General features: G+C 60.1%; 54 protein-coding genes (1 of these 54 running past the window's edge). 33 read left to right on the top strand and 21 right to left on the bottom strand.

Features of this window, described 5'->3' with window-relative positions; genetic code table 11:
- On the top strand, nt 1-392 hold the 3' portion of the coding sequence (locus tag RSF91_RS14215; protein WP_332569031.1) for a recombination-associated protein RdgC. It extends 643 nt beyond the left edge of the window; only the last 392 of its 1035 coding nucleotides appear in the window; its start codon lies off the left edge, out of view; the stop codon is at nt 390-392.
- Between the two features lie 175 nt (nt 393-567).
- Here the strand turns inward: RSF91_RS14215 and RSF91_RS14210 are convergent, their stop codons facing one another.
- The 3 genes from RSF91_RS14210 to RSF91_RS14200 all read right to left on the bottom strand — a co-directional run bounded on the left by RSF91_RS14210 (nt 568) and on the right by RSF91_RS14200 (nt 2740).
- Nucleotides 568-1755: an acetyl-CoA C-acyltransferase family protein gene (locus RSF91_RS14210; RefSeq protein WP_169106499.1), complete on the bottom strand. Its 1188-nt coding sequence runs from the start codon at nt 1753-1755 to the stop codon at nt 568-570.
- A 207-nt stretch (nt 1756-1962) separates the two neighbouring features.
- Complete coding sequence (cueR, locus tag RSF91_RS14205) at nt 1963-2469, bottom strand: Cu(I)-responsive transcriptional regulator (protein ID WP_332569030.1); 507 nt, start codon at nt 2467-2469, stop codon at nt 1963-1965.
- Nucleotides 2470-2545: 76 nt separating this feature from the next.
- Complete coding sequence (locus RSF91_RS14200) at nt 2546-2740, bottom strand: heavy-metal-associated domain-containing protein (RefSeq protein ID WP_332569029.1); 195 nt, start codon at nt 2738-2740, stop codon at nt 2546-2548.
- Nucleotides 2741-3008: 268 nt separating this feature from the next.
- Here RSF91_RS14200 and RSF91_RS14195 point away from each other — a divergent pair, with 268 nt between their 5' ends.
- Nucleotides 3009-4694: a methyl-accepting chemotaxis protein gene (locus RSF91_RS14195; RefSeq protein ID WP_332569028.1), complete on the top strand. Its 1686-nt coding sequence runs from the start codon at nt 3009-3011 to the stop codon at nt 4692-4694.
- Nucleotides 4695-4805: 111 nt separating this feature from the next.
- Here the strand turns inward: RSF91_RS14195 and RSF91_RS14190 are convergent, their stop codons facing one another.
- From RSF91_RS14190 to RSF91_RS14180, 3 genes are all read right to left on the bottom strand, one after another.
- Nucleotides 4806-5924, bottom strand: coding sequence for an alkene reductase (locus tag RSF91_RS14190; protein WP_332569027.1), 1119 nt, complete (start codon nt 5922-5924; stop codon nt 4806-4808).
- A 66-nt stretch (nt 5925-5990) separates the two neighbouring features.
- On the bottom strand, nt 5991-6599 hold the full coding sequence (gstA, locus tag RSF91_RS14185; RefSeq protein ID WP_332569026.1) for a glutathione transferase GstA: 609 nt from the start codon (nt 6597-6599) through the stop codon (nt 5991-5993).
- Between the two features lie 80 nt (nt 6600-6679).
- The gene (locus RSF91_RS14180) at nt 6680-7261 is read right to left on the bottom strand and encodes an NADPH-dependent FMN reductase (protein ID WP_332569025.1); all 582 of its coding nucleotides are present in this window, start codon (nt 7259-7261) and stop codon (nt 6680-6682) included.
- A 252-nt stretch (nt 7262-7513) separates the two neighbouring features.
- Between RSF91_RS14180 and mnmG the strand changes: the two genes are divergently transcribed.
- The 6 genes from mnmG (at nt 7514) to RSF91_RS14150 (ending at nt 13298) form a co-directional block, all read left to right on the top strand.
- Nucleotides 7514-9478 carry a tRNA uridine-5-carboxymethylaminomethyl(34) synthesis enzyme MnmG gene (gene mnmG, locus RSF91_RS14175; RefSeq protein WP_332569024.1) on the top strand — a complete coding sequence of 655 codons (1965 nt, stop codon included), beginning with the start codon at nt 7514-7516 and terminating at the stop codon, nt 9476-9478.
- The gene (gene rsmG, locus RSF91_RS14170) at nt 9475-10134 is read left to right on the top strand and encodes a 16S rRNA (guanine(527)-N(7))-methyltransferase RsmG (RefSeq protein ID WP_332569023.1); all 660 of its coding nucleotides are present in this window, start codon (nt 9475-9477) and stop codon (nt 10132-10134) included. The genes mnmG and rsmG overlap by 4 nt, the downstream gene beginning before the upstream one ends.
- Nucleotides 10135-10357: 223 nt before the next feature.
- Nucleotides 10358-10969: a LysE family translocator gene (locus tag RSF91_RS14165; protein WP_332569022.1), complete on the top strand. Its 612-nt coding sequence runs from the start codon at nt 10358-10360 to the stop codon at nt 10967-10969.
- A gap of 13 nt (nt 10970-10982) precedes the next feature.
- Complete coding sequence (locus RSF91_RS14160; protein WP_332569021.1) at nt 10983-11753, top strand: ParA family protein; 771 nt, start codon at nt 10983-10985, stop codon at nt 11751-11753.
- A 51-nt stretch (nt 11754-11804) separates the two neighbouring features.
- Nucleotides 11805-12353 carry an RBBP9/YdeN family alpha/beta hydrolase gene (locus RSF91_RS14155; protein ID WP_332569020.1) on the top strand — a complete coding sequence of 183 codons (549 nt, stop codon included), beginning with the start codon at nt 11805-11807 and terminating at the stop codon, nt 12351-12353.
- Between the two features lie 15 nt (nt 12354-12368).
- Entirely contained in the window at nt 12369-13298 is a 930-nt protein-coding gene (locus RSF91_RS14150) for a ParB/RepB/Spo0J family partition protein (protein ID WP_332569019.1), read from the top strand.
- A gap of 65 nt (nt 13299-13363) precedes the next feature.
- Here RSF91_RS14150 and RSF91_RS14145 read toward each other — a convergent pair whose 3' ends face one another.
- The 3 genes from RSF91_RS14145 to RSF91_RS14135 form a co-directional block, all read right to left on the bottom strand.
- Nucleotides 13364-14140, bottom strand: coding sequence for a class II aldolase/adducin family protein (locus RSF91_RS14145; RefSeq protein WP_332569018.1), 777 nt, complete (start codon nt 14138-14140; stop codon nt 13364-13366).
- Nucleotides 14141-14400: 260 nt separating this feature from the next.
- On the bottom strand, nt 14401-15675 hold the full coding sequence (locus RSF91_RS14140; protein WP_332569017.1) for a M20/M25/M40 family metallo-hydrolase: 1275 nt from the start codon (nt 15673-15675) through the stop codon (nt 14401-14403).
- Between the two features lie 164 nt (nt 15676-15839).
- The gene (locus RSF91_RS14135) at nt 15840-17117 is read right to left on the bottom strand and encodes an MFS transporter (protein WP_332569016.1); all 1278 of its coding nucleotides are present in this window, start codon (nt 17115-17117) and stop codon (nt 15840-15842) included.
- Between the two features lie 77 nt (nt 17118-17194).
- Between RSF91_RS14135 and RSF91_RS14130 the strand changes: the two genes are divergently transcribed.
- From RSF91_RS14130 to sorU, 5 genes are all read left to right on the top strand, one after another.
- Nucleotides 17195-18076 carry an AraC family transcriptional regulator gene (locus RSF91_RS14130; RefSeq protein ID WP_332569015.1) on the top strand — a complete coding sequence of 294 codons (882 nt, stop codon included), beginning with the start codon at nt 17195-17197 and terminating at the stop codon, nt 18074-18076.
- A 118-nt stretch (nt 18077-18194) separates the two neighbouring features.
- A complete protein-coding gene (locus RSF91_RS14125) occupies nt 18195-18764 on the top strand; it encodes an RNA polymerase sigma factor (RefSeq protein WP_332569014.1) in 570 nt (189 codons plus the stop codon).
- Nucleotides 18761-19339: a hypothetical protein gene (locus RSF91_RS14120; protein WP_332569013.1), complete on the top strand. Its 579-nt coding sequence runs from the start codon at nt 18761-18763 to the stop codon at nt 19337-19339. Before RSF91_RS14125 ends, RSF91_RS14120 begins: the two co-directional genes overlap by 4 nt.
- Before the next feature lie 48 nt (nt 19340-19387).
- Nucleotides 19388-20599, top strand: coding sequence for a SorT family sulfite dehydrogenase catalytic subunit (gene sorT, locus RSF91_RS14115; RefSeq protein WP_332569012.1), 1212 nt, complete (start codon nt 19388-19390; stop codon nt 20597-20599).
- A gap of 90 nt (nt 20600-20689) precedes the next feature.
- Complete coding sequence (sorU, locus tag RSF91_RS14110) at nt 20690-21025, top strand: SorU family sulfite dehydrogenase c-type cytochrome subunit (RefSeq protein ID WP_442878859.1); 336 nt, start codon at nt 20690-20692, stop codon at nt 21023-21025.
- 7 nt (nt 21026-21032) lie between these two features.
- On the opposite strand, the gene RSF91_RS14105 is transcribed toward sorU, so the two are convergent.
- Nucleotides 21033-21785 (bottom strand): class I SAM-dependent methyltransferase, encoded by a 753-nt coding sequence (locus tag RSF91_RS14105; protein WP_332569011.1) that lies wholly within the window; start codon nt 21783-21785, stop codon nt 21033-21035.
- Nucleotides 21786-22008: 223 nt separating this feature from the next.
- Between RSF91_RS14105 and RSF91_RS14100 the strand changes: the two genes are divergently transcribed.
- Nucleotides 22009-22611, top strand: a complete 603-nt coding sequence (locus tag RSF91_RS14100; protein WP_332569010.1) for a tetratricopeptide repeat protein — start codon at nt 22009-22011, stop codon at nt 22609-22611.
- Between the two features lie 47 nt (nt 22612-22658).
- The gene (locus RSF91_RS14095) at nt 22659-23486 is read left to right on the top strand and encodes a hypothetical protein (protein ID WP_332569009.1); all 828 of its coding nucleotides are present in this window, start codon (nt 22659-22661) and stop codon (nt 23484-23486) included.
- 86 nt (nt 23487-23572) lie between these two features.
- On the opposite strand, the gene RSF91_RS14090 is transcribed toward RSF91_RS14095, so the two are convergent.
- Complete coding sequence (locus RSF91_RS14090; protein WP_332569008.1) at nt 23573-25000, bottom strand: FAD-binding oxidoreductase; 1428 nt, start codon at nt 24998-25000, stop codon at nt 23573-23575.
- 298 nt (nt 25001-25298) lie between these two features.
- On the opposite strand from RSF91_RS14090, the gene RSF91_RS14085 reads away from it, so the two are divergent.
- From RSF91_RS14085 to RSF91_RS14075, 3 genes are all read left to right on the top strand, one after another.
- Nucleotides 25299-26297 carry a Bug family tripartite tricarboxylate transporter substrate binding protein gene (locus tag RSF91_RS14085; RefSeq protein ID WP_332569007.1) on the top strand — a complete coding sequence of 333 codons (999 nt, stop codon included), beginning with the start codon at nt 25299-25301 and terminating at the stop codon, nt 26295-26297.
- 15 nt (nt 26298-26312) lie between these two features.
- Complete coding sequence (locus RSF91_RS14080) at nt 26313-27278, top strand: BMP family ABC transporter substrate-binding protein (protein WP_332569006.1); 966 nt, start codon at nt 26313-26315, stop codon at nt 27276-27278.
- Between the two features lie 79 nt (nt 27279-27357).
- Nucleotides 27358-27930: a cob(I)yrinic acid a,c-diamide adenosyltransferase gene (locus RSF91_RS14075; RefSeq protein ID WP_169106525.1), complete on the top strand. Its 573-nt coding sequence runs from the start codon at nt 27358-27360 to the stop codon at nt 27928-27930.
- A 117-nt stretch (nt 27931-28047) separates the two neighbouring features.
- Here the strand turns inward: RSF91_RS14075 and boxA are convergent, their stop codons facing one another.
- Genes boxA through boxC form a run of 3 tightly spaced genes read right to left on the bottom strand, consistent with a single transcriptional unit; the run spans nt 28048 to nt 32512 of the window.
- Entirely contained in the window at nt 28048-29358 is a 1311-nt protein-coding gene (gene boxA / locus RSF91_RS14070; protein ID WP_332569005.1) for a benzoyl-CoA 2,3-epoxidase subunit BoxA, read from the bottom strand.
- Nucleotides 29359-29400: 42 nt separating this feature from the next.
- Nucleotides 29401-30828 (bottom strand): benzoyl-CoA 2,3-epoxidase subunit BoxB, encoded by a 1428-nt coding sequence (gene boxB, locus RSF91_RS14065; protein WP_332569004.1) that lies wholly within the window; start codon nt 30826-30828, stop codon nt 29401-29403.
- A 25-nt stretch (nt 30829-30853) separates the two neighbouring features.
- Nucleotides 30854-32512, bottom strand: coding sequence for a 2,3-epoxybenzoyl-CoA dihydrolase (gene boxC / locus RSF91_RS14060; RefSeq protein WP_332569003.1), 1659 nt, complete (start codon nt 32510-32512; stop codon nt 30854-30856).
- Nucleotides 32513-32817: 305 nt separating this feature from the next.
- Between boxC and RSF91_RS14055 the strand changes: the two genes are divergently transcribed.
- Complete coding sequence (locus RSF91_RS14055) at nt 32818-34017, top strand: threonine ammonia-lyase (protein WP_332569002.1); 1200 nt, start codon at nt 32818-32820, stop codon at nt 34015-34017.
- 16 nt (nt 34018-34033) lie between these two features.
- Here the strand turns inward: RSF91_RS14055 and RSF91_RS14050 are convergent, their stop codons facing one another.
- On the bottom strand, nt 34034-34804 hold the full coding sequence (locus tag RSF91_RS14050) for a slipin family protein (RefSeq protein WP_332569001.1): 771 nt from the start codon (nt 34802-34804) through the stop codon (nt 34034-34036).
- A 315-nt stretch (nt 34805-35119) separates the two neighbouring features.
- Between RSF91_RS14050 and RSF91_RS14045 the strand changes: the two genes are divergently transcribed.
- Complete coding sequence (locus RSF91_RS14045) at nt 35120-35257, top strand: hypothetical protein (RefSeq protein WP_199173806.1); 138 nt, start codon at nt 35120-35122, stop codon at nt 35255-35257.
- Between the two features lie 332 nt (nt 35258-35589).
- Nucleotides 35590-37446 (top strand): phosphoenolpyruvate carboxykinase (GTP), encoded by a 1857-nt coding sequence (locus tag RSF91_RS14040; protein WP_332569000.1) that lies wholly within the window; start codon nt 35590-35592, stop codon nt 37444-37446.
- A gap of 192 nt (nt 37447-37638) precedes the next feature.
- Here RSF91_RS14040 and RSF91_RS14035 read toward each other — a convergent pair whose 3' ends face one another.
- Nucleotides 37639-38082, bottom strand: a complete 444-nt coding sequence (locus RSF91_RS14035) for a hypothetical protein (protein WP_332568999.1) — start codon at nt 38080-38082, stop codon at nt 37639-37641.
- 134 nt (nt 38083-38216) lie between these two features.
- Here RSF91_RS14035 and RSF91_RS14030 point away from each other — a divergent pair, with 134 nt between their 5' ends.
- The 3 genes from RSF91_RS14030 to RSF91_RS14020 all read left to right on the top strand — a co-directional run bounded on the left by RSF91_RS14030 (nt 38217) and on the right by RSF91_RS14020 (nt 40593).
- A complete protein-coding gene (locus RSF91_RS14030; RefSeq protein WP_332568998.1) occupies nt 38217-39197 on the top strand; it encodes a LysR family transcriptional regulator in 981 nt (326 codons plus the stop codon).
- A 65-nt stretch (nt 39198-39262) separates the two neighbouring features.
- On the top strand, nt 39263-40141 hold the full coding sequence (locus tag RSF91_RS14025; RefSeq protein ID WP_332568997.1) for a metallophosphoesterase: 879 nt from the start codon (nt 39263-39265) through the stop codon (nt 40139-40141).
- 29 nt (nt 40142-40170) lie between these two features.
- Nucleotides 40171-40593 carry a universal stress protein gene (locus RSF91_RS14020; protein WP_332568996.1) on the top strand — a complete coding sequence of 141 codons (423 nt, stop codon included), beginning with the start codon at nt 40171-40173 and terminating at the stop codon, nt 40591-40593.
- A gap of 173 nt (nt 40594-40766) precedes the next feature.
- On the opposite strand, the gene RSF91_RS14015 is transcribed toward RSF91_RS14020, so the two are convergent.
- On the bottom strand, nt 40767-41681 hold the full coding sequence (locus RSF91_RS14015; protein ID WP_332568995.1) for a LysR family transcriptional regulator ArgP: 915 nt from the start codon (nt 41679-41681) through the stop codon (nt 40767-40769).
- Nucleotides 41682-41725: 44 nt separating this feature from the next.
- Between RSF91_RS14015 and RSF91_RS14010 the strand changes: the two genes are divergently transcribed.
- From RSF91_RS14010 to gorA, 6 genes are all read left to right on the top strand, one after another.
- On the top strand, nt 41726-43111 hold the full coding sequence (locus RSF91_RS14010; protein WP_332568994.1) for a D-amino acid dehydrogenase: 1386 nt from the start codon (nt 41726-41728) through the stop codon (nt 43109-43111).
- A 77-nt stretch (nt 43112-43188) separates the two neighbouring features.
- On the top strand, nt 43189-43680 hold the full coding sequence (locus tag RSF91_RS14005) for a MarR family transcriptional regulator (RefSeq protein WP_332568993.1): 492 nt from the start codon (nt 43189-43191) through the stop codon (nt 43678-43680).
- Nucleotides 43681-43715: 35 nt separating this feature from the next.
- Nucleotides 43716-44345 (top strand): 3'-5' exonuclease, encoded by a 630-nt coding sequence (locus tag RSF91_RS14000; RefSeq protein ID WP_332568992.1) that lies wholly within the window; start codon nt 43716-43718, stop codon nt 44343-44345.
- A 209-nt stretch (nt 44346-44554) separates the two neighbouring features.
- Nucleotides 44555-45079, top strand: coding sequence for a flavin reductase family protein (locus RSF91_RS13995; protein ID WP_169106539.1), 525 nt, complete (start codon nt 44555-44557; stop codon nt 45077-45079).
- Between the two features lie 123 nt (nt 45080-45202).
- Nucleotides 45203-46114 (top strand): TauD/TfdA dioxygenase family protein, encoded by a 912-nt coding sequence (locus tag RSF91_RS13990; protein WP_332568991.1) that lies wholly within the window; start codon nt 45203-45205, stop codon nt 46112-46114.
- 90 nt (nt 46115-46204) lie between these two features.
- Nucleotides 46205-47569: a glutathione-disulfide reductase gene (gene gorA, locus RSF91_RS13985; protein ID WP_332568990.1), complete on the top strand. Its 1365-nt coding sequence runs from the start codon at nt 46205-46207 to the stop codon at nt 47567-47569.
- Nucleotides 47570-47743: 174 nt separating this feature from the next.
- Here gorA and minE read toward each other — a convergent pair whose 3' ends face one another.
- The 3 genes from minE to minC are packed head-to-tail and all read right to left on the bottom strand — an operon-like array spanning nt 47744 to nt 49642.
- Nucleotides 47744-48019, bottom strand: a complete 276-nt coding sequence (gene minE, locus RSF91_RS13980) for a cell division topological specificity factor MinE (RefSeq protein ID WP_332568989.1) — start codon at nt 48017-48019, stop codon at nt 47744-47746.
- Nucleotides 48020-48024: 5 nt separating this feature from the next.
- Nucleotides 48025-48837: a septum site-determining protein MinD gene (minD, locus tag RSF91_RS13975; protein WP_099739687.1), complete on the bottom strand. Its 813-nt coding sequence runs from the start codon at nt 48835-48837 to the stop codon at nt 48025-48027.
- Between the two features lie 58 nt (nt 48838-48895).
- On the bottom strand, nt 48896-49642 hold the full coding sequence (gene minC, locus RSF91_RS13970; RefSeq protein ID WP_332568988.1) for a septum site-determining protein MinC: 747 nt from the start codon (nt 49640-49642) through the stop codon (nt 48896-48898).
- 149 nt (nt 49643-49791) lie between these two features.
- Here minC and RSF91_RS13965 point away from each other — a divergent pair, with 149 nt between their 5' ends.
- On the top strand, nt 49792-50541 hold the full coding sequence (locus RSF91_RS13965; protein WP_332568987.1) for an enoyl-CoA hydratase/isomerase family protein: 750 nt from the start codon (nt 49792-49794) through the stop codon (nt 50539-50541).
- 97 nt (nt 50542-50638) lie between these two features.
- Here RSF91_RS13965 and RSF91_RS13960 read toward each other — a convergent pair whose 3' ends face one another.
- Entirely contained in the window at nt 50639-52726 is a 2088-nt protein-coding gene (locus RSF91_RS13960; RefSeq protein WP_332568986.1) for an acetoacetate--CoA ligase, read from the bottom strand.
- A 142-nt stretch (nt 52727-52868) separates the two neighbouring features.
- On the opposite strand from RSF91_RS13960, the gene RSF91_RS13955 reads away from it, so the two are divergent.
- Complete coding sequence (locus tag RSF91_RS13955) at nt 52869-54773, top strand: B12-binding domain-containing radical SAM protein (RefSeq protein ID WP_332568985.1); 1905 nt, start codon at nt 52869-52871, stop codon at nt 54771-54773.
- A gap of 236 nt (nt 54774-55009) precedes the next feature.
- Nucleotides 55010-55847: solute carrier family 23 protein (locus RSF91_RS13950; protein ID WP_332568984.1), on the top strand; the 838-nt coding region annotated here is incomplete at its 3' end.

The following is a 55847-nucleotide window of genomic DNA, read 5'->3' as shown; positions in this document are numbered from 1 at the left end:
ACGAGGTGCGCCAGCACATCGAGCATGGAAAGATGCCCACCAAGCTGGCCATGACCTGGGATGACCGCGTGAGCTTTGTGCTGACCGAAGGCCTGCAGATCAAGAAGATTGCGCTGCTGGATGCGGTGATGGATGGTCAGTCGCAAGACGATGGCGGTTTTGATACCGATGTGACCATTGCCACGGGCGAGTTGTCACGCCTGATTCCTGATCTGATCGAGGCTCTGGGCGGTGAAGGCCGCACCGGTCTGGGCGAGGGCTTGCCTGCTTCTTTGCGCGCCACGCCTGCTGAAACCTTGCCCGTGCGACTGGCCCAAGGCCGCAGCCAAGGCACGGTGACCGGCCCGGCTGCTGCACCTGCCGATACCGCACCCGAAGAAGCACCGTTCTGATGCTATTGAAGGTATAGCTGCTTGCGCTTTCTAAAGAAGGGTTTGGAAATGTTTTGATGCTGAAACGTTGAAATAAAAGGCGCATGAAGCTATCAAAAAATTCATAAAAAAGGCCTGCCAGAGTCATCTGGCAGGCCTTTTTTGTGGGGCGTTTTAAAGTCGTTGAAGCTGTGAATTACACGCGCTCAAAAATCGCTGCAATGCCTTGGCCACCGCCGATGCACATGGTCACCAGAGCGTAGCGGCCACCGGTGCGGTGCAGCTCGTAAATTGCCTTGGTGGCGATGATGGCGCCGGTAGCGCCCACGGGGTGACCCAGCGAGATGCCAGAGCCGTTGGGGTTGACCTTGGCGGGGTCCATACCCAGCTCTTGAATGACGGCGCAGGCCTGGGCGGCGAAGGCTTCGTTAGCTTCGATGACGTCCATGTCCTGAATCTTCAGGCCGGTGCGGGCCAGTACCTTTTGCGTGGCGGGCACGGGGCCGATACCCATGTATGCAGGCTCCACACCGGCGTGGGAGTAGCCGACCAGACGGGCCAGAGGCTTGGCACCAGAAGACTTCAGAGCCTGCTCGCTCATCATCAGCACGGCGGCAGCGCCGTCGTTAATGCCGGAGGCATTGCCGGCGGTCACGGTACCGCCTTCCTTCTTGAACGCAGGCTTCATGCCGGAGAGGGTCTCCAGCGTAGTGGCGGCGCGCACATGCTCGTCGGTGTCAAACAGCACCACGCCCTTGCGGGTGGCGATTTCGATGGGAACGATCTGTTCCTTGAAGCGACCTGCTTCAATGGCGGCAGCGGCGCGCTGCTGGCTCAGCACGGCCAGTTCGTCTTGCATGGTGCGGCTGATGTTGTAGCGCTCGGCCACGTTTTCAGCGGTGATGCCCATGTGCATTTTTTGCCATGGGTCGTGCAGGATGCCCAGCATGTAGTCAATGCTCTTGGCGTCGCCCATGCGTGCGCCCCAGCGCGAAGCCATGTCGAAGTAGGGGCCGCGGCTCATGGATTCGGAGCCGGCGCCAATTGCCACTTCGCAGTCGCCCAGTGCAATGGATTGCGCAGCCGAAACGATGGCCTGCAGACCCGAGCCGCACAGGCGGTTGACGTTGTAGGCAGGGGTTTCGATGGGGCAGCCAGCATCCACAGCGGCCACGCGGGACAGATAGGCGTCGCGGGTTTCAGTGGGGATGACGTTACCCATGACGACGTGGCCCACGGTGTCGGCCGCAATGCCTGCGCGCTCAATGGCGGCTTTGACCACGGTGGTGGCCATCTGGGCATTGGGAACGTCCTTGAGGCCGCCACCAAAAGTACCGATGGCTGTGCGCGCTGCGCTGACGACGAAGATGTCTCGGGTGCTCATGTTGTTTGTCTCCTCCATTGCGAGAGCAATGGTTATTGATCTATGCGTGGATGGTCTTGAAGTGAATGAGAGTGTTCACATTCATCTCATAGCATATTTTGCAATAAATGTTGCGCTGCAACATGTCTCATTGTTGACGCTGGTAGTCGAAAAGATGAGACAGGTTTCACGTGAAACCCGGGGCAGGCGCTTTTCGGAGACTTTTTCTCAGGCGGCAGCCTTGTTGCGGGGCTTGGGCGTGGGTGCAACAGGTTCGTGATGAGCGGGCGACAGATCGGTGTCGGCGCTGGCCAGATCGTCGAGGATAGGGCAGTCGGGCCGGTCGTCGCCATGGCAGCAATGCACCAGCGTCTGCAGCGTGCGCTGCATGGACTGCATGGCGGCAATGCGCTCGGCCAGCGCGGCAATATGCTTTTGCGCAATGGTCTTGACCTGACTGCTGGCACGGTCCTGGTTTTGCCACAGGCCGAGCAGGGTGGCGATCTCATCCATGGAAAAGCCCAGATCACGCCCGCGGCGGATAAAGCGCAGCGCGTGCACATCGGCCTCGGTGTACTGACGGTAGCCGCTGTCTGTGCGGTGAACGGGTGCCAGCAGGCCCAGTGATTCGTAGTGGCGCACCATGCGTGGCGACACCCCGGCACGGCGCGCGGCTTCGCCGATGACGACAGGCCAGTTCTGAGCGATTTTTTGCGTTGATGGTTGGCTAGGCATGGTGCTCCTTGAAAAACGCGCCAGCGGCCCTGTGATGACTTTCATGAGGCGCTGGCGCTGTGGTGCGAGAGCAGACTCAGGCGACCTTGTAGCCTTCTTCGGCAATGGCGGCTTGCAGCGCATCGCGGCTGGCGCTGCTGTCCACCTCAACGCGGTTGGTGGCACGGTCAATCTTGATCTGAGCCTGGGCGTCAACGCCTTGAATGGCGTTGGTGACAGCGCGTTCGCAGTGGCCGCAGGTCATTCCTTGAACTTCAAAAACTTGTTGCATGGATCAGCTCCTTCAGAGGTGAGCCACCGGGCTGGTGGACTCTATGACTTGAATGGTCAACCCTAACATCATGACAAGGTCAAGCGCCTTGCAAAACATGAACACGGGCAGGGTTGATAAGTCGCAAAGCGTGTCGATAAGAACTTGTCATATTGCAGATCGCCATGCTGCAGGTGCTTTGGTCGTGGCCTTTTTGTTTGTTGACAATTTGAAACAATTGTCGTTTCTGGTGTAAAAGATGCCGGTCTTTCAAAGTCGAGGGGGATTCATGAGTCTGTTGGAAATGATGCGGGGCTTCACCATCCGCACACGCATGCTGGGCGCCATTGGTGTGGTGATGGTCTTGCTGGGATTGCTGGGAGGCGCGGGCATGCTGGGCATGTCGCGCATTCAGGATATGAGCCAGGATTTTCGGAACAATGCCTTTGCCAAATCAGGCCATATGGCGCAATTGCGCATAGAGCTGGGCGGCATTCGCCTCAGTGAAAAAGACATGGTTATCCAGTACGAGAAGCCTGAGGAAGTGATCAAGGCCAATCAGCAGTGGAGCAAGTTCATCGACCAATCCAAGGCCACTCTGGGCAAGTTTATGACTGATCAGAACGCAGAAGATGCGCTGCTGGCCAAGAGCATCATTGAGCGCTTAGACAACTACCGCAAGCTGTTCGAGCCCGTGGCGCGCCAGCTGGAGGCTGGTGGATATGACTCGGCCACAACGGCCAATCGCATGAGCGGCAAGGCTCTGGCCGAAGTGGCCGAGGCGGACAAGCTGCTGGCCCAGCTCGACAGCTTGCTGCGTCAGCAGTCAGATGCGCTGACTGCGGCTGAGCGAAAGGTGACTGAGCAGACACGCTGGCTGTTTATCGCGGCGGTGGTGCTGGCGCTGGTGGTGGTGATTCCGCTGACCTTGCTGAACATGCTGTCCATCTGCCAGCCGCTGGAAAGAGCCCGCCAGATGGCCTTGACGATTGCCGGAGGAGATCTCTCGCGCAGGGCGCATGTCAGCGGCAAGGATGAGCTGACCGACCTGCAGCAGGCGCTGGATGAAATGCAGCAATCGCTGAGCAGCACGGTGGCGCAAGTGCGCGACGCCAGCGGCAACATTGCCACGGCCAGTCAAGAGATTGCGACGGGCAACCAGGACCTGTCGGCACGTACCGAGCAGACCGCCAGCAACCTGCAGGAAACCGTGGCTTCTCTGGCCCAGTTGACGGCGACTGTGCAGCAGACGGCATCGTCGTCGCAGCTGGCCAATCAGCTGGCTGCTTCGGCATCTTCTACCGCCGTGCAAGGCGGTCAGATCGTGGGTCAGGCCGTGAACAGCATGCAGGAGATTTCAGGCTCCAGCCGCAAGATTGGCGACATCATCGGGTTGATTGATTCCATCGCATTCCAGACCAATATTCTGGCGCTGAATGCGGCGGTAGAAGCCGCTCGCGCAGGCGAGCAAGGCCGCGGTTTTGCCGTGGTGGCATCTGAGGTGCGCAGTCTTGCCAAGCGCTCGGCCGAAGCGGCCAATGAGATCAAGACGCTGATCAACACCAGCGTGCAGAGCGTGGATGTGGGCGCGCGCCAGGTGGAGAGTGCGGGCAAGGCCATGCAGGACACGGTGGACAGCGCCAAGCGCGTGGGCGACATCATTGGCGAGATCACTGCAGCATCCAGCGAGCAGTCGCTGGGTATTAGTCAGGTGAATCAGGCCGTGGGCGATATTGACCGCATGACGCAGCAAAACGCGGCGCTGGTGGAAGAGTCTGCCGCCGCCGCCGAATCGCTGCGCGAGCAGGCGGCAAGGCTGGCGCAACTGGTCAGCCAGTTTCAACTTGCTGGTGGTTCTGTTCATGCAGCGGTGCGTGCTGGGGCCGCGCCGCGCCGAAGCCCACCTGCGGCTGTTACGTCGGTCGGAAAGGCCGCCTTGCCTAAGCAAAAGTCACAGTTGCTGGAGCATGCATAAGCGTTAAGTCACGCCAATAAAAAAGCCCGGTTGCAGAAATGCACCGGGCTTTTTTGCTTTCAATTCAGTAGCTGTCAGCGCAATCAGTGAAAGCGCTGGAGGCTGTTTCAACTATGAATGGGTGACCGAAGGGTAGTCGGTATAGCCGTCTTCGCCACCGCCATAAAAGCGTTTGCTGTCCCACGCGTTAAGCGGCAGATTGGCCTGCAGGCGGTGCACCAGATCAGGGTTGGAGATATAGGCTTTGCCAAAGGCCACCACGTCGGCGTAGCCGCTTTCAACGGCGTTCACAGCCATCTGGCGGTCATAGCCGTTGTTGACCATCCACGCGCCCTTGCCACCTGCTGTGCGGTAAGCCTGCTTGAGTGCGTGATAGTCAAACGGCCTCTCAGCCAGCTCGCGCGGGCCACCGGTCGAGCCTTCAATCACGTGGATATAAGACAGGCCCAGTGGTGCCAGCACGCGCACCAGATGCTCAAACAGCGCTTGCGGGTTTTCGTCCGTAATGTCGTTGGCCGGGGTGACTGGCGAGATGCGTATGCCTACCTTGCCGCCGCCAATGGCATCGGCCACAGAGAGCATGCATTCGCGCACCAGTCGGCAGCGGTTTTCGATGCTGCCGCCGTAATCGTCAGTGCGGTGATTGGTGCTGGTTCTGAGGAATTGATCGAGCAGATAGCCATTGGCGGCATGCAGCTCCACACCATTAAAACCGGCTGATTGAACGGCCTCAACTGCGGCAACGGTGAAGCTGTGGACGATGCCTGGCAGCTCTTCAGACTTGAGTGCGCGCGGCGCGGAGGTGGGGAGGAAGCTACCCTCTCCAGTCTTTGGGTCGATCACATAGGTCTTGGACTGGGCGGTCAAGGCCGATGGCGCAACAGGCGCGTGGTTGCCGGGCTGCAGTGTCGTGTGAGAAATACGGCCAACATGCCAGAGCTGGGTGACGATTCGACCTCCCTTTGCATGCACCGCGTGGGTCACTTTTTTCCAGGCCTGCAACTGCTCCTCACCATAGAGGCCGGGCACGTCAGAGTAGCCCTGAGCCTGCGCGCTGATGGCCGTGCCTTCGCTGATCAGCAGACCTGCCGAGGCGCGCTGTGCGTAGTAGGTCTGCATTGCCTGTGTGGGCACCGCCTGAGGTGCCCGGTTGCGCGTCAGTGGCGCCATGGCAATACGGTTGGGCAGGTGCAGGCTACCTGCTTCAATCGGATCAAACAGAGAGGGCATGCAAAGCTCCAGATGAAAAAAGCCCGATGAATGACCGAGCTTTTTTTGTGAACAGGTGCTAAAAAATTACTTGATCAGGCCTTCGGCCTTCATGGTTGCCTGTACCGATGGGCGGGCCAGAATGCTCTCGCGGTAGGCTGCAAGGTGCTTGAGGCCGGAGATGTCCAGACCCACAAATTGGGCCCAGCCTGTCACGGTGAACAGATAGGCATCGGCCACGGTGAATTGGTCGCCCATCAGAAAGGATTTGTTGGCCAGTTGCTCATTGACCCAGCTCAGGCGGGTGAGCACATTGGCACGCACCGTAGGCTTGAAGTCTTCAGGAGTCGTCGGGTTGAAGAGGGGGCCGAAAGCCTTGTGCACTTCGGTGCCGATGAAGTTCAGCCACTCCTGCAGGTGATAGCGCGCCATGGTGCCATTGGCTGGCGCCAGGTTCTTTTCGGGGGCTAGATCCGCCAGGTACTGCACGATGGCGGGACCTTCGTGCAAGGTGTCTCCGTTATCCAGCACCAGAAAGGGCACATAGCCCAGAGGATTGATGCTGTAGTAGTCAGTGCCATCCTGGAGCTTATGGCTCTTGGTGCTGACCATTACGGTCTCATGCTGCAGGCCTGCTTCATGCAGCACGATGTGCGGAGACATTGAGCAGGCGCCGGGGCTGTAGTAAAGCTTCATGGTGAGTGGCTCTCTATGCAATGAAAAGACAAGTGATGATGCTAAACCGGTTGCCTATTACCTGCACGTGCAATGCGCTTTCAGGATTGATTCAGGCGACTGGCGGCCCACAGAACCTGCTGCACCAGTGCTTCCATGCCCTGCTGATTCTGGGGGCGGACAAGGTGACCCTCTGCATCGAACGCATCGCTTGCATGGCTCACTGCATGGCTGCGCGGGGCAACCCAGCATTCCAGATTCAATAGCAGTGGAGCGAGGTGCGACTGGGCGCGCAGCCCACCCATGCCACCCGGTGAAGCACTGGCCATGCCCACTACTTTGTTGCGAAAGGGCAGGGTGCCGTCAGACCACAGCGCATCGCCCTTCACGGGGCTGGACGCCCAGTCGATGGCATTTTTAAGCAGGGCAGGGTAGCTGCCGTTGTACTCAGGGCTGCAGATAATCCAGGCGGGATGGCTGTGCATGGCCTGCTTGAGCCGGATGACATCAGCAGGTGTGCCGCGCGCTTCCAGATCAGCGTTGTAAAGCGGAATATCAAAGTCCGAAAGCTCCAGTAACGTGGCTTGTGCGCCTTGTTGCTCTGCTATGGCCGCAGCCGCCTTGGCCAGCTTGCGGTTGTACGATTCCTGGCGGGTACTGCCCGCAAAAATGAGGATGTTCATGCTGTCATTGCAGCACAGGGCAGGCGCATTTTTCCTTCAAAAATAGGCCTCTCAGGGCAAACGCCAAGTTTCATGTTTCACGTGAAACACCTGCCTCAACCCTTGCCAAGGCATTGTTGCGTCAATGGTGGGAAAATTGCGGGTTCCCCGCAGGGCAGGACATGAGGTGAACACATGTCTGCCTGCCATGAGAGCCGAGGCATGGTTGCTTCGTGCAGGGGCAAGGGCCGGGCGAGGCCCCGGAGCAAGAACATGTTGTACCCACAGGAATTTGATGTGATCGTGGTTGGTGGCGGCCATGCCGGCACCGAGGCTGCGCTGGCCGCTGCGCGTATGGGCAGCAAAACATTGCTGCTGACCCACAATATCGAAACCCTGGGGCAGATGAGCTGCAACCCCAGCATTGGCGGTATTGGCAAGGGTCATCTGGTCAAAGAGGTTGATGCGCTGGGCGGTGCCATGGCACTGGCCACAGACAAGGGCGGTATTCAGTTCCGCATCTTGAACAGCTCCAAAGGCCCCGCCGTGCGCGCCACGCGCGCTCAGGCTGACCGTATTTTGTATAAGGCAGCCATCCGCGAGATTCTGGAGAACCAGCCAAATCTCTGGCTGTTTCAGCAGGCCGTTGATGACCTGATGGTCGAGGGTGACCGCGTGGTCGGTGCCGTGACTCAGATCGGCCTCAAGTTCCGCAGCCGCACCGTGGTGCTGACGGCTGGGACGTTCCTTGACGGCAAGATCCATGTGGGCCTGAACAATTACGCGGCTGGCCGTGCTGGTGATCCTCCCGCCGTGTCGCTGTCTGCTCGCTTGAAGGAGCTGAAGCTGCCTCAGGGCCGCCTCAAGACCGGCACGCCTCCTCGGATTGATGGTCGCTCCATCGACTTCAGCCAGTGTGACGAGCAGCCTGGTGACGGCATGCCAGGCGGTGTGAACGAGGGCGAAGTACCCGTGTTCAGCTTCATGGGCAACCGCGCCATGCACCCCAAGCAGATGCCCTGCTGGATCACGCATACCAATGCGCGCACCCATGAGATCATTCGCAGCGGTTTTGATCGCAGCCCCATGTTCACCGGCAAGATCGAGGGCGTGGGCCCACGCTACTGCCCTAGCGTGGAAGACAAAATCAACCGCTTTGCCGACAAGGAAAGCCACCAGATTTTCCTGGAACCCGAAGGACTGACGACCAACGAGTTCTATCCCAACGGCATCTCCACCAGCCTGCCTTTTGACATTCAGTACGAGCTGGTGCGCAGCATGAAGGGTATGGAGAACGCGCACATCCTGCGACCTGGATACGCCATTGAGTACGACTACTTCGACCCTCGCTCGCTCAAGAGCAGCTTTGAGACCAAGCAGATTCAGGGCCTGTTTTTTGCGGGCCAGATCAACGGTACGACTGGCTATGAAGAGGCAGCAGCCCAAGGTTTGTTCGCAGGCCTGAACGCCGCGCTGCAGTGCCGTGGTGAAGGTCCATGGATGCCTGGGCGTGATGAAGCCTATCTGGGTGTGCTGGTCGACGACCTGATTACCAAGGGTGTGAACGAGCCCTATCGCATGTTCACCAGCCGCGCGGAGTTCCGTCTGCAGCTGCGTGAAGACAACGCCGACATGCGCTTGACCGAACAAGGTCGCCGCATGGGTCTGGTTGACGATGCCCGCTGGGATTCATTCAGTCGCAAGCGCGAAGCTGTTTCACGTGAAACAGAGCGCCTCAAGTCCACCTGGGTGAACCCCCGCGTGGTGTCGACGGAAGAGGCTGAGCGCGTGCTGGGCAAGGCCATGGAGCGCGAGTACAACCTGTTCGACCTGCTGCGCCGCCCCGGCGTCGATTATGAAAAGCTCGCGAGCATGAACGAAGGCCAGTACGCAACTGCCGCCGTTCTGCCCGAGGCTCTGGGTGAGCTGAGTGCTTCGGTCATTGAGCAGGTGGAGATTACGGCCAAGTACTCCGGCTATATCGATCGCCAAAAAGATGAGGTGGAGCGTGCTGCGCATTTTGAGCGCCTGCGCCTGCCTGCGGACTTTGACTACATGTCGGTCTCAGCCCTGTCTTTTGAAGTCCGTCAGACGTTGCAAAAGCATCGCCCTGAAACACTGGGTCAGGCTTCCCGCATGTCCGGGGTGACACCCGCAGCCATCTCGCTGCTCTTGGTTCACCTGAAAAAAGGCGGCTTCAAGGGCTTCGCCGCACAGAATGAAGAGGCATCGGCATGAGCCAAGGATTGCGTACCCAACTCGAACAAGGCATTCAGGCGCTGAAGCTGGAGCTGATTCCGGCACAGGTTGATCTGCTCATGTCCTTCATGGATCTGCTGCAGAAGTGGAACAAGGTCTACAACCTGACCTCCGTGCGTGACCCGCAGGAAATGTTGACGCATCATTTGCTCGACAGTCTGACTGCCGTCCCCGCTCTGCTGCGCCATGTGAATACGCTGCCGGTAGAAGAGGGCAAGCGACTGCCTTTGCTGGATGTTGGCTCGGGTGGTGGTTTACCAGGTGTGGTGTTTGCCATCTGCTGCCCGCAGATCGATGTGAACTGTGTGGACACCGTGGGCAAGAAAGCGGCCTTCATTCAGCAAGTGGCTGCGTCGCTGCGCTTGCCTAATCTGCACGGCATTCATGACCGGGTGGAAAACCTCAAGACCCAGTACCCTGTCATTAGCTGCCGCGCATTTGCATCGCTGGTTGATTTCACCACCTGGTCGCGCAAGACACTGGCTGAGGGCGGTATCTGGTTTGCCATGAAGGCCAAACAACCAGACGAAGAGATTGCAGCCCTACCTGCCGATGTGCAGGTGTTTCACGTGGAACCTTTGAAGGTTCCTGGCTTGGATGTCGAGCGCTGCGTGATCTGGATGAAAATTAAGTAACCCCCTGAGCGGCTTTGCCGCTTCCCCCTGAAAGGGGGACGACGCCTTCGCCGCAGGGCGGCCTTTGCTCGGCGTCCCTGGTCCGGGGCGATAGCGTCTCGGTCGCAGATGGGCGACAGCAAAATGGTTTTTTACACACTGAAGCAAGCAACATCTGTGCAATGCAGATGCGTTAGTGATGGCCCTCGCATAAACTTGCTGTTTTCCATCGCGCAGGGTTTGAATGTTTGGCATCTCTGATTACGGCGCTTTTGCTGCGGCCGTCACCGTTTTCTTGCTGATACCAGGGCCCGGTAATCTGGCCTTGATTACCTCGACAGGCAAGGGCGGATGGAGGGGCGGTATCGCATGCTGTCTGGGTGTGATGGCTGCCGATCAGGTGCTGATGTGGCTGGCCGTTGCCGGTGTGGCGGCAGTGCTGGCCGCCTATCCTGCGGCATTCAATGCGGTGCAATGGGTGGGGGCGGCTTATCTGGCCTGGCTGGGCTACAAGCTGTTGACGGCCAAGCCCGGCGATGCCCCGGCCATTGATATTCAGCCGCGCCAGTATTTTCGCCAGGGTGCGCTGATCACCTTGATGAACCCAAAGGCCATCGTGTTCTACATGGCATTTTTCCCCATGTTTGTGGATCCTGCAAAGCATCAGGGTGTCGTCACCTTTGGCGTGATGGCCGCCACAGTTGCGGTGATTACTTTGATTTACAGCGTCATCGTGGTGACGCTGACGAAGGTGCTGGCAGAGCGTTTGCGTGCCAACCCTGCGGTGGTTAAGTGGCTGGAAAAAACAGCCGGAGTGTTTCTGATCGGTTTTGGCCTCAAGCTGGCCGCCAACTAAAAAGAGAAGTTCAATGGCCAAAATTTTCTGCGTTGCCAATCAAAAGGGTGGAGTGGGCAAGACCACCACCACGGTCAATCTCGCTGCTGGCTTGGCCAAGGTCGGCCAGCGTGTGCTGTTGATTGACCTGGACCCGCAGGGCAATGCCACCATGGGGTCAGGCGTGGACAAGCGCGCACTGGAGCTGACGGTCTATGACGTGCTGCTGGAAAACGCCAGCATCAAGGAAGTGGCCATCAAGTCCGAGCAGGTGGGCTATGACGTGCTGGGAGCCAACCGCGAGCTGTCGGGTGCCGAGATTGAGCTGGTGTCGCTGGAGCGCCGCAATGACCGCCTCAGGACCGCGCTGCAAAGCGTGAACGCCGATTACGACTTTGTTTTGATCGACTGCCCGCCTTCGCTGTCCATGCTGACCTTGAACGGTCTGTGCTCCGCCCACGGCGTGATCGTGCCCATGCAGTGCGAATACTTTGCGCTGGAAGGCTTGACCGATCTGGTCAACACCATCAAGCAGGTGCATGCCAATATGAACCCCGATCTGCAGATCATCGGCCTGCTGCGCGTGATGTTCGACCCGCGCACCACGCTGCAGCAGCAGGTCAGTGACCAGCTCAAGGAACACTTTGGCGACAAGGTGTTCGACACCGTGATTCCGCGGAATGTGCGCCTGGCTGAGGCCCCTAGCTATGGCCTGCCTGGCGTGGTGTTTGATGCCTCCGCCAAGGGCAGCAAGGCCTTTGTCGAGTTTGCTGAAGAAATGGTGCGTCGCATCAAGAAGAAGTGATGTTTCACGTGAAACAGCATTCAACCCCATATCAATCAAGCGCTTGCAGCTATGACATCTGAAGCATTGAACCCTCAGGATGTCTGGCTGCTTCCCGGTTGGCAGAACTCTGATGCCGATCACTGGCAAAGCCTGTGGCAGCAGCAATTTGGTTTTCAACGGCTGGAGCAGCACAACTGGCAGCACCCGCTGCGCGGTGACTGGAGCATTCGGCTGCAAGAGACGGTGCTTGATGCCCCGGGCCCCGTCACGCTGGTAGCGCACAGTCTGGGCTGTGTGCTGGTGGCGTGGTGGGCTGCACATTCGCAGGTCGCCAAGACCAAGGTGCGCGGCGCTTTGCTGGTGGCACCCGGTGATACGGAGCAGGAGGGCTTGCGCGGCGTACTGTCCGGCTGGTCGCCCGTTCTGCTGCAGAAGCTACCCTTCCCATCGATACTGGTGGGCAGCGACAACGACTCGAATTGCTCTCTGGCGCGGGCGCAGACCATGGCCGAAGGTTGGGGCAGCCGCTTTGTGAATGCAGGCGCTGCGGGCCATATCAACACAGCCAGCGGATTAGGACTCTGGGATGACGGCCTTGCGCTGCTCAAGACCCTTTAAGGAAAGATTTCAGCAATGGTGACTAAGAAACCCAAGGGCCTGGGACGTGGTCTGGAAGCCCTGCTGGGCCCCAAGGTCAGCGAAAAAGAAGCCACAACGGTGAGCGGTGCTGCGGCTAATTTGCCCAGCACACTGGCGCTCAATGTGATGGTGGCAGGCCAGTACCAGCCGCGCACGCGCATGGATGAAGGCGCGCTGTATGAACTGGCCGAAAGCATCAAGGTGCAGGGCATCATGCAGCCGATTCTGGTGCGCCAGCTCCGCAAGGGCGAGCATTCGGGCAAGTACGAAATCATTGCCGGTGAACGCCGTTTTCGTGCCGCGCATATCGCGGGTCTGGCCGAGGTGCCGGTGCTGGTGCGCGAAGTCCCTGATGAAGCTGCCGCTGCCATGGCGCTGATCGAGAACATTCAGCGCGAAGACCTGAACCCGCTGGAAGAGGCGCAAGGCCTTGCCCGTCTGGTCAAGGAGTTTGGCCTGACCCATGAGCAGACTGCACAGGCGGTGGGCCGCTCGCGCAGTGCCGCCACCAACTTGCTGCGCTTGCTGAATCTGGCTGAACCCGTGCAGACCATGTTGATGGCTGGTGATATCGACATGGGCCACGCCCGTGCGCTGCTGGCGCTGGACCGCGCCACTCAGATCACGGCAGGCAACCAGATTGCCGCCAAGAAAATGTCGGTGCGCGAGGCGGAATCACTGGTTAAAAAGATTGGTGCCGAGTTCAATCTCACGCGCCAGAAGGTCAAGAAGGATGGCAAATCACGCGACGTAAAACGCATCGAAGAAGAGCTGTCTGACCTGCTGACTGCCGATGTGGAAGTGCGCATCAAGAAGACCGTGCGCCGTCAAGGCAAGCTGCATGAAATGGGTGAAATTGCCATTCAATTTGGCTCGCTCGAAGAGCTGAACGGCATCATCGAAAAGCTGCGCGGCGAAGTCTGATTGAGGCTTAAAAAATAAAAAAAGAGCATCCTCACGGATGCTCTTTTGCATTCAGCAGCTGCGTTTTAACGGCTGTAGTCGGGGTCTGTTTTGTGGAGTTTGCGCAGCAGTGCCGGCCACGCAAACTGACCGCCCAGCCCAACGGTTTGCACTTTCATCGCATGGGCCACGCCTTCAATGATTTGTGGATGAACCTGCGTCAGTTCACCACCACCGGACTGGGCCGCAATTTGAATCTGGCAGGCCGATTCAAACACGTACATCGAGAGAAATGCATCGGCAATCGTGCTGCCGCAGACCAGCAAACCGTGGTTGCGCAGCATGAGGAAATTGGCGCTGCCCATGTCTGCGACCAGCCTTGGCTTTTCCTCCTCGCGGAAGGCCACACCTTCATAGCCGTGATAGGCCAGCGAGCCCAGCACAAACGTGCTTTGCTGGCTGATGGGCAGCAAGCCATTTTTCTGCGCCGCCACCGCTACGCCTGCGCGTGTGTGGGTGTGAATCACGCATTGCGCATCGGCCCGCGCTTCATGCACGGCGCTGTGAATGACGAAGCCCGCAGGGTTCACGGGGAAGTGCGAGTCCATGAGTTTGTTGCAGCCCAGGTCCACCTTGATGAGGGAGGAGGCCGTGATCTCATCAAACATCAGCCCGTAGGGGTTGATGAGAAAGTGGTGCTCAGGCCCTGGCAGCCTGGCGCTGATATGGGTGAAGACCAGATCGCTCCAGCCATACAGCGCCACCAGCCGGTAACAGGCCGCGAGGTCCACGCGCAGCTGCCACTCCTCGGGGCTGACCAGATGCTGCACGCTGGGGATGTTCAGGCTGGGTGCGGATGTCATGGCGGCTCTCTTTCATCGTTGATGCCTTGAATGTAGAGACTCGCCTGGCTGCAGTCTGTTGGCTAGGTGACAGAAGCGGGAATGAAGCGACTGGCATTCCGCCATGAGCACAGGAATCAGAGCACCGCAGTTTTCAGCCACTGCTTACATTGCACCCGCCCATAAAAAAAGGAGCTTACAGCGCAAGCTCCTTATGGCTTCTAGATTGCTTCAGACTTGAAATCAATGCAAATCAAGCGCTGGTAGCTATCAAAAAAGACTCACTTGATCTGGCCTTGCGACAGGTCCTGAATCATGCGCGCTGCGAGATACAGGCGCGGGGCGATGGTGCTGATCTGCACATATTCGGCATCGTTGGAGTGTGCGCCGTAGCCTGATAGGCCAAAGCCTTCAATCACACCCCCCTTGGCCTTGAGTGCGGCAAAGGCTGCATCTGTGCCACCGCCTGTGGCCTTGTCCATGACCTTCATGGGCAGCTGCAGTTCCTTGTCGTAAATGCCTTGCGCGTGCTTGGCCAGCTTGAGCGCGACGGCATTGGCCTCCAGCGGTGGGCGGCGCACTTCAAACTTCAGCTCCACCTTGCTGGCGGGCAGCAGCTTGTGGCTGATCTTCTCGCGCATGGCTTTTTCCAGCGCGCCAAAGTCTTCTACGCGCAGTGCGCGGGCATCGGCCTGAGCGGTGGATTCTGCGGGGATCACATTGCGATTGGTGCCGGCTTTGGAGACGGTCCAGTTCAGCTTGAGTCCTTGTTCGGGCTTGGATAGGTCCTTCATCTGCAGGATCTGGTGCGAGATTTCGTACAGCGAATTCACGCCGTCTTCGGGCTTGGCGCCTGCGTGCGACGCCTTGCCAATTACCTTCAGATAGGCAGAGCCAATGCCGCTGGTGGCCAGACGCAGGCTGCCGTCGGTGCCGCCGCCTTCAAAGCTGAACACGGCATCCTGCTCGGCACCCAGACGCGTGATGGTGTTGCGCGCGCCTGGCGAGCTGATTTCTTCATCGCCGTTGATCAGCACGGTCAGCGTGCCGTAGTTGTCTATGCCCAGTTTCTTGAGCAGCGGGGCGATATGCATGATCAGCGCCACGCCTTGTTTGTCGTCGGCAATGCCCAGACCGTAGGCCTTGTCGCCGTCGATACGGAACGGCTGGTCTTTGAGCATGCCGGGCAGATAAACCGTGTCCATGTGCGCAATCAGCATGATGCGGCTGGTGCCCTTGCCCTTGAATTCGGCGTGCACCATGGGGCCGACTTTCTCGGGCGTGTCATCCAGTCGGTAGATGTCGGTGGGCTCGATCACCTCGGCCTTGGCTCCTTGTGAGCGCAGCTTGCCGGCGATGTATTCGGCAATCTTTTTCACGCCTTCCACATCCTTGCTGCCAGACTCGATGTGCACCAGATCACGCAGAGTATCCAGATAGGGTTGCTGCTCTTTTTTAGCCTGCTCCAGTAGCTCGGCCTGAGGCGCAGCGTGGGCTGCACCAAAGGCCAGTACCAGCGCCAGAGGCAGGGTGCGCAGCAAGGGGGAAGAGGGCATGAAAAGTCTCCTGAGGTCTATGAATAGTGCGAATCAGCTTAGCAGCCGATTAGCGTGTTTTGAGAAGTTGCGTATTGGGATATACGCTAGGCGAGAGGGGTGCAAAAAAGCCCTGCAGCGTTCGCGTACAGGGCTTGTTAGGTGCATATGGCCGGGCCAGCCAATCAGGCTGCGGGCGCCAGAGCGGCCTTGCTTTTCTTGCTGACGCCATCACCCACGATGACGGCCGACACCACGGACAGCACCAGCGCAATGGCCGAGCCGTAGAACACGGCGTTGTTCATCTGATGATCAAGCATGTAGCCGAACACGGGAGCGGCCAGACAGAAGCCCAGATCCAGACCCGAATACACCGTGCCATAGACGCGGCCTGTCGCGCCGGGGGGCGCTGCGCGCTTGATGAGCATGTCTCGTGATGGACCTGCAAGCCCGGTACCCAGACCCGCCAGCGATGCGACCACCACGGCCACCATCGCGGGCAGCCAGCCCGTGCCGACGATGAACAGCAGCAGGCCTGAGCCCAGCATGCAGATCGAGATCACCGACTCCAGTCGCTTCACGCGGCCTACCAGAAAGCCGCCAACCACCATGCCTGCTGCGCCGCAGAGCATGTAGCCGGTGACGATCAGTGCTGTGACCGACAGTGGCAGGCCGTACATGGACTGCATGGCGGGGCTGGCAAAGGTCTGGATGGCGCTGAGCGCGCAGGTGCTCCAGAAGAAGAAGGAGAAGCACAGCCACACCGATGGCAGCTTCATGAAGGCCATGGGGTGCTCTTGCGGGGCCGCAACGGCAACGGCGGGCTTGTCCGCGGCTTTGATTGCGTCAGCGCGGTCATCCAGTGCATCGCGGTTGAGCACCATGATGACCAGCACCACCAATGCCCACATGGCACCGCAGAAGCAGGCGGTGCGCCAGGAGCCAGTCGCCGTCGTAATGCCCGCCATGAACACGGGGGCCAGCGCCCAGCCGATATTGCCCGACAGGCCGTGTACCGAGAAGGCATGGCCGATGCGCTGCTGCGATACGCGCTTGTTCAGGATGGTGAAGTCCACAGGGTGGAAGGGCGCATTGCCCAGACCCGCAAAGAACGACGCGGCCAGCAGCATGGCATAGCCCTGTGCCGTGCTGGCGATCAGACCCGCGACCGTGAAGCTGCCCAGCGCGGCAAACAGAATGGGGCGCGCGCCAAAACGATCTACCGCAAAGCCGGCCAGCGCCTGCCCAGTGCCCGAGACAATGAAGAACAGCGAGACCAGCACGCTGAGTTCTGAATAGCTGTAGCCAAAATCCTTGATCAGCCATGGGAACAGCGGTGGCAGCAGCAGGTGAAAGAAGTGCGAGGAGCCGTGAGCAAGGCCGATGAGGCCAATCGTGCGCGCATCGCTGCGCAGCGTCTCTGGCGCCTGGTTTTGAGGTGTTGTAGAGGCAGGGCGGGTCATATGTCGCATCTTAGGCAGAAGGCTTGCGTCTTGTATGCGATAGTCTGCCAATTGCTATCGCGGGTAAGCCAACCATCATGACCAGCCTTCAAGCGCCCGAGCCGCTGCGTGCGGGTAAAGCCACCGCGTATGTAGACACGCTGACGCCGCATCTCTATGTGCCAACGGCCGAGCGCCCGGTGCGTGCCAAATGCCGCTGGCTGGAGGCAGATACCCAGGTCAAGCCGCATCGCCACCCCTGGGGGCAACTGGCCATCTCTACCACGGGCACCATCCGGCTCACGGTGGCGCAAGGCACATACATCGTGCCGCCATCGCGTGCGCTATGGGTGCCGCCGGGTATGGAGCATGCGGTGACCATGGTGGAAAGCGCCGATCTGCGCACCCTGTACTTTTTTCAGACCCATGGCCGCTGCGGCCCTGATGTGGGGCCGGAGGAAGAAATCGCCTGGCGGCAATGCCGTGTGCTTAATGCCTCAGACCTACTGCGCGCCGTGGTGCGCGAGCTGCCCACGGTGCCCGATGACAGCCTGAACCTGTCTGACCAGGACAAGGCGCGCGAGCATCATTTGAGCGAGCTGCTGCTCGATGAACTGCGCCGCGCCAGCGCCGTGCAACTGGGCGTGAACCTGCCGCAGGACAAGCGCCTGCGCCTGCTGTGCGAGGCCGTGCTGGAAGACCCCACGCGCTTTGAAACGCTGGAAGACTGGGCGCGAGACACAGGGGCCAGTCCACGCACCGTGGCGCGTCTGTTCCGTCAGCAGCTGGAGTGCAGCTTTACCCAGTGGCGCCAGCAAGTGGTGCTGGCCCATGCCGTGAGTCTGGCGGCGCGCAACTGGCCCATTCAGCGCATCGCGGCCGAGCTGGATTACAGCCCCAGCGCCTTCAGCGCCATGGTGCGCCGCACGGTGGGTATGCCGCCTGCCCAGTTCTTTGGCATGCATACGCAAAAGTTATAGCTGCTTGCGCTTGATACGAAAGGGCTTGAGGCTTTTTTGACGTGAATTCTTGTGCCGCAGCTCAAAAATATTCGCAGCGTCATGGAATGAAAGCGGCAGCTCTGCGCTCATTAGCACCATGATCTTCTCCGCCGAGTCGCGCTACAACCAGTGGGTACGCGAGCATTACCGCTTTTTGCTGCGCAGCGCCTGGGCGCTGACGGGCTCGCGCGCCACCGCCGAAGACGTGGTGCAGGACTGCTTCACCAGCGCCTGGCGCTTCAGGCACCAGCTGCGTGACCAGAGCATGGCCCGCGCCTGGCTGTTCCAGATCATGCGCCGCCACGCCTTTCGCCACTTTGATCCTGCGCAACTGCAGGCCCAGCCGCTGGATGAATCGAACGAAGAGAGCGTCAACCACCACGATGCGCTGGATGCGCAGCTGGACGTGGTCAAGGCGCTGGGACGCATCGCGCCCATTCACCGTGAAGTGCTGGTGCTTTACTACTTTGACGACATGCCCACGGCCCAGATGGCCGAGGCGCTGGATATTGCTCCTGGCACCGTGCTCTCGCGTCTGGCGCGGGCGCGTGACGCTCTCAAGACCGCGCTGCAAGAGCCTGCGCGCGCAGCCGCTCCCCGCCATGACGACTCTTCTTCCGCCCCCGCTGCGGCCAGCGTGATCCCGCTGAGAAAGCGCACACCATGAAACACCAAGATCGCCCCGACGACACCGCATTTGACCTGCGCGCCCGAGCCGAGCTGGCACTGGCCTTCGAGCCCGGTGAAGCCCCTGCGCACCTGCTGCGTCACACCCCTTGGTACTCGCACAGCGGCGTGAAGCGCATGTTTGCGGCGTTGCTGGTGGGGGGCACCGTCACCGGCGGCGTGTTTGCCATGCGCCCGCCAGAGATGGTGCGCTCGGCCATTGAGCATGAGTATTACGAGCGCACGCTGCGCGGTCAGTTCATCCCAGAGGCCGAGATCGCCAGACACATGGACTGGCCTGCAGACCAGAAGCTGCCCGGCTACACCCAGCTGATGCGCCCCTGCGATATCGATGGCAGCCGCGCGTATCACCTGACGACCTTTTTTGAAAAAGGCGGCATCGTCACCGTACTGGCCTTTGACCAACCCCAGCAGCTTGCCGACGGGCAGGGCTGGTGGGCCAACACCTACTGGCAGGTAGTGCGCTCGCGCGAGGGCCGCCCGCTGGTGCTGATTGCACAGAAAAAACAGGCTCTGGCCGTCGCATCGCGCGCGCTGGGCCAGGCTGATAGCTGAACCGTATTCATTCGCCCCACCCTTAACCATAAGTACCGAGGAGACCCCATGCAACAACCCTCATCTCTGCCCCGTCGCCGCCTGCTCGCTGGTAGCGCCAGCGCTTTGGCCGCAGCTGGCCTGGCCAGCTTCCAGAGCCAGGCTCTGGCACAGGCCGCTGCGCCTGCCGCCAAGCCTTTGCCCGGCTATGCCAGCTTCAAAAATGCAGATGCTGTGATCGTGCACAGCTCCACCACCATCGAGACCAAGCGCAGCGCGTTTGGCTCCAGCGTGGTCACGCCCACGAACCAGCTGTATGTGCGCAACAACCTGCCCACACCACCCGAATCCATCGTGGCTGACCGTGATGCATGGGCTGTGCAGATTGATGGCGTCAAGAAGCCCAAGCAACTGACAGTGCGCGAGCTCAAGACCATGGGTCTGGAGACTGTGACCATGGTGCTGCAATGCTCGGGCAATGGGCGCGCCTTCTTCCCCACCAAGCCCAGCGGTACGCAGTGGACGGTGGGCGCTGCTGGCTGCGTGGTCTGGAGCGGCGTGCCTGTGCGTGACGTGGTCAAGGCCCTGGGCGGCGTGGCCGACGGCATGGTCTACATGACTGGCACAGGCGGCGAAGTGCTGCCCGCAGGTCTGGACCCCAAGAGCGTGATCGTAGAGCGCTCCGTGCCCCTGGCAGCGCTGGAAGATGCGCTGCTGGCCTGGGAGATGAATGGCGAGCCCGTGTCGCTGGCCCACGGTGGCCCGCTGCGCCTGATCGTGCCCGGCTACACCGGCGTGAACAACATCAAGTACATCAAGCAGCTGGCTTTCACGGCCAAGGAAAGCGAAGCGCACATCATGTCGCACGGCTACCGCATCTCGCCCCCCGGCAGCAAGGGTGACCCTAGCCAGCCTTCGGTGCAGGAGATGAGCGTCAAGTCGTGGATCAACTGCCCTATTCCTGAAGACGGCAACCAGGCGGCTGGCACGGTGCAGATTCAGGGCGTGGCCTTCGGGGGCATGAACGCGGTCAAGGGTGTTGAAGTCTCCATCGACGGTGGCAGGACCTGGAAGCAGGCCCGTCTGGTGGGCCCCGATATGGGCAAGTTCGCATGGCGCCAGTTTGTGCTGCAGGCACAGCTGCCCAAGGGCACTTACCAGCTGGCCAGCCGCGCGACTGACGTCAAGGGCAATGTGCAGCCCGAAACGCGTGGTGAAAACCAGAGCGGCTACAACAATACCAGCTGGGCCGATCACGCCGTGACCGTCACCGTGGCCTGATCGCCGCGTCTGTACCCCTCATGCCCGGTGCCGCTACCTGTGGTGCTGGGCATGCATTCAGCCCCCGATGAATTGCATTTCCCAAAAACAATGATGAAGACTACCTACACCCTCGCCGCCCTGATGTTGACCGCCTTTGTGGGCACAGCGGCACATGCCGATCAAGCGGCCCAGATGGCGCGCGGCAAAGAGCTGTTTATCACGGCTTCCGTCCCTGCCTGCGCCGTGTGCCACACCCTGAAGGACGCTGGTACCGAAGGCGCTATTGGCCCCGTGCTGGACGAGCTGCAGCCCGATGCCGCCCGTGTGGCCCGCGCGCTGAAGGATGGCATTGGTGCCATGCCTTCTTTCAAGGCCACAATGAGCGAAGCCGACATTGCCGCAGTGGCGCTGTACGTGAGCAAGGCCAGCGGCGGCGCGAAGTAAGACCGTATCAGCCGCGTTCTGCGCCATCCAGCGGCATGGCGTAGATCCACACCTTGTGGCGGCTGTTGCCTTCGAGGCAGGCCGTTGCCTCCACCCCCGGCAGCTTGAAGTCCAGGCTGACCAACCAGCTGCCGGGCTGCATCTCGGTCGCCGCCTTTACGGCTGCGCGTCCCATGCTCTCGGGCCGCTGGAAAAGATAGACCAGCTGGTAGCCGCTCCAGTCTGCCAACCAGATATCGCCGTGCCGCACCCGCGCCCAGGGGCAGCGCAGAGCGCAGGCCAGCGTTAACGGCCAACTCCATTCAAGACCTTGCAAACGCGCATCTGGCAGCTCGCTGCGCAGTGCGCGCAGGCCGTCGCCCAGACCGCAGCCTGCATCCAGCACCATGGCTTGCTCAGGCAGCTTCACCACTTTTGCCAGCCCCTGCAGCGCCTGCGCTGGCGTAGGGAAGACGGGCGCATCACGCCAGGCGTTAATGGGGTAGATCAGCAGCAGCAAAGCCAGTGGCAGCAACCAGCCCCACGCAGGCAGCTGGCTGGCGCTGAGCACCACAAAGGACAGAGGAAACCCCGCCGCAATCATCAGCCGGCGCCACCAGCTATGGCCCCAGAGGCTGGCGAGTGAGCTGATGACGCCCGCAAGCAGCAGGGCCAGCCACCAGGGAACGAGATGGCTGAATCCAAAGAAAACTACCCAGGAGAGCAGCCAGGTCAGCAAGGCGGGCAAAGGCCAGATCAGCGATGGCAGATGTTTAGACATAGACCTGATATTTACCAGCCCAAAGCATGGACGCCATCCGACATAAGTGGTAAATAAACTATTGAAAAATAAAACTCATCGTCATTAGCTATTGATTTTGTACTTAGTACGATTGAGGTTTGATCGGTTTAGCAAGTGTTGTCAAGAATGCGTAAAAAGTTGCGCAAACTGCTTCGGTATACTTTTTCGGTTTCACCGGCTGAAAATAAAGGGAGAGATATACATGCGCCTGGTTCTACCAAGCCTTTCTTTGGCCGCTCTTGCACTGGCAGGTTGCGCTGCGCAGTCGCCGCAAGACCAGCTTGCACCGACGTCGCCTACCGTGCGTCTGTGTGAAGGCAATAACTGCTCAGATCTGCCGCGCAATGTGGCGACCTTCCGTGGCGAGCCCGTCAACCCTGAAGCCGAGCGCCGCCGTCTGGCGCTGGAGCAGAAGGCTGAGTCAGATCCTCGTGCAGCCTATGACCTGGGTCTGCGCTATCTGCGCGGCGATGGAGTGGAGCGCAACAGCTATCAGGCCATTGAATGGATGCGCAAGGCCGGTGATGCAGGCAATGGCAATGCGCAGTTTGCGCTGGGACGTCTGTACCTGCTGGGGTTTGAGGAGATGGGGCCAGACCCCGCAGAAGCCGAGGCCTGGCTGTCGCGCGCAGCGGCCAAGGGCTTCAAGGAAGCCAAGCGCCTGCTGCCTCAGGCACAGGCAGCAAAACAGAATGCGCATGCACGCTATCAGGCCATTGAAGACGAGCGCAAGTCCTGGAACACCTGGTATGTGAGCGGACCTTATTACATGACCTGGGGTTCATCGGGTTGGTACTGGCGCTGATCGCAGATCAGCGGGTTGGTTTTTCATTTTTGTTAGAAAGCATCAATATGTCCAAGAAGACAACGCTGCGTCTTGCAGCCATCGCATCCGCACTGGCACTGGGGGGCTGTGTGACTCCCGGTGGCGGCACCATCTCGACCGGTACAGCGCCCACAGCGGCAACCGGCGCAGCGGGCGGCGCAACCAGCGTGAATGCCAACCCCACGCTTGAGCGCTGCGATGCGCCTCTGGGCACGCTGGCTGTGGATGATGGTCGCGGCAAGGAGTGGTATGCCAGCTTTGGCGCTGCTACCAAGATCACGACCATTGAGCCGCTGATCCGTCTGGCCGTGCAGCAGTCCAACTGCTTTGTGATCACTTCCGTCGGCAACAACCGCACGGAAAGCAAGATGTCCGCCATTACCGACAAGCAGCGCAACTCCGGTGAATTCCGCGCCGGCTCCAGGCAGCAAAAGGGCCAGCGCGTGGCGGCTGACTACTACATGGAGCCTTCCATCATCATCGACAACGACGCCACAGGTCAGCTGATGGCCGGTGTCGGCGGTTTGTTCGGCAGCGTGGGTTCGCTGGTGGGCGGTGCCATGCAGAGCAAGGCTTCGGTGGTAACACTGAGCATGTTCGATATCCGCTCCGGTGTGCAGATTTCGATTTCTGAAGGCAATGCCACGGCCACCAACTTTGGTGCAGCCATGGGTGCGTTTGGCGGTGGTGCCATGGCCGGCCTGGGCGGCTTCTCTCGCTCGCCTGAAGGCAAGGCGACCGTGGCCGCTTTCATGGATGCTTACAACAACATGGTGATCTCTCTGCGCAACTACAAGGCGCAGGAAGTCAAGGGCGGCCTGGGCCGTGGCGGCCAGCTGAAGGTCGGTAAGTAAGCTCGCTTTGGCGATAAAAAAGGGCCTGCATTTTGCAGGCCTTTTTTCATGGTTTGCGCTTTTCCAGAAAGCGCGGGCAGCTCTGATTATTGAAGCTGAAAAATCTTGCCGGGGTTAAGGATGTTCTTGGGGTCAAGTGCCTGCTTGATGGCCCGCATCATCTGCACCGCGCCCGCACCGGCTTCTTCGAGCAGAAAGTCCTGCTTGTGGATGCCAATGCCGTGCTCGCCCGTGCAGGTGCCGCCCAGTGCAATGGCACGCGCTACCAGCTGGTGATTGAGCTGCTCGCCTTGCTGGCGCTGGGCCTCGTTATCGGGGTCGATCAAATAGCCGAAGTGGAAGTTGCCATCGCCCACGTGGCCCACCAGGAAGTAGGGGATGCCGCTGGCATCAGCTTCCGTCACGCACTCCAGCAATGCATCTGCCAGGCGACTGATGGGCACACAGGCATCGGTGGTGATGCAGCGGCAGCCGGGCACGCTGGACACGGCGGCAAAGTAGGCGTTGTGACGTGCCGTAAACAGGCGTGTTCGGTCTTCGGGGCGCTCAGCCCATTCAAAGGCATTGCCACCAAATTCATTGGCAATGTCCTGCACCATTTCCGCTTGCTCTTTCACGCCCGTGGGCGAGCCGTGGAACTCCATCAGCAGCATGGGTTCTTCACGCAGATCCAGCTTGCTGTAGGCGTTGACCATGCGCACGGAATTCACATCGACCAGTTCCACGCGAGCGATGGGAATGCCCATCTGAATGGTCTGAATCACGGTGTGCACCGCGTTCTCGATGCTGGCAAAAGAGCAGATGGCCGCGCTCACCGCTTCAGGCAGCGGATAGATGCGCAGCGTGATCTCGGTGAAGATGCCCAGCGTGCCTTCGCTGCCCACCATCAGGCGCGTCAGGTCGTAGCCTGCGGCGCTTTTCTTGGCGCGGTTGCCGGTGCGGATCACGTCGCCATGGGCCGTTACCACCTCGAGAGCCAGCACGTTCTCGCGCATGGTTCCGTAGCGCACGGCATTGGTGCCGCTGGCGCGGGTAGATGTCATTCCGCCAATCGATGCATCAGCACCGGGATCGATGGGGAAGAAGAAGCCCGTGTCCTTGATCGCATCGTTGAGCGCCTTGCGCGTGATGCCGGGCTGCACGGTAATCGTCAGGTCTTCGGTGTTGACCGAAAGCACCTGCTTCATGCGACTCACATCGATGGTGATGCCGCCTTGCACGGCCAGCAAATGGCCTTCCAGCGACGAGCCAGCGCCATAGGCAATCACGGGAACGCCGTACTGGTCGCAGAGCTTGACGGCGTCTTGCACGTCCTTGGTGGACTCGGCAAACACCACGGCAGCCGGTGGTGGCGCGGCAATCGAGCCTTCATCGCGGCCATGCTGCTCGCGTACCGCCAGAGCGGTAGAGCACTGGCCGCCAAAGCGAGCTTGCAGGGCTTGCAAAAATTCTTCGGGAATCGGGCGCTGCACAAATTCAGGCTGCAGCAAGGTAGGGGCAACGGGTGCGTTCATCAGGGTCTCCAGATGAGAAAAAGAATACCACCGCAGTTGCGCGGGCGTTGTACGTATTGCGTACTAGAAGGGCATGCTCAAGTCCGCGCAAGTGTCGATCTGTATGCCTGTTGGGGCTGGCTGGCATCGCGTATACGCGATGGCCAAAGCGGGTTGCTGTTCGCTCATAGATAAGTTTTGCCCTAGCTAATGAGAAATGACTGTTTAGCGTTTGAGGGATGCATGCCTATATTGGGAAGCCTTATGGCGTGCGCTGCAGAGCTCGCTTCAAACCACAAGCAGTTCGGAGGGCGGAGCTATGCGCGATACAGGTCGCAGATCTTTCATACAGGGGCTTGCCGGTGTGTCGGCGGCATGCGTTCTTGGCGGCACCATGTCTGCACGAGCGGTGCAGACGCAGCCCTGGCCGACACGGCCTATCAAGCTGGTCGTGACCTTTCCGCCCGGTGGTTCCAGTGATATCGTGGCGCGCGTTCTGGCGCCTCTGCTTTCAGAGAAGCTGGGGCAGAGCATCGTCATTGAAAACAAGCCCGGCGCTGGCTCCTCCATCGGGGCGCAGATCGTGGCGCACAGTGCCAACGACGGCTACACGCTGCTGGTCTCCAACTCGGCTGCAATGTCGATTGCTCCCTCGCTGCTGCAAAGTCCCGGTTACGACCCCGTGCGTAGCTTTGAGCACCTGGCTTATATCGGCGCCGTTCCCACGGTATTTGCCGTCCATCCATCGGTGCCTGCCAACACCTTGAGCGAGCTGGTGAGCTGGATCAAGGAGCAGCCCGCTCCCGTGGCCTTTGGCAGTGGCGGCGCGGCCTCGGTTGGGCATCTGGTGGGTGAGCAGTTTGCACAGACGCTGAAGCTGCCCATGGAGCATGTGCCCTATCGCGGCGCAGGGCCCATGCGCGCAGACCTGCTCAGCGGCCATATCAAGATCGCCATTGATGCGTTACCGCAGAACATCTCGCTGCAAAAACAAGGGCGGGTCAAGCTGCTGGCCTTGACCTCACCACGCCGTGTTGCGCAAGCTCCCGCAGTGCCCAGCGTGGCCGAGCTGGGGCTGGCGCAACTGGTGTCCGAAAACTTTGTCGGCATATCGGCCCCTGCTGGATTGCCCAAGGAATTGGGCGAAAAAATCGCTACTGCCGTGCGGCAGATCAGCGCCCGCGCCGACTTTGCGCAGTCGCTTGAAACACAGGGTTTTGTGATGCGCGACATGGAAGCATCCGCCTTCAGCAAATTGATTGCTGAACAGCATCAGGCATGGGCAGGGATTGCCAAAAAAACCGGTGCTCGACTTTAAAAATGAGAAAAAACAATGACAAATAACAAGCTGATTTCCCCTCGAAAGCCGCGCTACGCCGTGGTGCTTTTCGGGCCTGAAGGACAAGGTAGTTTCAATGAATCCGGCCTGCAAGGAGTGCGCAAGTCCAGGCTTGCAGGGTATGAAGTCGATGTGCTGTGGGTGGCTGGCCAATCCGCACAGCAACGTGCCGAGGAAATGAGCGTGCTGGGCGGTGCCAGCTTTGACCTGATTCTGGCCCACGGCGGTCAGGGCGATGGCCCCGTGCAGATACTGGCTGAGCGTTGGCCCGCACAAGCTTTTGTGGTCACCCAGGGCAGCTGGAGTGCCCCCAATGTGGCGCGCTATGAGGTCTTGCAGGAACAGTCTGCTTTTCTGGCCGGAGTGCTCGCCAGCCAGTGGAGCCAGACGGGCAGCGTGGGGCACTTTTCCGGTGAGAAAGTGCCACCCGGCTTGCGTGGCCGTGCGGCTTACGCGGATGGCCTTAGAAGTGCAGGCTTTCATGGCGATCTGGCCACGCTGTTCTGTGGTCATCAGCATCGGCCCGGTTGGGCGAAAACCTGCGTTTCGCAGATGATCGAGCAGACGGGTCTGGATATTGTGTTTGCCATGATCGACGGCGGTCGCCCCGGTGTCACCCAGGCCTGCCGCGAGCATGGGGCAGCGCAGATTGGCAACGTGCTTAACTGGGTGGAGCGTGATCCTGAGGTCTTTGTCGCCTCGGCCATTTGCGACTCGGGCGAGGCCTTGTTCCGTGCGATTCAGGATCATGAGCGCGGGGCGCTGCCACTGGGCGGCTACCGGGCGTCTGGGCTGGAAGAGCCGGAGCTGGTAAGGCTGGAAATGGGAGCGCGTGTAACCGCCAAACACCGGGCCATCGTTGAGGAATGGGCGCATAAGTTGGTGAGTGGGCAGCACCTCATTGAGCTGAGTTATAGCGGTGCCGAGTTTTCCTTGCCGAAAGCAGAATTGGTGAGCTGATTGGCATGCTTGAGGCGAGGGTGTTCCATCGGTCAAGCACAATCAAGGCCTGAAACGCATTGATTCAAAAGGACGACTTATGGGCAACCGCCTCTCGCAAATCGCCACTCGCACCGGCGACGATGGAACCACCGGCCTGGGTGACAACACCCGCGTATCGAAGAACAGCGGCCGCCCGCACGCCATGGGCGATGTGGACGAGCTGAACTCCCACATCGGTCTGCTGCTGTGCGAGAGCCTGCCGCAGGATGTGCGCGACCTGCTGGTTGAGGTGCAGCACCAGCTGTTCAATCTGGGCGGCGAGCTGTCCATGCCCGGTTACGAGCTGCTCAAGGACGATGCGCTTTTGCAGCTTGATAACGCGCTGGCCCACTACAACGCCAACCTGCCGCGCCTGCTTGAATTCATCTTGCCCGCTGGCACGCGCGCCGCATCGCAAGCCCATATCTGCCGCACGGTAGCCCGCCGCGCCGAGCGCCATGTGGTGGCGCTGGAGCAGGCAGAAGCCATGCGCCCCGCACCGCGCCAGTACCTGAATCGCTTGTCTGACTTGCTGTTTGTGCTGGCCCGTGTGCTGAACCGTGTGGACGGTGGCGATGATGTGTACTGGAAGAGCGAGCGCCTGGCCAAGAGCCAGGCCGAATCTGAATAATTGACTGCTATTTAATTCGAAGCTGCTTGCGCTCGTTGCTCATTGGTTTCAAGGCTTTAATTGCCTGAAATCATTGAATGAAGAGCGTAGGCAGCTTCTGTTTTAAGAGCGAATCACTCAGTAAGTTTCGAGGTGAAGGCGTCCTTCTCGCTTGAGTTTTGTACCCAATTCATCCCAGCCCAGACCTGCCTGCTGCGCCACATCACGCAGGGCCAGCACCACGCCTTCTTCCATGCTTTTGAGGCCGCAAACATAGATGTGCGTGTTGTCATCGCGCAGCAGCTCGATCAGGTCGGCGGTACGCTCGCGCATGGCGTCCTGCACATAGCGCTTGGGTTGGCCGGCGATGCGCGAGAAGGCGAAATTGCTGTCGATAAAGTCCTTGGGCAGGCTTTGCAGCGGGCCGAAATACGGCAGTTCTTGCGGCGTGCGTGCACCGAAAAACAGCAACAATTTTCCGCCTTCAAATTTTCCGCTTTTACGCAGTCGGCGACGCCACTCTGTCATGGCGCGCATGGGCGCACTGCCGGTGCCGGTGCAGATCATCACGATGTGTGAGCGCGGATGGTTGGGCATCAAAAAGCTGCTGCCAAACGGGCCTATGACCTGCACCTTGTCACCCACCTGCAAATCACACAGATAGTTGCTGGCCACGCCGCGCACGGCCTGGCCCTGATGGTCTTCGACCACGCGTTTGACCGTCAGTGCCAGGTTGTTGTAGCCCGGTCTTTCGCCATTGCGGGCGCTGGCAATCGAATACTGGCGTGCCACATGCGGCTTGCCGCCGGCATCTACACCGGGCGGAATGATGCCCAGAGACTGGCCTTCCAGCACGGGGAAAGGCATGGCACCAAAGTCCAGCACGATGTGGTGTGTCTCGTTGTCAAAACCCGCTTCTGTGCAGTTGAGATTGCCGACCACGGTGGCCGTCACCGGTGCCTTGGGCCCGTGCAGATTGGTGTAGGCATGGGCAGCGGACCAGGGCGGTGTGGTGGCCCCATAACTGGCTGCGCGAAATGCATCGCTGTCGGCACTGCTTGCACCGCTGGCAGCAAGGCCTGCCGCTGCTGCAATCACGACCTGTGCCTGGCTTAAATCATGCACCTCGGCCGAATTTTCACCACCTTGCGCTGCGGCCAGTGCATCGCCTGAAAGCTCGGCCGGAAGGCTCTCCCAGCCCAGTTGCTCTTGCACGCTATAGGGCTTGCTGACGGGCACCAAGCGCCAGTTGTCGATGGAGCCCGTGGGGCAGGGCGAAATGCAGTCCATGCAGCCATTGCATTTGTCTGCCATGACGACGTAGTTGGTGTCGTCATGCGTGATGGCACCTACCGGGCAGGTTGCCTCGCAGGTGTTGCAGCGAATGCAGATTTCCGGGTCAATCAGGTGCTGTTTCAGGATGCCGTTTTCAACCAGTGTGGTGCTCATCTTCTTCTCCTGACATGGCGTAAAACTGGCGCGAACGAGAGCTTAGTTAAACCTGACGTAATCAAAGTCCACAGGCTGGCGATTGATGCCCATGACGGGCGGTGCAATCCAGCCCGCAAACTTGCCGGGTTCCACGCATTGCTTCATCAGCGATGACACATAGTTTCGGTCGTCATTGGTGGCCAGCCATTCGTCTTTTTTGACCTGCCATTCCTGCTCGTTCACGGGGCGGCCATCAGGGCTGACGCGCACGCCAGCCAGAGCGCCAATCTGGCGGTTAAAGGCTTTGTGAGGAACCGTCAGGCGGAAGTCGATTCCGGCCTTTTCCATCACCTTGTTCCAGCGGCCCACGCCGGCATTGCTGTCCTTGATGTAGTCGTCGCGCAGCACCTCGTTCAAGGCGTTGAGCATGGGGACTTCTTTCTCCTGCAACTTGCCATCGACGACTTCCAGAACCTTGTAATTCTGGTCGTGCAGTTTGTGGTCGTCTTCGCGTTTTCCTTCTTCATAGCGGCCCTTGAGTCCCGAGCTGTAGAAGGTTGCCGCATTGCTTGACTGGTCCGCGCCAAACAGGTCAATCGTCACGCTGTAGTGGAAGTTCAAATAGCGCTGAATCGTGGGCAGATCAATGACGCCTGCGTTGCGCAGCTTGTTCACATCATCGGTCTTGAGTTCATTCATCACCTGGCAGGTGCGAGCCAGCACGCGCGACACGCCAGACTCGCCCACAAACATGTGGTGAGCCTCTTCCGTCAGCATGAACTTGGTGGTGCGTGCCAGTGGATCGAATGCGCTTTCGGCCAGCGCTGCAAGCTGGAATTTGCCGTCTCTATCGGTGAAGTAGGTGAACATGAAAAACGCTAGCCAGTCCGGTGTTTTTTCATTGAAGGCACCGAGAATGCGCGGATTGTTTTCGTCACCGCTTTGGCGCTCCAGAAGTGCCTCGGCTTCCTCGCGTCCATCACGGCCAAAATGCTTGTGCAGCAGGTAGACCATGGCCCACAGATGGCGGCCTTCTTCCACGTTGACCTGGAACAGGTTTCGCAGGTCATACAGCGATGGCGCTGTCAGGCCCAGATGGCGTTGCTGCTCCACCGACGCAGGCTCGGTATCGCCCTGAGTGACGATGATGCGGCGCAGGTTGGCACGGTGCTCGCCGGGCACGTCTTGCCAGACTTTTTCACCCTTGTGGTCACCGAAATGTACGTTGCGATTTTCATCGGCGGGATTGAGAAAAATGCCCCAGCGATAGTCGCGCATTTTCACGTGACCAAACTGCGCCCAGCCTTGTGGATCAACGCTGACGGCAGTACGCAAATACACATCGTGATTGGTTGATCCTTCGGGGCCTACATCGTCCCACCATTTGATGAAATTGGGCTGCCAGCTCTCCAGTGCGCGCTGCAAGGTGCGGTCACCGCTGAGGTCCACATTGTTGGGAATTTTCTGGCTGTAGTCGATGCTGCTCATGGGGGTCTCCTGAATGCTTTGCTTATCAAACGCGATTGAAGTCGAAGCCGGCCTTCTGGCCTGTTCCGTAAAGCTTCAAAGCGCCTTTTTCACCCACGGCATTGGGGCGGTTGAAGATCCAGTTCTGCCATGCAGAAAGGCGGCCAAAAATGCGTGTGGCCATGTTCTCGTGGCTGGCAAAGCGCAGGTTGGCTTCAAGGCCTGTGAGGGCATCGGGTGACATGGCGGCGCGCTCTTCCATGGCGATGCGAATTTCGTCTTCCCAGTCGATATCGTCCAGCGATGCGGTAACCAGACCGAGTTGCTGCGCCGCATCGCCGTTGAGTGCTTTGCCGACGGCGGCCAGAGCCGCTTCAAGCGGTGCTGATTCTTCATAAAAGCGGCGTTGCAGACGGCTTTGGTCATTGACCAGAGGCAGCAAGCCAAAGTTGAATTCGTCGAGCTGAATGACGGGTTCACGCTCTGCATCATCGGGCAGCACCAGCATGTAAGCACGGTCTGCGCAGAAGGCCAGCTCGGCCAGCATGCCGGCAAAGCAGGAGCCGGGTTCAATCAGTGCGAACAGCGAGCGCGACGACACATCGAGGCGCGCAAAGGTGCGGCGCAACAGGCCCAGCGTTTGCTGCACCAGCCAGTGGTCTTTGTGGGCGATCAAGCTTTGGTCTGCGGCCAGCACGGCGGCGGCATCGCCTTCGGTTTTGAGAATCCAGGTGCCCACATCCAGCTCGTTGGTGCGCAGGTGCAGGATGGCGTCATCCAGCTCGCGGCCCATGGCCAGCGGCCACCATGCGGCACCTGCGTTTTCAATCGCTTCAATGCTGCTGGGCTGCGCGCCCTGCGGGGCTTTGACGGTGAGGGTAGCGCTGCGTTTGCTGCGGTCAATCTGCACGCTGACATGGGTGTAGTTCAGCGCGTCAGCAGACTCTTGTCGCTGCAGTTTTGTGAGCTGTATTCCTTTGCCAGATGCTGGGCGTGAGCTTTGTTCGCTCAAAGTAGCTGCGCGCTGGCTCACGGCTTCGGCAAACTGCGCGGGCTTGGCGATGGCGTCCACCAGTCGCCAGTCCACCGCGCGCTGGCCGCGCACACCTTCTACGCTGGTGCAGAAGATGTCGGCGAGGTCATGGCGTACATGGCGCTTGTCGGTCACACGGGTCAGTCCGCCGGTTCCGGGAAGCACGCCCAGCAGCGGCACTTCGGGCAGCGATACGGAGGATGAGCGGTCATCGATCAGCACGATGTCATCGCAGGCCAGAGCCAGCTCGTAACCGCCCCCGGCGCAGGCGCCGTTGACTGCGGCGAGGAACTTGAGTCCGTCATGCTTTGAGCTGTCTTCCATGCCGTTGCGCGTCTCGTTGGTGAACTTGCAGAAGTTCACCTTCCATGCGTGTGACGAGACACCCAGCATGAAGATATTGGCGCCTGAGCAGAAGATGCGGTCTTTGCCGCTGGTGACGATGACGGTGCGCACCTGCGGTTGCTCGAAGCGGATGCGGTTGAGCGCGTCGTGCAGCTCCACATCCACGCCCAGGTCATAGCTGTTGAGCTTGAGCTTGTAGCCGGGGCGTATGCCGCCGTCTTCGGCAATGTCCAGCTTGAGCCGGGCAATGTTGCCTTCCACTTCAAACGACCAATGCCGGTACTGGCTGGGCTCGGTGCGGTAATCGACGACGGGTTGCTGCTGCATGCTCGGCTCCTGCTGAGATGAAAGATAGTGCAGTTATTGAATCGGTGTTGGCACAATTATGCAGATTCAATCCAAAAATGCACGCGGGTTTAGGCACTATGTTGCATGTTTTGCGATTTCTAAGGGAAATCCTTAGCGCCATACATCTCGCCGTCGTCATGCAGGATTTCAAGTGTTTTGAGCTCTGGCGCATGTCAATAAAGCGCTAGCAGCTATCAATAAATGAGTAAATTGACACTTGGCTGAAAAATGATTGAACCCAGTACATGCGTTGGGTGATGCGCTGCTTGCACAATGGCTTCACCATGCTGACCTATGCAGATATCCAAGCCGCCGCGCAGCGCCTAAACGGCGCAGTCCTTCAAACCCCTTTCGTGGAATCGCGCACGCTCTCGCAGATTACGGGGGCGCAGGTCTATCTCAAGTTCGAGAACCTGCAGTTCACTGCATCCTTCAAAGAGCGCGGTGCGCTCAACAAGCTGCTCATGCTGACCGATGCCGAGCGCGCCCATGGCGTGGTCGCGATGAGCGCCGGCAATCACGCGCAGGGCGTGGCCTATCACGCGCAGCGACTGGGCTTGCGTGCCGTCATCGTCATGCCGCGCTTTACGCCGGGTGTGAAGGTTGAGCGCACACGCGGTTTTGGCGCCGAGGTGGTGCTGCATGGCGACACGTTGGCCGAGGCCCGCGCCCATGCCTACGAGCTGGCGCAGGCGCAGCAACTGACCTTTGTCCACCCTTATGACGATGAAGCCATTGCCGCAGGCCAGGGCACGCTGGCACTGGAGATATTGCAGGCTCAACCTGACCTGGACACGCTGGTGGTGGCCATTGGCGGTGGCGGCCTGATTGCCGGCATTGCCACGGCGGCCAAGGCCATGAAGCCAGAGATTGAAATTGTGGGCGTGCAGACGCAGCGCTTCCCTTCGATGTTCAACGTGGTGCGCCACAGCGACCTGCCCATGGGCACATCGACGATTGCTGAAGGCATTGCCGTGACCCAGCCCGGCGTGATCACCCAGGAGGTCGTGCAGCGCTGTGTGGACGATTTGCTGCTGGTAGATGAGGGCGATATCGAGCAGGCCGTGCTCATGCTGCTGGAGATTGAAAAAACCCTGGTTGAAGGCGCTGGTGCAGCGGGCCTTGCGGCTTTGCTACGTCATCCCGATCGCTTCAAAGGCAAAAAAATTGGCCTGGTGCTGTCGGGCGGCAATATCGACCCGCTGCTGCTGGCCGCCATCATCGAGCGCGGCATGGTGCGCTCTGGCCGTCTGGCACGCATCCGCGTTAGCGCCCGTGACATTCCCGGCGTGCTGGCTCAGATCACGGCCACCGTGGCCGGTGCGGGTGCCAATATCGAAGAAGTGCACCACCAGCGCGCCTTCACCATGCTGGCCGCGCAGAACGTGGAAATTGAATTCGTTCTCCAGACCCGCAACCAGCCCCATGTAGAGCAGGTACTGCAGGCGCTGCGGGCCGCAGGCATGGAGGCGGCCCTGACGTGAATTGGGCCGCTGTCACTCAGGTTGGCTGCGGCGCGACTTTCTTGAGCAGTGGCGTCAGCAGATCCATGGGCAAGGGGAACACCACCGTGGTGTTCCTGTCCGCGCCGATAACAGTCAGCGTCTCCAGATAGCGCAGCAAGATAGCCTGCGGCTCCTGCGCCAGCACTTTCGCGGCCTGGAACAGTTTTTCCGAAGCCTGCAACTCGCCCTCGGCATGAATCACCTTGGCGCGGCGTTCGCGTTCGGCTTCGGCCTGGCGCGCAATCGCCCGGATCATGGATTCGGTCAGATCAACTTGTTTGATCTCCACATTGGAAACCTTGATGCCCCAGGTGTCGGTTTGCGCATCCAGCGCCTGCTGAATGTCCAGGTTCAGCGATTCGCGCTCCGCCAGCATCTCGTCGAGCAGGTGTTTGCCCAGGACGGAGCGCAGCATGGTCTGCGCCAGCTGGCTGGTGGCCTCCAGATAGTTGACCACTTGGATGACTGCTTTTTCGGCATCCACCACGCGCAGATAAATCACGGCATTGACCTTGACCGAGACGTTGTCACGCGAGATCACATCTTGCGCCGGAACCTCCAGCACCACGGTGCGCAGATCTACCCGCACCACCTGCTGAATGCCGGGAATGATGAAGATCAGCCCCGGCCCTTTGACCTTCCAGAAGCGCCCCAGCGTAAAGACCACGCCGCGCTCGTACTCACGAAAAATCCGGATGGAGACGGACAGCAGGCCGATGACGAGCAGCAAGACGATCGGCCAGAACAAAAAAGAGGCAGTCAGCATATTGACCATCCTTTCGTAGATGGATTTCGCTGCCGCGCGCAGGCCTTGCACACTGTCTGTGCCGGGCATCGAATCGTCCACAGGTTCAGCATATTCCTATGCACCAGCAGTGCGTATCTGTCTGCGCATGGCCGACATCAAAGCAGTGCTGTTCGCCCTTGCTGACTCCTGCGCAATGAGAGCGAAGCCGCTCGCATCTGCGTCCCCAAGCTTGTGCGGCTATGGCTTTCCCTGAGCATGACCCCAAGGGCTGTGCCTAGAATGGACGCAGAGATTGCTTGTTTCAACGCCAGCTTCAAGAGGAGCATTGATCACATGTCAGATGATTCCGCAGTGAACCACGAACCACTGGATGCGGCGGAAGCCGTGGTGCCCTATATCCCTGTCATCATTCCCGCCGCTGGCGCCGTGATGATGTTTCTGCTGGCCTTCATCGCCGTGAACATGGCCTAGCCATTCCAACCTTCCTGTACAGAACCCCGCACAGCGGGGTTTTTTTATGGCTGCGCAGGTCATGGATGGATATATGTGTGCATATATTGATGCTCAGAATGCATAGATATTGCCGGTGATTTGCTGACAAATCGATGGCCTCTCCCTAAAATCGATCTCCCGCTGTCATATAAAACAAGGCAGTTTTGACTATTTCAGACGGATTTCAGCTGCTGACAAGCGCTAGGAAAGTCGGCAAGACGCCTTCAAAAGCCTTTTTTCAAAGACGCAGTCGCCACAGTCCACAGGACTGCTTCTTTGAAAAACTGGTTTTTTAATTGAAGGACTTCCCCATGAACGCCGCTGTGCAAAGCCTGAACATTCAGGCTCCTGAATACGTCAAGAACCCCAAGCTCATCGCCTGGGTGGCCGAGATGGCTGCGCTGTGCAAGCCCGCCCAAATTCACTGGTGCGATGGCTCGCAAGCCGAATACGACGCTCTGTGCCAGCAACTGGTGGACGCCGGTACCTTCAAGCCCCTGGCCAAGCGCCCCGGCTCTTTCCTGGCCTGGACCGATCCTTCGGACGTAGCCCGCGTGGAAGACCGCACCTATATCTGCTCCGCCAAAAAAGAAGACGCCGGCCCCACCAACAACTGGATGGAACCTGCGGACATGCGTGCCACGCTGAACCCCTTGTTCGACGGCTGCATGGCTGGCCGCACCATGTACGTGGTGCCTTTCTCCATGGGTCCTCTGGGTTCGCCCATTGCCCACGTGGGTATCGAGTTGTCTGACAGCCCCTATGTGGCCGTCAACATGAAGATCATGACTCGTATGGGCAAGGCCGTGTTCGACGTGATCGGCACCGACGGCGAGTTCGTGCCCTGCGTGCACACCATTGGAGCCCCGCTGGCCGCTGGCGAGAAGGACGAAACCACTTGGCCTTGCAGCAAGACCAAGTACATCGTTCACTACCCCGAAACACGCGAAATCTGGTCTTATGGCTCCGGCTACGGCGGCAACGCCCTGCTGGGCAAGAAGTGCTTTGCGCTGCGCATTGCCTCGACCATGGGCCGCGACCAGGGCTGGCTGGCCGAGCACATGCTCATCCTGGGCGTGACCAATCCCGAAGGCAAGAAGTACCACGTGGCTGCCGCCTTCCCCTCGGCTTGCGGCAAGACCAACTTCTCCATGCTGGTGCCGCCCAAGGCCTTCGACGGCTGGAAGGTCACGACCATTGGCGACGATATCGCCTGGATCAAGCCCCAGGCCGACGGCTCGCTGCGTGCTATCAATCCTGAAGCCGGCTACTTTGGCGTGGCTCCCGGCACCAATATGCTGACCAACCCGAACTGCATGTTGAGCCTGGACAAGAACGTGATCTTCACCAACGTGGCGCTGACCGATGACGGCGACGTGTGGTGGGAAGGCATGGAAAAAGACCAGGGCAAGCTGCCCGATCACCTGATCGACTGGCAAGGCAAGGACTGGACACCCCAGATCGCCAAGGAAACCGGCGCCAAGGCGGCTCACCCCAATGCCCGCTTCACCGTGGCCGCCACCAACAACCCCGCGCTGGACGAAGCCTGGGACGACCAGAAGGGCGTGAAGATCGACGCCATCATCTTCGGCGGCCGCCGCTCCACCACAGTGCCACTGGTCACCGAAGCGCGTGACTGGACCGAAGGCGTGTACATGGCTGCGACCATGGGGTCTGAGACCACCGCCGCCGCCTTTGGCGCGCAAGGCGTGGTGCGCCGCGATCCCTTCGCCATGCTGCCGTTTGCTGGCTACAACATGAGCGACTATTTCCAGCACTGGCTGGACATGGGCGCCAAGATTGAAGGTCAGGGCGCGACTCTGCCCAAGATCTTCACCACCAACTGGTTCCGCAAGAACGCCGATGGCAAGTTCGTCTGGCCTGGTTACGGCGAAAACATGCGCGTGCTGAAGTGGATGATTGACCGCTTGGAAGGTCAGGCCGAAGGCCAGCCAACCGCTTTCGGTATTGCCCCTCAGTACGCCGAAATCAACTGGACCGGTCTGGACTTTGACGCAGCCCAGTTCGACAGCGTGACCAACATCGACAAGGCTGCATGGGCCGAAGAAATGAAGCTGCACGGCGAGCATTTCGACAAGCTGGCTTACAACTTGCCTAAGGCCATGCTGGATACCAAGGCCAAGCTGAAAGAGCGTCTGTCCGCTTAAGCCGTCAACGGTTTGAAACAAAGCCCTGCAAGCCATTGGCCGCAGGGCTTTGTTGTCTGGAGTACGTTGTTTTGATAGCTGTCTACGTTTATTAGATAAGGGTTTGAGCCTGATTTCATTCAAATCCCGGCGAGGAATAAAAAAAGCCGCTGCCTTGTGGGCAGCGGCTTTTTGAGAGAAGACTCTGAACGCTTAGCGGCTCTGGCGATCCATGGCGCGGGCCAGATCAGCCATCAGGCGAGCGTCTTGCAGAGCGGCGTTCCAGACGCGCTCATCGGTAGCTGCCTGCTGGCGGCTGTTGATCCAGGCGCGATAGGCTGAGCGTACGGCGCGGATGGCACGACGGGCGGGTGTGGAGAACAGGGCGACGCTGGCGAAGGCCATGGTCCAGACAACCATCCAGGCGGTCAGCATGGGAATATTGCCTTGCAGCTCGGTGGTTTCCAGCCAGTGGGCGAGCATCACAGCCAAAACAGCGGAGCCTGCAATCAGATAGCTCAGCAGAGGCTGGCGTGGATACTCCACACGGCGGCGTGCAGGTGCTGCGGCAGCGGCCAGGCGCTCTTCCTCAGTTTGATAAAAACGCACCACACCAGGGTGCTCGACACAGTAGGAGTTGTAGATGAAATTGCTCATGGCAGTTAACCCTTTGACCCACGCTTTTGGCGACATGCCCGGGGAATAGGTGTAACTATAGGGATTACCCTATGTATGTTCAAATTTATATTTTGAATCTGTAGCATTCACAGTAGTGATGAATTGAACAGACCATGTCCTTGAACTTTCGATCGCTCGACCTCAACCTGCTGCGCGTCTTTGATGAAGTCATGTCCGAGCGCAGCCTGACGCGCGCTGCGCACAAGCTCAGCATTACTCAGCCGGCCGTCAGCAACGCCATGCGCCGCCTGCGTGAGGTGCTGGGCGATGAGCTGCTGGTGCGCCAGGGGCAGGGCGTGGAGCCCACGCCGCGCGCGCAGGCCCTGTGGCCGGTGATCCGCGAGGCGCTGCAGCACCTTGAAGGGGCGCTGGCCCCCGATGAGTTCAACCCCGAGACAGCAAACACCACCTTTGTCATTGCGATGGCCGATGCCACGGCTGCCACGCTGATTCCGCCGCTGTATCCGATACTTGAGCGGGAAGCGCCTGGCATAGGCATACGGCTTTTGCCGCTGATTACGCGCGACCCCAGGCCTTTGCTGGACGCTGGCGAGGCCGACATGGCCGTGGGCTACTTTCCCGCCGTGCTGGCCGATCTGACGGCCCGTGCGCAGGCGGGCGGGCTGGTTGCGTTTGACAGCCGCCGCCTGTACGAAGGCGAGTACCTGTGCGTGATGCGCAAGGGCCACCCGCTGGAGCATGTACCGCTCACGCTCGACAACTACTGCGCCGCGCGCCACATGCTGGTCAGCTTCTCGGGCCGCTCTTTTGGCTTTATTGATGAAGCACTGGCCTCGCTGGGGCTCACGCGTGAAGTGGTGCTTACCGTCAACCAGTTTTTCACGGCGGCGCGTGTGGTGGCCAATTCAGACCTGCTGACCATCCTCCCGCGCCACTTTGTGCCAGTCACAGGCATGGGCGACGAGCTGGTGCTGCGCGATCTGCCGTTTGATGTGACGGCTGTGCATATTGACGCCCTGTGGCGCCGCCGTGGCCCGCACCCGCAGGCCTATGACTGGCTGCTGAAAACGCTGTCGCGTGCGGCCGAAATCACTTTTGCCAACGGATCTGCGCAGGTGACCCAGCACGGTTGATTCGGATTTGTTGAGAGTTGCAGCGCGATCTTCGATCAGACCTCAACAGACTCTAAACTAGCCACATGAAGATCCAGCTGCTGTCCGACCTGCACCTTGAAGTCCACCCCCAATTTGTGGCCGAACCGGCTGCGGGCGCTGATGTGCTGGTGCTGGCCGGCGATATTGGCTCCTACCAGAGCAGTTCCCAGCTGGATGGCGAGCATTTTGGGCTCGAGCGCTTTTCACCCCTGCCGCAGTACGCGGGCTGGCCCACGCCCGTGTTGTTTGTGCCCGGCAATCACGAATACGACATGCAGGACTTTGACGAAGCCCGCCAGCGCCTGCAGCGCACCTGTGAAAAGCTGGGTCTGATCTGGCTGGACCGTGAAACCGTGGTGATGGACGGTGTGCGCTTCATCGGCACCACGCTGTGGAGCGACTTTGATGCCATGGCCATGAACGAAGGCGTGACCGACATCACCCGCCTGCACAAACTGCGCGAGAAGGCGTTTCGCGCGGCCAATTTTTACCTGCGCAAGACCGGCGGAATCCGCCATAACGAGCCCTTTCTGGCTGCGCCCATGCGCGATGAAAGCCTGCTGTGCCAGGACTGGTTGCGCGCCGCGCTGCAGCAGCCTTTTGACGGCCCCACGGTGGCCGTGACGCACTTTGCGCCCAGCCTGCGCAGCGCCGACCCGCGCTACGGTCTGGTGCCCGGTACGGCCGGTTTTTGCAACGTGATGGATGACTATCTGCCCTATGCCCAGCTGTGGCTGCATGGTCACCTGCATTGCGCCAGCAACTATGTGGCAAAAGGCCTGCGCGATGACGGCAGCGACTGGCAGTGCCGGGTGGTCGCCAACCCGCTGGGTTATGCCCGCAAGGGCGAGCAGGATGGCTTTTTACCGGCATCGACAATTGACTTGAGCCAAGTCAAGATGAGGGCGACCGCAAGCCTTTAGTCTTGAGGCATCAACAAGGAGAAATTGGTATGAAGATCTTGCTCGCTGTGGACGGAAGTACCTATACCCAGAAAATGCTGGCCTATCTGACTTCGCATCAGGAGATGCTGGGTGCGGGCCAGGAGTACACCGTCATTACCGTGCAGCCGCTGCTGCCCGCCCGTGCTCGCGCTGCGCTGGGTAAGGATGTGGTTGATGAGTATTACGACGAAGAATCCACCAAGATTTTGCAGCCCGTGCAGGAGTTCCTGAAGTCACGCGGCGTGCAGGCGCAAAGCATCAGCAAGATTGGCCCGATTGCCGACACCATCATCCATGCAGCGCAGGACGGAAAGTTCGACCTCATCGCCATGGGTACGCATGGCCACGGCGCGCTGGGTCGTCTGGTCATGGGCTCGGTCAGCTCGCAAGTGCTGGCTGGTTGCACCATCCCTGTACTGCTGATTCGCTAAAGTTCATAGCTGCTAGCGCCTGATTTACGTGTATCTCAGGCAGAAATCAGCTTTGAATCAAGGATAGTCGAGCGCTCACAGCTACAAAAACCAAAGCACCTCCGTTTGAAATCAATGCTTCCAAGGCCGCGCTGCAAAGCACGGCCTTTTTTCTTGCGCGATTCAGAGTGGCTTCACGCCACTTGAAGCAACTGTTGCGCCTTGTGCAGCAGCGCCTGACTGACACGCGCCAGCACGCGTGACTCCAGATTCCAGCAATGCCAGTACAGCGCAATGGCCAGTGCGTGGCCGGGTGCGACATTGACCAGATCACCGGCCTGCAGCGCGGGCTGTACCAGCAGCTCTGGCAGCACGCCTATGCCCCAGCCCGCACGCACGGCGCGCACTTGCGCCTCGCAGCTGGGCAGCAAGATTTGATGCTGCAGCGACACGTTGCGCAGGCCCAGGCAGCGCGCTACAAACTCGGCCTGCATATCGTCTTTGCGGTTGAAAGACAGATAGGGCTGCTGGTTGAAATTCTTGCGCGTCAGCCCCTGCGGTAGCTTGTCATTGGCAAAGTCTGCCGATGCCACGGCCACATAGCGCATACCCCCCAGCGGCTGCACTGTGCAGCCGCGCAGGGCTTGGCTCAGCGTGGTCACGCAACCCATCACCTGGCCTGATCGCAACAGCTCTTGTGTGAAGTCCTGATCGTCCACCACCACCTCCAGCGGCAGGCCGCTGCGCACCAGTTCATCCAGCGCCGTCATGGCCCAGGTTGCAATGCTGTCGGCATTGATGGCGATGGAGACAATCTCGCCCGCCAGACTCTGCCCGGTCTGCGGTGCCAGCTCTTGCAGCTCATGCGCCAGATCGGCGCGCAGCAGGCGAAGCTGCTTGGCGTGTTTGAGCAGCAGCCGCCCCGCGCTGGTGGGCTTGACGGGGCGTGTGCGCTCTACCAGCACCGAGCCCACTTGCGACTCCAGCCCGCGCAGGCGCTGGGACACAGCGGACTGGGTAATGTGCAGCTTTTGCGCGGCACGCTCAAAGCCACCTTCTTCGACGATGGCGGCCAGACATTCCAGCGCAGCGGGGTCCCAGGATGTCACGCAGTCACTCCATTAGTCAAACTGATGAAACTGCTGAAAATTTAATGGTGCTTTTGATTGCCCGCAAGAGTGCAGACACTGGCCACATGAACATCATCGTCCTTGGCGCCGGCATCATCGGCACCAGCACCGCCTGGCATCTGCGCGAGCGCGGTCATCAAGTCACCGTGGTCGACCGTCAAAGCGGCCCGGCGCTGGAGACCAGCTATGCCAATGGGGGCCAGATCTCGGTCAGCTACTGCGAGCCATGGGCCAACCGTCAGGCGCCGTGGAAGGCACTGAAATGGATGTTCGACAAAGAAGCGCCGCTGCTGTTCAGGCTGCAGCTGGACCCCGCGCAGTGGCGCTGGTGTCTGCAGTTTCTCGCCCAGTGCAATGACAAGGCATTTGCGCGCAATGTGCAGCAGATCGTGGCGCTGGGGGCGTACAGCCATGTGGCGCTCAAAGATATGGTCAGAAAAACTGGCATCACCTTTGAACGACTGGAGCGCGGCATTGCCCATTTCTATAGCAGTCAGCAGGCGTTTGATGAGGCCGCTGAAGGTGTGGAGCTGATGCGCCAATACGGCGTGCAACGCCGGCTGGTCAGCCGCAATGAACTGCTCAAAATCGAGCCCGCCTTCACCCCGTATGCCGCGCAGATTGCGGGCGGCACGTTTACCGAAACTGATGAGTCTGGCGATGCCCGCGTTTTCACCGAAAAGCTGGCCGAGCTGTGCGTCAAATCCGGTGTGGAATTTCTTTACGGTCAGCAGACTCTGCGCCTGCAGGCTGCGTGCAAAGGCCAGCCCGCCCGCGTGCAGATTCGCGCTAACAAAGCAAATGAAGCCGGTGCAGAGCGCACCCTGAGCGCGGATGCTGTAGTGGTCGCCTGCGGCTCTTACACACCGCTGCTGCTCAAGCCGCTGGGTGTGAATGTGCCCATCTACCCCGGCAAGGGCTATAGCGCCACGCTGGCGCTGCTGCAGCCCGAAAAAGCGCCTGTTGTTTCAACCATAGACGACAGCCGCAAGGTCGCCATGAGCCGACTGGGCAATCAGCTGCGCGTGGCAGGCACCATAGAGCTGGGCGGTTTTGATCTGAGTCTGGACACTCCCACGGCGCGTGCGCGCTGCGAGATGCTGGTCAAGCGGGTGGAAGAGCTGATGCCCGGTGTGTGCGACACACGTCTGCCTGAGGAAGGGGGCGACCCGCAGTTCTGGTGCGGCCTGCGTCCCGCCACGCCCACCAATATCCCCTGTATTGGCGTTACGCAGGCGGCAGGCATCTGGGTGAATGCTGGCCACGGCACGCTGGGCTGGACGCATGGCGCAGGCTCTGGCAAAGCCATGGCAGCCTTGATGAGTGGAGAGCAGCCTGCGCTGGATTTTGGCTTCTGGGGTGCAAAGCCCACGGACGCTGCGCAGGGGGCGCTGGTTCTGCATGTCTGACTGACACTTTTGCCCAGATTGACGCTATCGCGGAGCGGGGCTCTTACATACAATCGTGCCAGCTAACAGCCCATGTCATGACTGTGCACGACACCACCTCAGCCACCCCATCCTCGCGCTCTTTGGCGCACTCCCTGCCCATGGCCTTGCTCAAGGCGCGAGAGGCCGTCATCGTGCGCTTTCGGCCAGCCCTGCGCGCACGCGGCCTGACCGAGCAGCAATGGCGGGTGTTGCGCGTTCTGCACGCGACCGATGAGCGCCTGCGCCCCATGCAGCTGTCGCAGCTGACCTTCATCAGCATGCCTAGCCTGTCGCGCCTGCTCAAAACGCTGGAAGGCCGCGAGCTCATCAAGCGCGGTCGCCATGTGGCGGATTTGCGTGGCTCGGAGTTTGGGCTTACGCCTGAAGGTCAGGCGCTGGTTGTCGGCACCCTGCCGGAGTTTGAAGCGATTAACGCTGAGATTGAGGCGCTGCTTGGCGTTCAGAACAGGGCTCAGTTGCTTGGCGTGCTGGAGCATGTGGTGCAAAGCCTTGGCCTGCCTGGCGAAGACGAGCTGGGCACGGACTGACTCAGCCCTAGCCGCCCGCACGGCACAATGCAGGCATGAGTTCTGCGATTGCCGTCATCGACTTTGAAACCACGGGCATGACGCCCACACAGGGTGCGCGTGCGACCGAAGTCGCCATCGTGCTGCTGGAGCAGGGCCGCGTGGTCGATCGCTTTCAGAGCCTGATGCAGACCGGGGCATGGGTGTCGCCCTTCATCACGGATCTGACAGGCATTACCAACGAGATGCTGCGCACTGCGCCGCCTGCCGCCGAGGTCATGCGCGACGCAGCCCGTTTTGTCGGCAGCGCGCCCATGGTGGCGCACAACGCAGCATTTGACAGCAAGTTCTGGCAGGCCGAGCTGGAGCTGGCGGGCGAGCCCGCACCCCATCCCTTTGCCTGCACGGTGCTGCTGTCGCGCCGCATCTACCAGCAGGCACCCAGCCATAGTCTTGGCAACCTGGCGCGCTATCTGCAGCTGCCCAGCACAGGTCGTGCTCACCGTGCCTTGGCCGATGCTGAAATGGCAGCTGCTCTGCTGGCGCGCATGCAGCAGGACTTATGCGCCCGCCACGCCTTGCCCTGGCCTGAACATGCGCTGCTGATGCAGCTGCAGCGCTGTACCAAGGCCAAAGTCAACGGCTGGCTGGTGGAGCAGGCAGGGCAGAGTCTGCTGGTGCCGTAAGCAGGTGGTTTACAGGTTTCTGGCCTCTAGCCTTTGCCAATAGAGCGTAAGAAGCTATCAAATTTGATGCTGTAGGCCAGCAAGCCCTTATGGTTTGTGACTGGCGGGGTTCAAGTTGATAATTGATACCTGCCCTGCAGCTGCCCTTGGCTCTGCTGAAATTGAACTGTGGCGCGCCTTTGTGGTCGCCGTTTTGTGCTGCTAATTTCGTGAACTCTGCCTTGCCTACCTCCGTCTTGCGTTCGGCCTTGCCCTTCTCGCAGCGCGAATTTCGCGATGCGCTGGGGCAATTCGCCACTGGCGTGACCATCATCACGGCGCGCAGTGCAGAGGGTCATGCGGTGGGAACCACCGTCAGCTCTTTCAATGCCGTGTCGCTGGCACCGGCGCTGGTGCTCTGGAGCCTGGGTCAGCATGCCAATTCGCTGCCCGTGTTTCGCCACAGCACGCATTACGCGATTCATGTGCTGTCTGCGGCGCAAAAGCCGTTGGCCGAGCTGTTTGCACGCAAGGGCGTAGACCGCTTCCTTCATACCGCCCACCATGACTCCGAGCATGGCGTGCCTCTGCTGGAAGGCTGCACGGCCGTCTTTGAATGCCGTAATCTGCGCCAGCATGAAGAGGGCGATCACCTGCTCTTTATCGGCGAGGTAGACCGCTGCGAGCACCATGCCGACCGCACCCCGCTGCTCTACCACGCGGGTCATATGCACAGCCACGGCATCCAGAAATAAGCCTGTGCCTGACTAGGTGCGCTACCTAGTCGGCTTGAACGATACCGATCTCTCCCGCTCGCTCTAGATTGCCTCGTACGCCTGCAGACCGCAGGCCAACCTGCAACGCTTTGGAGAGACGTCATGATCGATTGCGAAGACCGCATCAGCCATACACAGGCCCGCGTGAATGCAGCCAGCCAGACGGGTATTGAGCTCAAGCGCATCTCCCCCGCCATCGGCGTGGAAGTGTCGGGCTTAGATCTGCGCCAGCCGCTCAACGATGAGCAGGCGCAGGAGCTGCGTCAGGCACTGGTTGCGCACAAGGTGCTTGTCTTTCGCGATCAGAACATCACGCCAGCCCAGCATGTGGCGTTTTCCCGCCGCTTTGGTGATCTGGAGCATCACCCCGTGCTGCCGCAGCACCCAGAGCATCCTGAACTGGCGCTGCTGGGTGGCAACAACAAGATTCCGGGTACCGAGAACGTCTATCACACCGATGTGTCGTGGCGCGAGATGCCTTCTACGGCATCGGTACTGCGCTGTGTGGAATGCCCCGAAGTGGGCGGCGATACGGTGTGGGTCAATATGGAAGCGGCTTACGAAAAGCTGCCCGAAGCGCGCAAGCAGCAAATTGCCAAGCTGTTTGCGGTGCATGACATCCTGCCCTCGTTCGGCGCGCGCATGACGCCTGCAGAGCAAGCGCAGGCGCGCGGCAAATACCCACCCGTGGTGCACCCGGTGGTGCGCACTCATCCTGAAAGTGGCAAGAAAATTTTGTATGTGAACGAAACCTTCGTCACCCACTTTGCCAACTTCACATCGGACTTCAGCGGCTTTCGCTCGGCCAACGAGATTCACGCCCAGCAGCATGACCTGATGGAGTATTTGCTGCGCCAGCCCGCCATTCTGGAGTACCAGATGCGCCTGCGCTGGCAGCCCAACACCATCGCCATGTGGGACAACCGTTCCACCCAGCACTACGCGGTTCAGGACTACTTTCCGGCCGTGCGCCGCATGCACCGGGCTACCGTGATTGGTGACAAACCGTTTTAACAAGGACTTAAGCCACATGCTGCATTCTTGTCTTGTAGAGTTCAACGCAGAGCGCAACGGCATTGAGCATTCAATCAAGCGAGACAGAACATGCAGCAACAAGACTTTGATTACGACTTTCTGGTGATTGGCGGCGGCTCGGGTGGCGTGCGAGCCAGCCGCATGGCAGCAGGGCTGGGGGCCCGCGTGGCGGTGGTCGAAGCGGCCCAGCTGGGAGGCACCTGCGTCAACGTGGGCTGCATTCCTAAAAAGCTGCTCAGCCACGCCGCGCACTTCAGTCAGCTGGTGGATGAGGCCAAGGGCTTTGGCTGGCAGCTGGCCCAGCCCCAATTTGACTGGCCCACGCTGATTGCCAATAAAGACCGCGAAATTGAACGTCTTAACGGCATTTACAACCGCATGCTGACGGGCGCCGGCATCACCATTGTTCGCGGCCATGCGGTGCTCTCAGGCCCTCACAGCGTGCAGGTCAACGGCCAGACGATCAGCGCTCATCACATTCTGATCGCCACAGGCGGCACACCGCGCCTGCCTGAGATTCCGGGTGTGGAGCATGCCATCAGCTCTAACGAGGCATTCCACCTCAAGCAGATGCCGCAGCGCGTGGTGGTGGTGGGCGGCGGCTATATCGCTGTTGAGTTTGCTTCTATCTTCAACGGGCTGGGCGCGCAGACCACCTTGCTGCACCGTCACCGTCAACTGCTGCGCGGCTTTGATGCCGATCTGGGCCTGCATCTGGCGCAAGAGATGTCGCTGCAGGGCGTGAACTTCCGCTGGGATGAAGAAATTCAGTCCATCGACAAACAGCAAGACGGCTTGCACCTGCAGCTGAAGAGCGGTGAGCACTTGGTGGTGGACTGCGTGATGTACGCCACGGGCCGCGTGCCGTATACGGAAGGTCTGGGCCTTGAAGCGGCAGGCGTGCACCGCAACCACAAGGGCGCGGTGGAGGTGGATTCACACTTCACCACCAATGTGCCTTCCATTCACGCCGTGGGCGATGTGGTTGACCGCATGGCGCTGACCCCGGTGGCGCTGGCTGAGGGCACGGTGGTGGCCCACCACCTGTTTGGCCAAGGCGGCAAGAGCGCGCCTGACTACGAGCTGGTGCCTACGGCGGTGTTCTCGCATCCACAAATTGGTACCGTGGGCCTGTCGGAAGAAGTGGCCCGCGAGCGCTTTGGCGCGGTGCAGATTTTCCAGTCCAGCTTCAGGCCGCTGACCAACCGCATGGGGGCCGAGCCAGAGCATGTCTTCCTCAAGCTCATCGTCTCCAAGGCCGACCAGCGCGTGCGCGGTGTGCACATGGTGGGTGAGGGCGCGGGCGAGCTGATGCAGGGCTTTGCCGTGGCGCTGCAATGTGGCGCGACCAAGCAGCAGTTTGACGCGACGATTGGCATTCACCCCACGGTGGCCGAAGAGCTGGTGACCATGAGAGAGCCGGTGCGGGAATAAAAAATGGGCCTTTTCAGGCCCATTCCTTTATCCATCAAGCGCGGAAAGCTATGAATAAATGATCCGACTGACGAACAACCTCAGTGAGGACGCCAAGCAAGGGCCGCCCCGCAGCGAAGGTGTCGTCCCCCTCCCGATACGAGGTATCGAGAGAGGGGGAAGGCGCGAGGCGCCTCAGGGGGTGGTTGCCCTAGCCTCCGGCAGCTCGATCTTCACTTCAAGCACTTCCAGATTTTCCTGGCGTTCCAGTTGCACCTTGATGTCATTGGGATTGATATCCACGTACTTTGAAATCACGGCCATCAGCTCTTTTTGCAGAGCGGGCAGGTAGTCAGGGCGGCTGCTTTCACCACCGCCTACACGTTCGCGCGCCAGAATGATTTGCAGGCGCTCCTTGGCGACCGACGCGGACTTTTTCTTTTCTCCGAGCAGAAACGACAACATCGACATGAGGCTTACCTCCCACCAAACATGCGCTTGAAGAAACCAGGCTTGACCGCTTCCGTAAAGCGCATGGGCTTTTCTTCACCCAGAAAGCGGGAAACCACGTCCTGATAGGCCTCGGCCACGTCCGTGCCCTGCATGTGCACGGCGGGAATGCCCTGGTTCGAGGCTTGCAGCACGGTTTCAGACTCAGGAATCACACCAATCAGCTCGATGCGCAGAATGTCCTGAATGTCTTCCAGCGACAGCATCTGGCCATCTTCCACCCGGTTGGGGTTGTAGCGGGTGATCAGCAGGTGTTCCTTGATGCTCTCGCCCTTGGTAGCGCGCTCCGTCTTGGAGCTGAGCATGCCCAGAATGCGGTCAGAGTCACGCACGGAAGAGACTTCGGGGTTGGTCACCACCAGCGCCTCATCGGCGTAGTGCATGGCCATCAGCGCGCCGCTTTCAATGCCGGCGGGCGAGTCGCAGATGATGAAGTCGAAGTCCATGGCGGACAGATCGTCCAGCACCTTCTTCACGCCTTCTTGCGTGAGCGCTTCCTTGTCACGCGTCTGCGAGGCAGCCAGCACGAACAGGTTGTCGCACTGCTTGTCCTTGATCAGGGCCTGATGCAGATTGGCTTCGCCCTGAATGACATTGATCAGGTCATAGACCACACGGCGCTCGCAGCCCATGATCAGATCGAGGTTACGCAGACCCACGTCAAAGTCAATCACTGCGGTCTTGTGACCGCGCAATGCGAGGCCGGATGCGAAGCTGGCGCTGGTAGTGGTCTTACCAACACCGCCTTTGCCAGAAGTCACGACGACGATTTTGGCCATGTTTGCACGATTCCTTAAAGACAAATAGAGCAGGTTGATTGGGCGACCGGTGTGTCTCTCACACCGGCTCGATAATGATTTTTTCCCCCTCCAGACGCACCTTGGCAGGCTTGCCGGCGACTTCTGCAGGGAGATCGGTTTCAATTGTGCGATAGATACCTGCAATAGACAGCAGTTGTGCCTCCATGCAAGTGCTAAAAATCCTGGCATTGGTGTTGCCGCTGGCTCCCGCCACGGCGCGACCGCGCAGCGGTGCGTAAACGTGGACGTTGCCGTCGGCAATCACCTCAGCACCATAGCTGACGATGTCCAGAACCACAATGTCAGTTCCCTTGGCATAGACGCGCTGACCTGAGCGCAATGGCTTGTCCACAATCACGGCATCGGCCAGTGGTGCGGGCACTTCGACCTCATGCACCACTTCTACTTCGCGGATGATTTCGTGAATTTCTGGCGCGGCCCTGCGTGCGGGCATGGCGTCGGGGGCGGCTGTCAGTCCCAGAGCATTGGCGGCGGCCATCTGCGCTTCATTGCCGCCGCGCACGGCCACGGGCATGGTGCGGTGGGCGCGCAGGGCGTCGATCAGGGCTGGAAAGTCGATTTCTTCCTCAGCGCCGTTGACCTGGCTGAGGTCGATGAGCACGGGGTCGTTGTCGAAAAAGTCGGGGTCATCGCTCAGACGCTGCTTCAGGTCCTGAACCAGCGCCTGCATGTCGGTGCCGCGCAGCACCACGGACAGCACTGGTAGTTGAGCACTTTTGAGGTCAAAGCTGGGGCGCACGGCGCCGGTCGATTCAACAGACATGTATGGGATCAGCGCACACAAGGTGCTCTATGAAGACGTCAAAGTGTACCTGTGTACTGGCAAAAGATATGGTCACTGAGTGTTTGCACTGCAACACTTGATGCGGCTCAGATGACGGAAGTTGCGCGAGTCTGGATGAAAATACAGTCATGTCTCCAGAGTTATTGATTCAGGGCACGCGCGCCAGCATCACCCTGCGCCGTCCCGAAGTGGCCAACAAACTGATGCCCGAAGACCTGATCACGCTGCGCCGTCAGCTGGATGAGGTCAATGCCAACCCTGCCGTACTGGTGCTCACGCTGCAGGGAGTGGGCAAGCATTTCTGCAGCGGCTATGACATTGGCGAGATCGCCAACAGCCAGAACGAGGGCAGCTCCTTCGGCGAAATGGTGGATGCCATCGAAAACTGCCGCCCCGTCACCATTGCCGCTATTCAGGGCGGCGTGTTTGGCGGTGCCACCGATATGGCGCTGGCCTGCGACTTTCGCGTGGGCGGCTCCAGCAGTCAGATGTTCATGCCCGCCGCGCGGCTGGGGCTTCACTTCTATCTCTCGGGGCTGGAGCGCTATGTGACCCGTCTGGGTGTGGATACGGCCAAGCGCCTGTTCCTGACTGCCGAAAAGCTGAATGCGCATGCCATGAAGGACTGCGGCTTTTTGACCCATCTGGCCCCGGGCGCAGACATTGCGCAGACTGTTGGGGATTTGCAGACCACGCTGGCGGGAATGGCCCCGCTGGCGCTGCTGGGCATGAAAAAGCACCTCAACGCCATTGCGCGCGGGATTCATGACAAGGCGGGGATTGATGCGGCTGTGCAGGCCACGATTGAATCGGCTGACCTGCAGGAAGGCGGTGCGGCCTGGCGCGAGAAAAGAACCGCCCTCTTTCAGGGGCGATGACCCCCTGAGGCGCTGTGCGCCTTCCCCCTGAAAGGGGGACGACCCCGTCGCTGCGGGGCGGCCCTTGCTCGGGGTCCAGCGTCTAGATCGTGCTTTATCAAGACGATGTTGTCGAGGAGCTGCGCGCTAGGTGTTCTTTGGCAAAGGCCTCATACCAGTCGAGACAGCCGGGGTTGGCCATGGCGTCTTTGTTGACCACCTTGGCAAGCGGCTGACCCAGCAGCAGCTTTTTGATGGGCAGCTCCTGCTTTTTGCCGCTCAGGGTGCGCGGTATCTCGGCCACGGCAAAGATATCGTCGGGCACAAAGCGGGGAGACAGGGCGGAGCGGATGGCTGCGTTGATGCGACCGCGCAAGGCGCCATCCAGCGTCACACCGGGGCGCAGGGCCACAAACAGCGGCATATAGCTGTCTTTGCCCAGATATTCCAGATCGACCACCATGCTGTCCAGCACCTCGGGCAGGGCTTCCACGGCGCTGTAGATCTCGCTGGTGCCCATGCGCAGGCCGTGGCGGTTGATGGTGGCATCGCTGCGGCCGTAGATGATGCAACCGCCTTCCGCCTGCAGCTTGATCCAGTCGCCATGGCGCCAGACAGGGCCCATGTTGGGCGCTCCGTCGCCGCCGCCGGGCTGGCGGCCGTGACCAGCGGGGTACATGTCAAAGTAGCTGCTCAGATAGCGTTTTCCGTCGGTATCTCCCCAGAGATACAGTGGCATGGAGGGAATCGGCTGGGTGCAGACCAGCTCGCCCACTTCGTCCATTACAGGCTGGCCTTGCTCGTTCCAGGCTTCGACGGCGGCGCCCAGCTGGCGGCATTGCATGATGCCGGGCACCAGCGGCAGATCGCGATTGCCGCCGATGAAGGCACCCGCAAAGTCGGTGCCGCCCGAAAGATTGTTCCACCAGATGTCGGGGTGACCGAGCTTGGCAAACTGCTCCGTGCCCCATTGCTGCACCTCGGCCGACAGCGGCGAGCCCGTGCTGCCCAGCCCGCGTATGCGCGACAGATCGCCACAGGCAGCAAGATCAACCCCTGACTTCATGCAATTGGCATAAAACGCCGCGCCCGAACCAAAGCTGGTCACACCCGTCTCGGCGGCAAAGCGCCACAGCACGCTCCAGTCGGGCTTTTCCTTGCTACCGCCGGGGCTGCCGTCAAAAATCACGCAGGTGGTGCCGCCCAAGAGGCCCGAGACCTGTGCATTCCACATCACCCAGCCCGTGGAGCTGTACCAGTGGTAGCGCTCGCCCCAGCTATTGGGCTCGTAGCTGCAGCCAATGTCGTTGTGCAAGGCCTTGAGCTGCAAGGCCACCATCACCATGCCGCCATGGCCGTGAACAATGGGCTTGGGCAGGCCGGTGGTGCCGCTGGAGTACACAATCCACAGCGGGTGGTCAAACGGCAGCCATTCGGGCTCGAAGGCCGCAGTCTCAGCATCATTTCGGCTTGTAACACCTGTGTAATATGCGGTGGCAGCTATCTTTATTGATGTATCCAGATTGGGCACCAGCACCACATGCTGCACGCTGGGCAGGCCGGCGCGCAGCTCCTGCAGCACTTCGCGGCGGTCAATGTCCTTGCCTGCGTAGTGCACGCCATCCACCGCAATCAGCACCTTGGGCTCGATCTGCTTGAAGCGGTCGAGCACGGCGTTTGTGCCCATGTCAGGCGCGCAGATGCTCCACACCGCGCCCAGGCTGGCGCAAGCCAGAAAAGCGACCATGGCTTCGGGAATATTGGGCAGATAGGCGGCGACCCGGTCGCCCTTGCCCACGCCTTGTGCGCGCAGGTGCAAGGCCAGCGCAGCCACTTGTTGCTGCAGCTGGGGCCAGCTCAGCTCGCGCTTGAGGCCTTGCTCGTTGCGGCTGATGACGGCGGGCATGCCCGCAGCATAGGCGGGCTGCACATGGCGCAGCACCTGGCGCACGTAATTCATCTGCGCCCCCGGAAACCACTGCGCACCGGGCATGACATTGCGCTCCAGCACCGTGCTGTGCGGCGTGGGGGATTGCAGCTCGAAGTAATCCCAGATGCTTTGCCAGAAAGCGTCAAGGTCGCTGGTGGACCAGCGCCACAGCGCGTCGTAGTCGGCAAAGCTCAGGCCGCGTGTTTCACGCAGCCAGTTCTGATACAGCCGGATTTGCGGCACGAAGGGGGCAGGGTGTTGAGGTGCGGAAGACATGGGGCCAGACTAGCGCCGCCGCCTGCGCACGTCATTGGTGGTGGCCCCGTCAGATGTCACCTGTGCAGCACGGATGCGCGGGCAAACCGATAATCGAGGCCTGTCTTCACCGTCAACGGCGCTTGCCGACGACCTGCACCTCATGTCCGCCTTGCCCACCCGCGTGCTGGCCGTCATCCCGCCGATGACGCAGCTCAACACCCCTTACCCGTCCACAGCCTACCTCACGGGCTTTCTGCGCTCGCGCGGCATTGCGGCTGTGCAAGAAGACTTGGCGCTGGCGCTGGTGCTGGAGCTGCTCTCGCCCGAGGGCCTGCGTGCCGTGGCCGAGCGCATCCGGGCCCTGCCCGCCAAAAAGCACACACCTGCCGTGCAGTCCTTTGTGGCGCAGCAGGATCGTTATCTGGCCACCATCGGCCCGGCGATTGCCTTTTTGCAGGGCCGTGATTCCACACTGGCCCACCGCATTGCCGGTCGCCACTACCTGCCTGAAGGCCCGCGCTTTGCCACGCTGGATGTGTATGAGGACGAAGAGGGCGGCGACCCGTTGGGCTGGGCCTTTGGCGCGCTGGGCCTGACCGACAAGGCCAAGCACCTGGCCACGCTGTATCTCAACGATCTGGCCGATGTGCTGCGCGACGCGGTGGACGAGCGCTTTGAATTTGTGCGCTACGCCGAATCGCTGGCGGGCAGCCAGCCCACGTTTGACCCGCTGGCCAACGCGCTGGCCGCAGGGCCTAACTTGGTCGACGACATGTTGAGCGCGCTGACGCTGGCTGCTATTGAGCGCCACCAGCCCACGGTGGTGCTGCTGTCTGTGCCCTTCCCAGGTTCGGCCTATGCGGCGTTTCGCATTGCGCAGACCATCAAAGCCAAGCACCCGCACATCACCACCGTGCTGGGCGGCGGCTTCGTCAACACCGAGCTGCGTGAGCTGGCCGAGCCACGCGTTTTCGACTACTTCGACTTTGTGACGCTGGACGCGGGCGAGCGCCCCCTGCTGGCGCTGCTGGAACACCTGCAGGGCGAGCGCGGCCAGTCCCGTCTGGTGCGCACTTTTGTGCGCGGAGACGATGGTGCGGTGAAGTACGTCAACATGATGGAGGCGGATATTGCCTTCGCCGAAGTCGGCACACCTACCTGGGATGGCCTGCCGCTGGACCGTTATCTGTCGCTGCTGGACATGCTCAACCCCATGCACCGCCTGTGGAGCGACGGGCGCTGGAACAAGCTCACCGTGGCCCATGGCTGCTACTGGAAGAAGTGCAGCTTTTGCGACGTCAGCCTCGACTACATCGGCCGCTACGAAGGTGCCAGCGCCGAGGTGCTGGCCGACCGCATTCAAGCCATCGTGGCTGAAACCGGCCAGACCGGCTTTCACTTTGTCGACGAAGCCGCGCCGCCCAAGGCGCTCAAGGCCTTGTCGCAGGAGCTGATTGCGCGCAACGCAGGCATCAGCTGGTGGGGCAATGTGCGGTTTGAGAAAACTTTCACCCCCGAGCTGGCTGAGCTGATGGCCGACAGCGGCTGCATCGCCATTTCCGGTGGGCTGGAGGTCGCATCTGACCGCCTGCTGCAGCTGATGAAAAAGGGCGTCACCGTCGATCAGGTGGCGCGAGTGACCAAGGCGTTTGCGGATGCCGGCATTCTGGTTCATGCCTATCTGATGTATGGCTTTCCCACGCAGACCGTGCAAGACACGGTGGATGCGCTGGAGTACGTGCGCCAGTTGTTCCTCAACGGTTGTATTCAAAGCGGATTCTTTCACCGCTTTACCTGCACCGTGCACTCGCCCGTGGGCCTCAACCCCGAGGAATATGGCATTGAGCTGCCGCCGCTGCCGCCCGGTGACTTTGCCAAGAACGACCGCCCCTTCATCGACCCCACCGGCGTGGACCACGATGCCTTGGGCAGCGCGCTCAAAAAAGCCATCTACAACTTCATGCACGGCATTGGTCTGGAAGAAGATGTGCGCATGTGGTTCCCGTTCAAGGTGCCAAAAACCACCGTCAAGCGCGACCGCATCGCCCGTGCGCTGCAACAGTAAGCTAATTTTTTAATAGCTGCCAGCGCCTGTTAAATATGGGTTTCAGATGTTTTTGCATCTGAAATTTACGAATAACTGGCGCTGAAAGCTATTGATTTGATAGCTGTCCTCTGAACACGCAGGCTGACTGCGTGCCCCAGACACTGCCGCTGGCCATTACCAGTGGTTGCACGCTCCCATTGGACAAGCATGGCTTGCCATAATCTGCTCCGTTTTGACCTCCAAGGAGAGATGGGATGGGAATGTTTGACTGGACGCCGAAGTCGTCCGATGTTTTGCAGGATGGCGGCGTTATCGGCCCCGATGAGCGACTGCCCTGGGCGCAAACCGGCTTGATGGGTATTCAGCACGTGATCGCCATGTTTGGCTCCACCGTGCTCGCGCCCATCCTGATGGGCTTTGACCCGAATCTGGCGGTGCTGATGAGCGGTATCGGTACGCTGATCTTCTTCATCATCACCGGCGGCAAGGTGCCCAGCTATCTGGGCTCATCCTTCGCCTTTATCGGCGTGGTCAACGTCGCCACAGGCTATGTGGCCAGCCACGGTGCCAATGCCAATATTGGCGTGGCGCTGGGCGGCATCATTGCCTGCGGTCTGGTGTACATGCTGGTTGGCGTGCTGGTGCAGGTCATTGGCACGGGCTGGATTGAGCGCTTCATGCCCCCGGTGGTGACCGGCGCGGTGGTGGCGGTGATTGGCCTGAACCTGGCTGGCATTCCCATCAAGAACATGGCATCCAACAACTTCGAGTCGTGGATGCAGGCACTGACCTTCCTATCCGTCGCGCTGGTGGCTGTGTTCACACGCGGCATGCTGCAGCGACTGCTGATTCTGATCGGCCTGCTGGTGGCCAGCGTGCTCTACGCGGTGTTCACCAATGTGCTGGGCTGGGGCAAGCCGGTGGATCTGAGCGGCGTGGCCAATGCGGCATGGTTTGGCATTCCCTCCTTCCACGCACCGGTGTTCAGCACCAACGCCATGCTGCTGATCGTGCCAGTCGTCATCATTCTGGTGGCTGAGAACCTGGGCCACATCAAGGCCGTGACGGCCATGACCGGCAAGAACCTGGACC

Origin of the sequence: Comamonas sp., from assembly GCF_036643215.1 — a bacterium.
Lineage (GTDB): Bacteria > Pseudomonadota > Gammaproteobacteria > Burkholderiales > Burkholderiaceae_C > Comamonas.
This window is presented reverse-complemented; position numbering and strand designations above follow the sequence as displayed.

Coding starts and splice junctions, on each gene's coding strand:
- RSF91_RS14040 (WP_332569000.1), top strand. CDS start 35,590: ATGAACGCCGCTGTGCAAAGCCTGAACATTCAGGCTCCTGAATACGTC.
- RSF91_RS14030 (WP_332568998.1), top strand. CDS start 38,217: ATGTCCTTGAACTTTCGATCGCTCGACCTCAACCTGCTGCGCGTCTTT.
- RSF91_RS14140 (WP_332569017.1), bottom strand. CDS start 15,675: ATGCCCTCTTCCCCCTTGCTGCGCACCCTGCCTCTGGCGCTGGTACTG.
- minC (WP_332568988.1), bottom strand. CDS start 49,642: ATGTCTGTTGAATCGACCGGCGCCGTGCGCCCCAGCTTTGACCTCAAA.
- cueR (WP_332569030.1), bottom strand. CDS start 2,469: ATGCCTAGCCAACCATCAACGCAAAAAATCGCTCAGAACTGGCCTGTC.
- RSF91_RS14210 (WP_169106499.1), bottom strand. CDS start 1,755: ATGAGCACCCGAGACATCTTCGTCGTCAGCGCAGCGCGCACAGCCATC.
- RSF91_RS14020 (WP_332568996.1), top strand. CDS start 40,171: ATGAAGATCTTGCTCGCTGTGGACGGAAGTACCTATACCCAGAAAATG.
- RSF91_RS13960 (WP_332568986.1), bottom strand. CDS start 52,726: ATGTCTTCCGCACCTCAACACCCTGCCCCCTTCGTGCCGCAAATCCGG.
- RSF91_RS14195 (WP_332569028.1), top strand. CDS start 3,009: ATGAGTCTGTTGGAAATGATGCGGGGCTTCACCATCCGCACACGCATG.
- minD (WP_099739687.1), bottom strand. CDS start 48,837: ATGGCCAAAATCGTCGTCGTGACTTCTGGCAAAGGCGGTGTTGGTAAG.
- RSF91_RS14090 (WP_332569008.1), bottom strand. CDS start 25,000: ATGAACGCACCCGTTGCCCCTACCTTGCTGCAGCCTGAATTTGTGCAG.
- gstA (WP_332569026.1), bottom strand. CDS start 6,599: ATGAAGCTTTACTACAGCCCCGGCGCCTGCTCAATGTCTCCGCACATC.
- RSF91_RS14165 (WP_332569022.1), top strand. CDS start 10,358: ATGTTTGGCATCTCTGATTACGGCGCTTTTGCTGCGGCCGTCACCGTT.
- RSF91_RS14025 (WP_332568997.1), top strand. CDS start 39,263: ATGAAGATCCAGCTGCTGTCCGACCTGCACCTTGAAGTCCACCCCCAA.
- RSF91_RS14125 (WP_332569014.1), top strand. CDS start 18,195: ATGATCTTCTCCGCCGAGTCGCGCTACAACCAGTGGGTACGCGAGCAT.
- RSF91_RS14150 (WP_332569019.1), top strand. CDS start 12,369: ATGGTGACTAAGAAACCCAAGGGCCTGGGACGTGGTCTGGAAGCCCTG.
- RSF91_RS14160 (WP_332569021.1), top strand. CDS start 10,983: ATGGCCAAAATTTTCTGCGTTGCCAATCAAAAGGGTGGAGTGGGCAAG.
- rsmG (WP_332569023.1), top strand. CDS start 9,475: ATGAGCCAAGGATTGCGTACCCAACTCGAACAAGGCATTCAGGCGCTG.
- RSF91_RS14100 (WP_332569010.1), top strand. CDS start 22,009: ATGCGCCTGGTTCTACCAAGCCTTTCTTTGGCCGCTCTTGCACTGGCA.
- RSF91_RS14200 (WP_332569029.1), bottom strand. CDS start 2,740: ATGCAACAAGTTTTTGAAGTTCAAGGAATGACCTGCGGCCACTGCGAA.
- RSF91_RS14055 (WP_332569002.1), top strand. CDS start 32,818: ATGCTGACCTATGCAGATATCCAAGCCGCCGCGCAGCGCCTAAACGGC.
- RSF91_RS14155 (WP_332569020.1), top strand. CDS start 11,805: ATGACATCTGAAGCATTGAACCCTCAGGATGTCTGGCTGCTTCCCGGT.
- RSF91_RS14105 (WP_332569011.1), bottom strand. CDS start 21,785: ATGTCTAAACATCTGCCATCGCTGATCTGGCCTTTGCCCGCCTTGCTG.
- RSF91_RS14050 (WP_332569001.1), bottom strand. CDS start 34,804: ATGCTGACTGCCTCTTTTTTGTTCTGGCCGATCGTCTTGCTGCTCGTC.
- RSF91_RS14120 (WP_332569013.1), top strand. CDS start 18,761: ATGAAACACCAAGATCGCCCCGACGACACCGCATTTGACCTGCGCGCC.
- sorU (WP_442878859.1), top strand. CDS start 20,690: ATGATGAAGACTACCTACACCCTCGCCGCCCTGATGTTGACCGCCTTT.
- RSF91_RS14190 (WP_332569027.1), bottom strand. CDS start 5,924: ATGCCCTCTCTGTTTGATCCGATTGAAGCAGGTAGCCTGCACCTGCCC.
- RSF91_RS14035 (WP_332568999.1), bottom strand. CDS start 38,082: ATGAGCAATTTCATCTACAACTCCTACTGTGTCGAGCACCCTGGTGTG.
- RSF91_RS14085 (WP_332569007.1), top strand. CDS start 25,299: ATGCGCGATACAGGTCGCAGATCTTTCATACAGGGGCTTGCCGGTGTG.
- RSF91_RS14145 (WP_332569018.1), bottom strand. CDS start 14,140: ATGACATCCGCACCCAGCCTGAACATCCCCAGCGTGCAGCATCTGGTC.
- RSF91_RS14095 (WP_332569009.1), top strand. CDS start 22,659: ATGTCCAAGAAGACAACGCTGCGTCTTGCAGCCATCGCATCCGCACTG.
- boxA (WP_332569005.1), bottom strand. CDS start 29,358: ATGAGCACCACACTGGTTGAAAACGGCATCCTGAAACAGCACCTGATT.
- boxB (WP_332569004.1), bottom strand. CDS start 30,828: ATGAGCAGCATCGACTACAGCCAGAAAATTCCCAACAATGTGGACCTC.
- sorT (WP_332569012.1), top strand. CDS start 19,388: ATGCAACAACCCTCATCTCTGCCCCGTCGCCGCCTGCTCGCTGGTAGC.
- RSF91_RS14130 (WP_332569015.1), top strand. CDS start 17,195: ATGACCAGCCTTCAAGCGCCCGAGCCGCTGCGTGCGGGTAAAGCCACC.
- gorA (WP_332568990.1), top strand. CDS start 46,205: ATGCAGCAACAAGACTTTGATTACGACTTTCTGGTGATTGGCGGCGGC.
- RSF91_RS13955 (WP_332568985.1), top strand. CDS start 52,869: ATGTCCGCCTTGCCCACCCGCGTGCTGGCCGTCATCCCGCCGATGACG.
- minE (WP_332568989.1), bottom strand. CDS start 48,019: ATGTCGATGTTGTCGTTTCTGCTCGGAGAAAAGAAAAAGTCCGCGTCG.
- RSF91_RS14135 (WP_332569016.1), bottom strand. CDS start 17,117: ATGACCCGCCCTGCCTCTACAACACCTCAAAACCAGGCGCCAGAGACG.
- RSF91_RS14180 (WP_332569025.1), bottom strand. CDS start 7,261: ATGAACATCCTCATTTTTGCGGGCAGTACCCGCCAGGAATCGTACAAC.
- RSF91_RS13965 (WP_332568987.1), top strand. CDS start 49,792: ATGTCTCCAGAGTTATTGATTCAGGGCACGCGCGCCAGCATCACCCTG.
- boxC (WP_332569003.1), bottom strand. CDS start 32,512: ATGCAGCAGCAACCCGTCGTCGATTACCGCACCGAGCCCAGCCAGTAC.
- RSF91_RS14005 (WP_332568993.1), top strand. CDS start 43,189: ATGACTGTGCACGACACCACCTCAGCCACCCCATCCTCGCGCTCTTTG.
- RSF91_RS14080 (WP_332569006.1), top strand. CDS start 26,313: ATGACAAATAACAAGCTGATTTCCCCTCGAAAGCCGCGCTACGCCGTG.
- RSF91_RS14045 (WP_199173806.1), top strand. CDS start 35,120: ATGTCAGATGATTCCGCAGTGAACCACGAACCACTGGATGCGGCGGAA.
- mnmG (WP_332569024.1), top strand. CDS start 7,514: ATGTTGTACCCACAGGAATTTGATGTGATCGTGGTTGGTGGCGGCCAT.
- RSF91_RS14000 (WP_332568992.1), top strand. CDS start 43,716: ATGAGTTCTGCGATTGCCGTCATCGACTTTGAAACCACGGGCATGACG.
- RSF91_RS14010 (WP_332568994.1), top strand. CDS start 41,726: ATGGTGCTTTTGATTGCCCGCAAGAGTGCAGACACTGGCCACATGAAC.
- RSF91_RS14075 (WP_169106525.1), top strand. CDS start 27,358: ATGGGCAACCGCCTCTCGCAAATCGCCACTCGCACCGGCGACGATGGA.
- RSF91_RS13990 (WP_332568991.1), top strand. CDS start 45,203: ATGATCGATTGCGAAGACCGCATCAGCCATACACAGGCCCGCGTGAAT.